A 57671-nucleotide genomic window follows, 5' to 3' on the forward strand; every position below is an offset into this window, starting at 1 on the left:
TAAACTGCACTATTTAGAGCCAATAAAATATTTAAATCTATGAAAAAATTAAATTAAATATCATTCGTGAATTTTAATGCCTCCTTCTGATCTTGAATATTCAGCGTGATCACTTTGACTTGTACAAGGATAAAACTGACCTAGCGCGTACTTGTTTTTTTAAATTCATTTCGGCTAAGGTGTGCGCTTTAAAACATTGTCTGGGTATTTATGATTGAGAGTTGGCTTTTTGTATTGGCAATGATTGCGGTGATGATGACACCGGGACCTAGCAATGCACTAATGGCAAGCTCTGCACATCAACAAGGCATTGCAAAGACCTGCATGCTGATTCCTGCAGAATTATTGGGCTATTTCTATGCCATTAATTTGTGGGCGTTGATTATTCATTTAAGCGCTCCAGTGTGGCCGAATTTAATTCATTTACTGCATTTTCTCAGTATTGCCTATGTATTATGGTTGGCTTTTCATTTGTGGAAATCGACGCATTTACATCAGTACAATCAAAAACATCCTTCAATTCAACCACGTGAATTATTTATTTCCTCGTTAAAAAATCCTAAAGCGTTGCTTTTTGCTGCAGGTATTTTCCCAATTGAAACTTGGGCTAGCCCATTAAATTTTATTTTGGTTTTCGCTGTATTTAGTGTGGTTTTATTGCCTGTTGCGTTGTTTTGGATGTCATTTGGACGGACGATTTTGGCGGGTAAGACCCAAAAAATTAAGGCCGATCTTCTGTATAAAGGATCGGCCCTGATGCTGATTTTATGTATGTTTCCCGTGGTTTTGCGCTTTTTTGCTTAAAGGCGTTCACCATATCGGTTTATTTCTTTAATTTTGCTCGAATAAAACCAATCACACCCGGTAAAACACTAATAATAATGATGCCAAAGATCAGATGGGTGAAGTTATCTTTCACGATGGGCATATTGCCAAATAAATAGCCTAAAGTGATAAATGAGCCGACCCAACAAATCGCACCAATCATGTTAAAAGTCAGGAAGTACTTGTAGTTCATGCTGCCTGCACCTGCGACAAAAGGTGCGAAGGTTCGTGCAAAAGGAATAAAGCGGGCAAAAATAATGGTTTTACCACCGTGTTTTTCAAAGAATTTTTGCGTATTCACCAAATGTTGACGGTTAATGAAGCGTGATTCAATTTCAAAGACACGTGGGCCAATATATTTACCAATATGGTAATTCAGCGTGTCGCCCAAGACCGCAGCGATAAACAGCAAAATCACCAAAACCCATGGATCCATGGCACCTGTTGACGCAGCGAGCGCGCCTGCTGCAAACAGAAGACTATCACCCGGTAAAAAGGGCATGACCACTAAACCGGTTTCAACAAAAATAATCAGGAACAGAATTGCATAAATCCATACGCCATAATTGGTAATGAACTCGAGTAAATGGTCATCAACATGTAGTATAAAATCAATCAGTTCCATGGGGCTTATATGCGTAAAATAGTGGTCTGATGCTATCAGTCCAAAGCGCCAAAGTCAGTATTAAAACGTAATTAATTATCAGTAAAATCGTTCTATATATGGAATGATGAATATTATAAAAGCATATTTAAAGAGAATAAGAAACGACCTAATCTAAGCACATCTTTTGAACAGTATTAAAAATAGGTTTCAGTATGTTTAATCCAAATCTAGTGGTGAAAAATCTGAGTCAACAGCCTCAAATCAATGCAGTAATCAGTCTGGTTGCACGTATTTTGATGGCTTATATTTTTATTGTGGCAGGTTGGGGCAAAATTACCGCTTACACTGCAACCGCAGGTTATATGGAGTCAATGGGTGTACCGGCAGGGCTTCTTCCGATCACCATTTTAGTTGAGTTGGGTGGTGGCTTAGCTTTATTGTTTGGTTTTCAAGCGCGTTTTGCAGCGCTAGGTCTAACCGTATTTAGTTTAATCACTGCATTTTTATTCCATGGCGGTGCAGAAGATGGTATTAACTTTATGAAAAATTTGGCGATGGCTGGCGGCTTATTATTTCTCATGTTACATGGTGCAGGTAAATTCAGTTTTGATCATTGGATTGAAAAATCAAAATAAAATGATCATGAGTCCTAGCATCCATCAAAGCGGCGTTCTGCCGCTTTTTTCAAGTCTACCGCTGATTGAAAGCGGATGGGTAAAGCCCTGAAATGTGTTGTAAAAAACATCGTTTGGCTTGTGGTTTTTGCCCCTGTCCGAATAGTGTGCGAAAGTCCAAGAAAAATGTTAGAATACGGCGCTTATATTCGTTGCCTGCATAGTTGTTTGCCATGACTACCAATACCCAAATTACTGAAGACCGTATCCTGATTTTGGATTTCGGTTCTCAATATAGTCAGCTTATTGCACGTCGTGTACGTGAAGCTGGTGTTTATTCAGAAATGTACGCATTTGATATGTCTGAAGAAGACATTCGTGCATTTAACCCAAACGGGATCATTCTTTCAGGTGGTCCAGAAAGTGTTCATGAAGAAGGTAGTCCGCGCGCACCACAAGTTGTATTTGAACTTGGTGTACCTGTTTTAGGTATTTGCTATGGTCTACAAACCATGTCAGAGCAGCTTGGCGGTAAAGTTGAGCCAGGTACTGTACATGAATTCGGTTATGCAGAAGTTGATATTAAAGTCCGTGATGCTTTAATTGGTGATCTTGAAGATACCAAAGACCAATTAAAAGTATGGATGAGTCATGGCGATAAAGTGACTCAAATTCCTGAAGGTTTCCAAATCACTGCCAGCACACCAAGCTGCCCAGTGGCGATGGTTTCTGATGAAAAACGTCGTTTCTATGGTATCCAATTCCACCCAGAAGTGACACACACTGCGAAAGGTGCTGAGTTATTGTCTAACTTCGTACATGGCGTATGTGGTTGCCGTAACTTGTGGAACTCAGAAAACATCATCGATCTTCGCGTAGAACAACTTCGTGAGCAAATTGGTGATCAAAAAGTTCTCTTGGGTCTTTCAGGCGGTGTCGATTCATCTGTTGTAGCTGCACTTTTACACCGTGCGATTGGCGACCAATTGACTTGTGTATTCGTAGATAACGGTTTACTTCGTTTGAACGAAGGCGAGCAAGTGATGGACATGTTTGCGAAAAACATGGGTATTCGCGTGATTCGTGCCGACGCTGAAAATCGCTTCTTAACAGCGCTTGCTGGTGAAGTTGATCCAGAGAAAAAACGTAAAATCATTGGTCGTGAATTCATTGAAGTGTTTGCTGAAGAAGCACGTAAGCTTGACGGTGTGAACTTCCTTGCTCAAGGTACCATTTACCCAGACGTAATTGAATCTGCGGCAAGCAAACAAGGTAAAGCACACGTGATTAAATCACACCACAACGTGGGTGGTTTACCAGAAGATTTAGCATTCGAATTGGTTGAGCCAATCCGTGATTTGTTCAAAGACGAAGTACGCCGTTTAGGTACAACTCTTGGTCTTCCATTTGAAATGCTTTACCGTCATCCATTCCCAGGCCCAGGTCTAGGTGTACGTATTCTTGGTGAAGTGAAAAAAGAATATGCAGATATCCTTCGTCTAGCAGATGACATCTTCATGCAAGAACTTCGCGCAAGCGGCTGGTATGACAAAACTGCACAAGCATTTGCTGTATTCCAACCTGTGAAATCTGTGGGTGTCGTAGGTGATGGCCGTCGTTATGCATGGGTGATCGCGCTTCGTGCTGTAGAAACTGTGGACTTTATGACTGCACGTTTTGCACATCTTCCATACGACTTAGTAGACAAGATTTCTACACGTATCATGAACGAGATTGCTGAAGTTTCTCGTGTTGTTTATGACGTATCGTCTAAACCACCTGCTACGATTGAGTGGGAGTAATTTAGGGATTTCAAGAAACAACGTTTCTTGCCTAAATTACGGCAAAGGCTATGCCTGCGCCAGACTGGGGTTTCACGAAGCACTGCTTCGTGCCAGTTTTACGCCAAGAGCTATGCTCGCGGCTATTTAGGGAAACCTAAATATTTCTAATAAAAAAAGGACGCTTCAGCGTCCTTTTTTTGTTTATAATTATGAAAAATACTATTTTAAAAAGAGCAAGTTAAATGTCATTGCCTACATACGATCAGTTGATGCTTCCATTAATGAAACTTTTAGCAGAACAAAAAGAGGCAATAAAATTAAGTTCTGCCACAAAAATTTTAGCTGAAAGATCTGGGTTATCTGAAGCTGATTTAAATTTAAGGCTATCTAGTGGTACAAAAACAGTATTTTATGATCGTGTTGGCTGGGCGAAAACATATTTGGTTAAAGCAGGTTTGATACAACAACCATCACGTGGTCTTTGCGAATTAAGTACGTTAGGTTGGTCTATTGATTTGTCCAGCTTATCCAATATAACTAATCAGTATTTGATGCAGTTTGAAGGGTTTTCTGATTATAAAATTGGTTCTAACCATAATAAAAATATTCAAAATCTAGTTCTAATAGAAGAGCATGCTACATCTATTCAAACAGAACATTTGACGCCTGCAGAAATAATCGAACAATCATCAAAGGAGCTTAATCAAACAATTAAAGATGAGCTATTAAATAAAATTAAAAGTAATTCTCCAAAATTCTTTGAGCAATTAGTTGTCGATTTGTTGGTAATAATGGGTTATGGCGGTTCACATCAAGACGCAGCCCAAGCAATAGGTAAAACCAGTGATGGCGGCATTGACGGTATTATCAGTGAAGATCGTTTAGGTTTAGATAAAATATATATTCAAGCTAAACGTTGGGAAAATACGGTGGGGCGCCCTGATATTCAACAGTTTAAGGGAGCTTTGGCTGATCAAGTGGCGAAAAAGGGCGTATTTATTACTACTTCTAGTTTTAGTAAAGAAGCAATTGAGTCAGCAAAGAAATCAGGCATTGTTTTAATTGATGGTGACAAGCTTACATCTCTCATGATTGAATTTGGCTTGGGTATTCAAATTGAAAGAAGTTTCCATATTTATAAAATAGATCAAGACCGTTTTGATGAAGATAGTTTTTAAATAAACTTAAAGGACGCTTCAGCGTCCTTTTTTTATATCTCAAAATTCTATTTATAAACAATCGACCAACTACGATCGCTTTCATTATTCGGTTCAGCTTTGGGCTTTGCTTTATGGGTAAAGCTTTGCCAAGACTTTGTCGATTTACGTTCGGGTTTCATGCTTGAATCATAGCGCTCTACACGGTTACGGCCATTTTCTTTTGCCTGATACAGCGCAATATCAGCTTGCTTAATCAGTTCAGTTAAATTTTGTTTATGTGATTTAAGCTGTGAAACACCAATGGAAACGGTAAATTGTATCGGGTGATTTGCGACATTCAGCAAAGATTGATTTTGAAGCGTTAAACGAATACGTTCCGCGATCAACATTGCATCCTGTATTTGCGTTTCCGACAAAAGCACAATAAATTCTTCGCCACCAAAGCGAGCCAAAACATCTTTTTGGCGCATTTCTTTGCGGGTGGTTTCAGCGATACATTGCAGTACCTGATCACCAACATCATGCCCGTAATTATCATTAATATGTTTAAAATGATCGACATCAAACATCAATAAGCAAGTACTTGCAGGCGTTGGCCATTCATGGATGCGATGCTCAGCCAACTGAACAAACTGACGACGGTTATATAACTGGGTGAGCTCATCTGTATGCGCTAGATTTTTCAGCGTATGCATATTCCAGTCATCAAGCAGGGTACGTAAAAAATGACGACGTGCATTGAGCGTATTGTTCCAACTCATATGCAGGCTGATCATCCAAACAGGAATAGACACCACCACAAAAATCAGTGCTTCTTGCCATGATAAAAGCTGACTCACCGCAAAATATACCAATAGTGAAATGAGACCCGAACAATACAAGGCGGGCTTAAATTGTGTTTGTACGCAGACATTGGCAATTAAGATAAAGATCGCTGCACCATAGATATAGGACGAGACCATTGGGCTATCTGAAGCCAATAATAAGCCAATCCAAATCGCGGTGCTACAGACCGTCCCAATCGGTAAGATCATGTCGAGCACACGAATATCTTTTTTGTATTTAAACAGATAGAAGCTGACCAATAGGGCAGCAATAATCATGGCCACTCGAGAAAGACCTGACCAAAAGAACATGTCAGGGATAATAAAAATGTCAGCAAAAAAATAAAGAAGAAACGTAATCTGCGCCATGTAGTTCACTTGACGCAAATAAGGTAACTGATGGGCATACTGATGTTGTAGAAAATAGTTTCTAAACTGCGTAGGAATACGTGCAAAAGGATCTGCAATGGCTTGTTCAATCTCGGCACGATTGGCAAGATCACACTCAGAAAGTTTCAAAGTATGAGTATGATTTTTACGAACTTCCTGAGCAGACGAATTAGTCCGAGAACTCATTCGTACATCAACAGACATGTCCCTTCTCCATAAATGGCTTAGGACAAATTATGAACAAAAAACACACAAAAATATCTACCTGAAACTAGGGATTTTTCGAATGAATGATAAAAAATCGTCTGATGAATGTTACAAAATATATTATTAACTTGCTGTTTTATAAGTTGAAATTTGATTGCGTCCTGCAGATTTTGCTTGGTAAAGTGCCTGATCGGCCATGCGAATGACACTTTGTAAATCTCGGTTTTTTTGACCAAATTCGGCAACACCAATTGAAACGGTAAATTTAAGTTTTTGTAGTGTATCAAGTTCTAAATAATCATCGGCTATTGCCCGTCGTAGACGTTCGGCAATATCTTGAGCCTGACGCAGGTGTGTCTGCGGTAAAAGAATTATAAATTCTTCACCGCCGAAGCGGGCAATGATGTCTTGGCTACGTAAGGTATGTCGGCACGTTTCTGCAATTTGTTGTAAAACATGATCACCAATATAGTGCCCAAATTGATCATTAATATTTTTAAATTTGTCGACATCAAAAATCAGTAATGAAAGCGGCTGTAACGGTTTGGACTGATGATGAATATGATAATTGGCAAGTTGAATAAATTGACGGCGATTGTTTAAGCCGGTCAGCACGTCGGTATGCGCCATAATATTGAGCGCTTCACGGTTCAACTGATCGAGTTTACTGTGTAAAAAAACAATTCTGGATTTTTGCGTTGAATTCCAACTGATATACAAACTAAATAACAACACAGGGGAATAGATCAAGATAAACAGTTGCAGTTGATGGATATTGCCAGAAACGGCGAAATACACCCCAATCAGCAAGATTAGACTGATACACAGAGAAATGAGCACAGCAGCTTTAAAGCGGATTTGCACACATAAATTGGCTAACACGATAAAAACCAAGGATGCATATAAATAGATCGGCACATCGGGGCTATTGGATAAATTGAGTAGACTAAACCACAGGGCAGAAGCGCCAACGATCGATAGGGGAAGCATCAAGTCAAAGAGTAAAATGCTCTTGCTATATGTATAAATGCCCCATGTGATGCCCATCATCAGTAAGGTATAGGCCATTTTTAAGCCTATCGCGAGCAAGCCCACATCGGGCAACATAAACCAATCCGCTATGGCATAAGAGAGATAGGCCAATTGTGCAACGATGTTGACTTGGAAAAAGAATTTAAAAAGTTGACGACGATGGTAGTGGAAAAATTCTTGACGAAATTGAGCAGGAACGCGAACAACGGTTCCTTTCAAGGCTTTTTGGATCAGTGCACGTGATTCTTTCTTATACTCATTGATCATGCAAGATTACCGACGGGTGAGCATGGCTTGTATGTAATTTTATGTAACTCAAATAATCTATATCATTTTTATTTAAAATTAAACACGTTATTTCAAGGATTTGTGAATTATTTGGTGTTGTTTGGTCAAAAGTGAGTGTTAATTTATGTTACTTAAATTTACATTTCACGTGATCTGAACAAGTAATTTTGCATTGGGTATTGTCTAAATAAGCATCAATAACTGTTATGCTGTATGTCATATTAGGCAACAAAAAAACGATTGTCCTATCTCTGTGATTCAGCGTATTAATGACAGCTGAAGAAGATTGAGTTAATGCAGATATAATGGAAAAAATGCATAGCTCTAGCCGATAGTCCTTGCATCGGCTTAGCCAAATTTAGGGTAAGAATATGACCAATACCAATTACACAGAAATATCTCATTCCGACGATTGTGAAAAATACGTCAATCAGTTCATTCAAGAATTTCCACTGCGCCGTGCTGAAATTGGTCAAGGCACAGTGATTAAACGTGCTTTACCAAGTCGTCATAAACGGATGATTGGTGCATGGTGTTTCCTTGATCATGCCGGTCCAGTGCATTTTCCGCAAGGTGATGGCTTAGATGTCGGTCCACATCCACATATTGGTTTGCAAACCTTTACCTGGATGATTGATGGTACCATGATGCATACCGACAGTTTGGGCACACATCAGTTAATTCAGCCCAAACAAGTCAATCTCATGACAGCGGGTTATGGTATTTCGCATACTGAGGTTGCTCCAGAGTCTGAAACACAAATGCATGCTGCGCAGCTTTGGATTGCATTGCCAGATGACAAAATCAATATGGCGCCCCGGTTTGACCATTACCCAGAGTTGCCTGTGGTGACACAAGACGGGATTGAATTGACGGTATTGGTGGGTGAATTTTTACAGACTAAATCGCCGGTAAAAGTACATAGTGAATTATTGGGGGTCGATCTGCGTAGTTCGGAAAGTCAAAGTACCGTCCTGCCGCTCAATCCAAAATTTGAATATGGCTTTATGGCCCTCGAAGGGACTGCCAGTGTCAATGGTCACGAGCTCAATGAAGACAATATGGTGGTACTTGAGCCGGGCTTAACCCAAGTCAAAATTGATCTGCACGCAGGTGGCCGTGTTTTATTATTAGGGGGTGAACCTTTTGAATCACCGATTCTGCTGTGGTGGAATTTTGTGGGGCGCACACAAGAAGAATTGAATATTGCCCGTGAGCAGTGGATTAATCAGGACGAACGCTTTGGCTCTATTCCTGACTATGATGGTCCACGACTAGAAGCACCGGCTTTCCCTGATAAAATGCGTCCATCACGTTAACTTAAAAATAAAAATGAACAGCCGTACCTGTGGTAAAAATGGTGCGGCATAACCATGAGGGAGTCATTATGGGTATCGTCGCAACGGCAACAGTAAACACCTTAGAAGCACCGTGGTCAGGTGAAGTTCAGAGTGGAAAACATCAACTTATTACCGATAAGCCCGAATCATTTGGTGGCGGGGATTTAGGTTTAGCACCGTATGATTTACTGTGTGCCTCCTTAATTTCATGCACCATGATTACTTTGCGCATGTATGCAGCACATAAACAAATTCAATTGGGTGAGTTTCGTGTTGAGGCAGACTTTTGTGCGAACCGTGAAGGTGCTGAATGGGTTGAGCGACGTTTACATTTTCAAACGCCCTTGGATGCAGAATTAGAGCAAAAAATCTTGTCCATTTGTGAAAAAACCCCAGTGACAAAAACTTTATTGCGCAGTGTAGACATTAAAACCACTCTAGTTTAATTTAAAAGCAGGTCGCTGCTGTACTGTGCAAAATTTAGTTTTGATATAGCCCTAAGCAGTGATCTGACACTTTTTATGATTTAACTACTTCAAAATAATAATGGCTTGCCAGAAATAAGAAAATTTTAGACTTCATATAGGAGATGAACCCATGCGGGTGCTACATCATCTAGAAAAATCTCGTTCATTTCGTATTTTATGGGCAATGCAGGAATTAGGACTGGATTATCAGGTTCAGTTTTATCTGCGCCAGCCAAATTTGTCTGCACCCCCTGAGCTTAAAGCCATCCATCCTTTGGGGAAGTCGCCCATATTGCAGGATGATGGACTGGTCTTGGTAGAATCTGCAGCGATCTTGGAGTATTTACAAGAGAAGTATGATCGGCATGATTTTTTTGCAGCCAAGGCGGAACATTCAAAACAACAATATCGCTTTTGGATGCATTATGCCGAAGGTTCTCTAATGCCGTTGTTGGTGATGCAGTTGGTCATGAGCAATGTGCCACGCCATGTACCTTGGGTCATCAAACCCGTAGCTAATCGCATTTGTGATGGGGTCAAAAAAGGTTTTGTACGACCTCGCTTAAAAGAACATATCGAGTTTTTAGAAAACCATTTAGCGGAAAATGAATATTTTGCGGGACCGTTTAGCTTTGCGGATATTCAGATGACGTTTCCATTAGAAGCCGTCATGACCAGAACTCAAGGGCGATATCCACAAATTCAGGCTTTCTTACAACGGATGCAACAGCGTCCTGCATATCGCCGTGCCAAACAACAAGAACAACAGTTGGAAGCACAGCAAGACCGGCGGGATGATTCTGCTTAGCTCACATGATACAAGCGTTCTTTAGGGAAGACGACTTTAAACAGCGAACCACGGTTTTCTTTGGACTCAATTTCAAGGTGTGCCTGATGTTGCATCAAAACGTGTTTCACGATGGCAAGACCTAAACCTGTTCCTCCCGTTTGGCGACTACGTGCGCTGTCCACACGGTAAAACCGTTCCGTTAAACGGGGTAAGTGTTTCGGGTCAATCCCGATACCCGTATCTTCAACGGTAAAATAACCATGCGTACCATCATCATGCCACCCAATGGTCACAGTACCGCCTTTCGGGGTGTATTTAATTGCATTGGTGATGAGGTTACTAAAGGCACTCGCCAATTCCATATCTGATCCGATCAGGTCACAGTGACTATCAATCTCGAGATTCAGTGTATGTCCATAATCCACATTGTAAGCATGTGCATCGTCATATAGTTGGTTCATTAGGCTGGGCATTTCAATGATTTGATTTTTAGCAACTTTTTTATCATTTTCCAGACGAGATAATAATAACAAGTCATTAACCAAAGCATTCATACGGCGGGTTTGAGACTGCATTTGATCGAATGCGCGTTTCCAGCGTGGATTTAAATCTTCCTGATCGGTAAAGGTTTCGATATAACCACTTAAAACCGTAAGTGGTGTGCGTAGTTCATGTGAAATATTATCGACAAAGTCTTTACGCATTTGCTCAAGGTTATGCATGCGCGTGACGTCATAAGCCACCAATAAACGACTTTCGCGACCAAAACGGGTTAATTTGACTTGTACATAATGGTCTTCAAATACCGATGATTTCATTTTTAAACCATCGGGGGCTAAATCGATATTGGTAAAGTATTCGATAAAACTAGGCTGTCTTAAAATACTTAAAATATTGCGCCCTTGATCGAGCTGTTGAATCCCCAAAAGCTTTTCTGCGGCAGGGTTCCACCATTCGATTTGGTGTAATTCATCAATCAATACCACAGCTTCAGCAAGTGCCACTAAGGAAGATTGAGCGCGGTCAATCAGACCAACCATTTCAGCTTGTACAATGCGTTCTTGACGCTGCGCACGGTATACATTAAAGAGCAAAGCTCCCCAAATACCGTCTAAATTTGGCGGGACATCATAGGGACGATTTGAAATCCATTCGTTGACTAAGTACAGCGAACGCATTTGCAATGCAAAGAACACTGCAAAGGCGATTAAGATGCAGATCCATAAGTACCCGATACCAAAGCCGATGAGTGCAGCAATGAGTAGGAAAAATGCCAGAAGTCTCAAATCCTGCTTGGCAAAAGTCCATAAACTGCTGTAACGGAATTTTTTATGTTCACTGGCAAGTTCAGGGACGGGATACGGTTCGTACATAGAAAATTAAAGACCTAAAATGACTAACCCATCACAGCGTCTGCACGGGTAGAGAAACGGTAACCTGTACCACGAACAGTTTGGACATAACGATCGGCTTGGAAAGGTTCAAGAACTTTACGCAAACGACGAATATGCACGTCAATGGTACGGTCCTCAATATACACGTTTCCACCCCAAACCTGATCTAATAATTGAGCACGGGTATAGGCACGTTCAGGATGAGTCATGAAGAAGGCCAGTAGACGATATTCAGTCGGTCCCATATCTAAAATGGTGTTACCAAAGCTGACACGTTGGCTGACTGGATCGAGGATTAAGCCATTGGCATCAATGGTTTTTTCACCCCCCAATGCATTTGAGCGACGTAGCACCGCTTTAATGCGTGACACCAACTCACGGGTGGAAAAGGGTTTGGTCATGTAGTCATCTGCGCCCGCGTCTAGACCTTGGACTTTATGGTCTTCTTCGCCGCGCGCAGTGAGCATGATGACTGGAATCTCTGACAAATTTTCATCGCGTTTTAAACGACGACATAGGTCTACACCACTCACGCCGCCAGGCATCATCCAATCTAATAAAATCAGTGCAGGACGCTGATCCACAATCATTTGGTGCGCTTGTTTGGCATCTTCAGCTTGCTGACATTGAAAACCAGCCATATCCAGTGAAGTATGGATCATTTCCCGAATCGGGAGTTCGTCGTCGACGATTAAAATATAGTCATCTTTCACAGCGCAATACCCTATTTTATGTAAACGGTAGACCGTTTTATATTTATGACAGGCTTATTACAAAGATTAATTATGACAGTATCATTGCAAAAATGATCTTTCATTGGGGTTTAGAAAGAAATTGTGACAATTTAAATCCTGAAATATTCAACAACATGGGCTTTGCATCATGCTGTTGTCACAAAAAAATCATTCAAAAAATTGTAAAGATCAGTGTTGAGCTCAGAATTTATTTCCTGGGTTTTTCAGAAAAAGCATCCAATAAGGCCAAAAAGACCACGCTACATGACGATAAAACTTCGTCAATCGGTTGTTTATAACCACTCATGACCCAGCGAATCGCGATTTGGGTGACATAACCATTGAGACCTGTTGCGACCATTGAAATTTCGCGTTCTGAACGATCAATATTCGGCATCATGAGCATGACAAAGGCATGAATCATACGGTCAAAGCGCATCATGGTTTCATGAATTGTGGCTTGGTTATGTAGCTCTTGTACCAACATGGCATCGATGTAAATGATGCGCGCCATACGGGGATTATTTTTTAAAGTTAACAGTAGGGCGGTTAAACCTGCTTCAATCATTTTTTTAGAATCGGTGGATGCTTGCATGATGGCTTGCATCACGTTTTGTTGCAGTTCATCGATTAATTTTAAAAAGATGGTTTGGAACAGTTGCTCACTTTTCTTAAATGATTCATAAAAATAGCGTTCGGTCAGCTTGGCTTCCAAACAAATATCTTTCACAGTCACTGAAAAAAAGCCATGTGTACCATAGGCTTCTATACCGGCTTCAATCAGTTTTTCACGTCGCGCTTGCTTACGTTCACTGAGAGAAAGCCCTTTAAATTGACGTTCCTTCACATTTTTTGCCTGTTGTTGTTCTGTGTGATTTGTTGCATCTGTCATGAAAATATACGCTGAACTAAAGCAGAATTTTATCTTATTTTAGCAATAATTTCAGTTTAAACCTATGTTTAAGCATTGGCGATTTCAACAGCTTAGCACGTCCTAAGATGACATTGACAATATGTATTGTCAAAACTATATTAAGTTGACGAACTGCACACATTGGCAAATGAGATCACGCTGTGATAAAGCCAAGCGGCAGCATAAAGGAATAAGGAATCACAATGAAAAACTTCAAAAATAAAGTGGCTGCCATTACAGGTGCAGGTTCAGGTATTGGTCAGCAATTGGCTGTGCTTTTGGCTAAACAAGGCTGCCATCTGTCTTTAAGCGATGTGAATGAACAGGGTCTAGCGGCAACCGTTGAATTGGTTAAAGCCAGCAATGTACGTGTAACGACGCAAAAACTCGATGTGTCAGACCTTGCAGCAATGAAAGCATGGGCAGCACAGACCGTTAAAGATCATGGTTCGGTGAATATGATTTTTAACAATGCGGGTGTGGCATTGGGCACGACCGTTGAAGGCGCAAGCTATGAAGAGCTGGAGTGGATTGTCAATATTAACTTCTGGGGTGTGGTTTATGGCACCAAAGAATTTTTACCGTATATCAAGCAAAGTGGTGAAGGTCATATCATCAATATTTCCAGCTTGTTTGGTCTAACTGCACAGCCAACACAGTCGGCATATAATGCCACTAAATTTGCAGTACGTGGCTTTACCGAATCTTTACGCCAAGAATTGGATATTGAAAACTGTGGCGTGAGTGCGCTATGTGTACATCCGGGCGGGATTCGTACCAATATTGCCAATGCCGCAAAAATGAATGACAGCTTGAAAAGTTTAGGCATGAACCCACAAAAATCGGCACAGTCGTTTAATAAATTCTTGCGTTGTCCACCTGAAGAAGCGGCTCGTCAAATCATTGCAGCAGTACAAAAAGATAAGCGCCGTTTATTGATTGGTAATGATGCAAAAGCGATTGATTTAATTCAACGTTTGCTACCGACGGGTTATCAAAAATTAACTGCCATGGCGACTAAATTTGGTCAATAAGCGGTAATTAAAATCAATTGAAAAGAGCCCACGTCAGTGGGTTTTTTTATGCTCTAGTAATATCAGAAGCGCAATTTGATCCAAATAAAAGAACGATACGCGGTAGTGTCATCCGCAATTGTTTGAGACAAGACGACTTTTAATCAAAAATGTTTTTGCGATCCTTTGAATCATTTGATGGTATTGAACGAGTTTTGTCGGTGAGGTGTATTGCACCGCAAGATGGTTTCCTTGCGAAGCACGCTTCTCATTTTGTCGAATGAGAAACAACGTTTCGTAAGAGTACCTCCAGCCGAAGGCTAATCCCGTTATTCAATCCCTAGATGTAAGACTCCATCGAATAGATTTAAAAATCATTTTAAAAATCCGAAATTACTTTTACAGGCGTAACATCAGTTATTAAAAGCTCAAAGCGTATTTCTTATTTCATAAAATGAGATATAAAAATGGAAATAACTGATGATTTGAAATAAGCAACTGTTGAATAACCAACAGTTTTTTGGCGTTAAAACCAACAGAATTTATCAGATTTAAATAATAAAACTTTAAAAAATAATTACTTAAAATGTTGGCACAGTTGTTGCCATATTAGAGTGAACAAAACTCACCACTGTATGGAACATTTATGAGTACTTTTACGCATCGATATCTTTCTGCTTTTCATGTCCTACAACAGGCATGTTGTTGTGCTATGACACTCGCGATGATGCGCGCTTAAATTCTAAAAGCTGTCTTCGAGTTTCGGTCGTGCATAAGTTGAATAAAACCTACGACCACTCAGATTAATTTTTAAAAAACCCACGCAGTACATTCACTTCATGCACCTTGCATGGGGTTGGGGGATTTTGCGCTTTGGGAAAAATGTTAGTGAAACGAAATCATGAAAAAAACCACATTAACCGTTGCGGTCGGACTGATTTTATCTGCAACCAGTCAGCTGAGTTTTGCATCGGATGAAGCACTTCAGCAAGAACTGAGCAGCTTAAAACAACAAATTGAGAGTTTGCAAAAACGCTTAAATGCCGTGGAATCTGGTGCGACGAAAAGCCAAGTCGTCGAAACCGCCGCTGTGACGACAGACGATACGACCAACGCCGCTGATGTTGAAGGTGAAACGCAGGTTGCAGAAGTAACCACAGCAACATCCGAAGATATCGACGGCTTACGTGCAGATATTGAAAACTATAAGTACGATCAGTCACGTCAATATGAACGTCAAACCACCAAATCGACCCGTGACACAACCCTGTATGGCACGGTTCAACTACGTGCCAGTGCGCTCGATGAAACGGGTGTGTTGGGTGCAACCAAATCGACATTTGATATTGGGACTGCGCTAATTGGTGTGCGCGGGAATTTATTCCGGGATTATAACGAAGGCAAAAACCTCGATTATCAATTGTCCTTTGGTTATGGCAAACGCAATGATGGCACCAATAACAGTAACTTTAACTTACTGGATGCCTTTGTTCGCTATAACGCTTTTGCCACCAATGCGGGCCCCGAAACTGCCAAACTCAACTTTACGCTCGGTCAGCAGTTATTGCCCTTTGGTCTAGATGTGCAGTCTCCTGAAGATTTGCGTCCGACCATTAGTACCGCTGCAGCTTCGACCTTTTTAGGACTGTTTAACCGTCAAAATGGATTTATCGTCCGTGGTGATGCCAAACCTTTTGTCGACTTTGCATCGAACTACCGTGCGCCGCTGTTTGAGTATGCCTTAGGGGTAACCAATGGGAATGCCAGTAATAAGGCGGATGACAACAACGGCAAAGATTATATCGGTCGTGTGGCTTTTACCTTGCCAGTGGACTACGCCAGCATTTTCCGTGAGTTAAAGTTTGGGGCCTCTTATATCAAAGGCGAATCGAAAATTTCAGCCGGCGGAATCAGTGATGATGCTGCAAAACGTGATCGTTTGGGTTTCGATATTTATTATAACCACGCTCCATTTGGTGTGACCTATGAATATCTGCAAGGCAAGACCGATTATGTCGACACTGTAGCCCAAGACATCAAAGAAGCCAAAGCGGAAGGGCATACTTTTACCGCTTTCTACACCTTGGGCGATCAGTTCTACAACAGTATTAAATCCAATGCCAAATTTGATGATTTCTGGCCGAAGTCAGTCCAAGGCTATTACCGTTTTGACCGCTATAACCCGAATAAAAACAACGCAAGCTATCTCGACACCGCGAGCGGTCGTATTGGTGAATATGACATTCACTCTTTGGGCTTAAATCTGTTTTTTGCGCAAACCACAAAATTCCAATTACAGCTGAATCACTACCTGTTTGATGTCGAAACGGCAAATCAAAAAGACACCAATGAGCTACAAGCTCAGGTTCAGTACACCTTTTAATTCAAAAATTTAAACCATTAAGGAACATTTAAAATGAAAATTATCTCTAAAAAAATCGCAGCCACATTCTTGGCACTTTCAGCACTTGGTTTAAGCGTTCAATTGCATGCTGCCAATCCCAAAGAAATTCGCATTTCAGTATCAGCTGCGGGTGAGGGGGGTAAACCCAAAGTGGGCGGTAGTTTTGTAGCTACAGCACATTTACGAGGTGTGCTCGAACAAGAATTTAAAAAAGATGGCATTAAGGTGAATTGGCTCTTTTTCCCAGGAGCAGGCCCTGCAACCAATGAAGCTTTAGCTAATGGCAAAGTGGACTTTGCATTGCATGGCGATTTGCCCTCATTGGTTGGACGTTCAACGGGATTAAAAACCAAAGTCTTGTTTTCAACAGGGCGTTTTGGTCCTACCTATGTGGTGGTGCCTGCCGGATCAAATGCTAAATCCTTTGCAGATCTAAAAGGCAAAAAATTCTCCGTCTTTAAAGGCACCAATGGTCAGATCGTCTTTAACCGTGTATTAGCGAAATACAATTTAACTGAGCGTGATTTACGAGTGATTTCGCAAGATGCATATTCGGCACGTACGGCCTTAGCGACAGGTGATATTGATGCCACGATTACTTCACCATTTAGTTTGCAAGCGCGTGGAGTGGCGAAAACTTTAGTTGAAATTAAAGATCCCAAAGTTGCACCGATTGCGCACTTTTGGGTGACAGAAAGTTTTGAAAAACAATATCCAGAGGTGGTGCAACGTGTCGTGACGACACTGATTAAACAAGCGCAGTGGAGTTCTCAAGAAGCCAACCGTAGTGCGCAATATAAACTTTGGGCACAAAGTGGCATTCCGTTGGTGGATTATCAAAAAACATGGGATGGTTGGAATTTAAAAGACCGCACTACACCGCTACTAGACGAGTTCCATCGTTCACAAATTGATAGTGCTTTAAAAATTGCCAAAGACGCTCGCTTAATCCGTCGTGATGTAGATACCAAAACATGGTATGAGCCGAAGTATCTAAATAATGCCTTGAAAGAGCTGAAGTTAGAGGGTTACTGGCGCCAATTTAATGCTCAAGGTCAACCGAAGTAAGTCGCAGCCATGAGTCGTCCGATTGAAAGCAATGTAATTGCCAGTCCATTAACCACTAAATTTATGAGCAGTTTTGTGCTGCTCACGATTTTGGCTGGACTGGGTGTAGGTGTCGCACGAGTTTTAATTTCCTTGTATGCCGTGCATTTAGAAGCCACCGAATTGCAATTGGGGTTAATTTCAGCAGCGCAAAATTTTGGCATTTTGATCATGGCATTGCCGATTGGCGTGTTGGTACAGCGCGTTGGGTCTTTGAAAATATTCTGCATCGGCAGTGTGTTGGGCGCTGTGATCTATAGCTTAACGCCACTCAAAGCCGGTGCATGGTATCTCTTTGCGGTGACAGCCTTGGTGAGTTTTGTCTTACCCATGCGTTTTGTTTCGATCAATACCGTTTTTTTGAGCAACTTAAAGCGTTTAGGTCCAGCCCGTGCGGGTTGGTTTCGCGGTTCGCACATGATGGGATATTTCCTGATTGCACCTGCATTGAGCGTGTTGTTGATCGAGCATTTCGGCTATGGCGGAAGTTTTTATGTGGTGTCTTTGCTTTTTTTAGGCACCTTGCTGTTGGCTCCGTGGTGCTTTCAACGTAGTACTCCGCAAGCGACGAATCGCCCGCATTTTCAATGGCGGGATATTGTGGCGCCTTTGGCACTCATCAAAACCCATGCCTCATTACGGATTGTTTGCATATTGGAATTTTTGAGCAGCGTGGCAAATAACTACTTTGGCTTTTTCATTGTGGTGATTGCTATCCAAAGTTTTGCACTTTCAGAGCCAATGGCGGTGATGCTGCTGACCGTACAAGGCATTGTGTTTGTGGGATCGCTATTTAGCATGGGCGGTTTGGCTGAGCTGATGGGTTATCAAAAGTTTTATTTGATTGGCCTAAGCCTGATGGCAACGGCATTACTGATTTTAGCCTTAACCAAAATCACGCTGTTGATGTGGCCTGCTTCGGTCATGTTTGGACTTGGACTCGGTATGTTGCATATCGCCAATTTTATGTCTTTCGCCCGAGTGGGTGAGCAAACCGCGATGGCTAAGATTTCTCCAATTTTAGCCCTCGTCGGACCTTCGGGTGGACTGTTGGGTGGCTTGATAGGCGCCGTATTTGGCGCACAGGTTGGACTACAAAATTTATTTTTACCAATCGGGCTGGTGTTTATTGGTCTGATTATTCTGATCAGCAAAGATTATGAATTTATTCAATTTTTAAAACCTGATGTCTCAGAACAGAGCGTAAAAGGACAAGAATTATGAGCCTTACGGATGTATCTGCACATTCGGTTCCCTTGCAAAGTGACCGAAGTGCGTTGGATTTTTTTAAGACCTATTTAAAACTAACTTTGCAAGTGGCGTGTGGACTCCTGATGCCAGTTTTGTTGTTCGGTCTATGGTATGTGGCAACACTTAAACAGTGGTTGCCTGAGCAGATTTTACCTGCACCGAGTCTGGTGTGGCAAAGCACAGTCGAATTATGGCAAAGCGGTGAATTGAGTTTTCATTTTGCCATCAGTGCCAAACGTATTTTATGGAGTGTCTTGCTTGGTGCCAGTGTCGGGATTTTGCTTGGTACTGTGTTGGGATTGGCCAAACTTAGTCGGGACTTTATTTTTCCGACGGTGAATCTTGTTGCGCAATTTCCCATAGTTGGCTGGATTCCATTATTGATGATTTTCTTAGGCATCGATGAGGCTTTGAAGATTGCCGCTATTTCATTGGCTGTGTTACCACCGCTGTTGATTGCAACCTATAAGGGCATTACACATGTGCCGAATAGTTTGATGGAAGTGGCAGAGGTTTACCAATACAGCAATTGGCAGAAGCTCAAAGAGGTGATTTTCCCAGCAGCACTATCTAGTGTGATCAGTGGTTTACGTCAAGGCATTATGCAGGCGTGGTTGGCATTGGTTTTTGTCGAGTTATTAGCAAGTAGTGAAGGAATTGGTTATCTCATGGTGTGGGGACGTCAGCTAATGCAGATGGACTTGATCTTCATGGCGATCATTCTGATTGGTATTACGGGCTATGTCTTAGATACCTTGCTGGCTTGGTTAGAAAAAACTGCGCGCTTTCACGCAACCCGAGTAGGAGGGAACTCATGAGCATTCTTTCATTACACGGGGCAGCGCGCCAAGTCTTAGTTAAAGCAGCAAAAGCACTCGTTCTACCTGTGACATTTATCGCACTGTGGGCTTTGGCTTCACAGCAAAACTGGGTCGATCCAAAGTTGATTCCTAGTCCATGGCTCGTGCTGCAAAAAGCAGTAACCGTGCTCCAACAACCGAGCTTTTTGACAGGCTTTGGCGAAAGTTTGGCACGTAATTTTATTGGCTATGGCATAGGTGCGATAGCGGGTGTGTTATTTGGCATCTTAATCGCGAGTTCACGCCTTTCGAATTGGTTATTTGCACCGAGCTTTCATGTATTGCGTCAAATTTCGCTGTTTGCATGGTTGCCACTAATTTCGACCTTTTTAGGTGAGGGACATGGCGCCAAAGTGCTGTTTATTACCTTATCGGTGTTTTATCCCGTGGCGCTACACACCTTTGAAGGTGTGAGCAGTATTTCGCATAAATATCGTGAAGTGGCCGAAGTCTACCAATTTCCCAAGACATACGCGTTTCGTAAATTGATATTACCCGGTGCTTCGGCGCAGATTTTTGTCGGTTTACAACTTGGGCTGATTTTCGCATGGCTTGCCACCATCGGCTCTGAATTTTTATTGGCGAACTATGGCAATGGTCTGGGCAATATCGTGATTCAAGGGCGTCAGGCTTTTGATGTCGAACTGATTATTTTTGGCATGTTGCTGATAGGAATTGTGGGCGTGTTGCTCAATACGGTACTGACATGGGTTGAGCGTAAAGTTTTAGCTTGGCAGCAGGTTGGATAGGAGAACATAACAATGAAAAAAATGACAATCCATAACATTCCTCAACTCTGGCGCAATATGTTCCTTGCAGCATTGGTCGGTGGCACAGCCTTGGTTGGTTGCAGCACGCAGCGAGTGGATGAACCTCAGCAAGTGGCTTTAAAAGAACTACGCTATCAAAGCTATCCGGGACTGGTGTCATTACCTGAATTGGCACAAGACTTGGGCTATTTAGGCGACGTTAAACTCAGTTATGTCGGCACGGTACAAGGTGGGCCACAAGATTTACTCACTTTGGTGGCCGGTGATGTTGATTTTGCTGGCGCCTTTAATGGTGCTGTGGTGAAAGTCATCGCTGCGGGTCTAGATGTCGTTCCCGTAGTGGCTTCTTATGGCAGTGATGCTGAACAAAACGTGGGTTTTTATGTGCTAGAAAATAGTCCTATTCGTAGCCCACGAGACTTTATTGGCAAGAAAGTCGCAGTGAATGCCTACGGGGCGCATTATGATTTTGTGGTGAAAGATTATTTGGCTCGCCATGGATTAACCGATGATGAAATCCGTCAAGTTGAGCTGATTATGTTGCCACCGGTGAGCTCAGAACAAGCCTTAAGGAATGGGCAAATTGATATTGCAGTGTTCTCTGGCATTTTGGAAAAACGGGCCTTAAAAAATGGTGGTGTACGCAGCATCTTTAAAGATACTGATTTATACGGCCCCTTTACCGCAGGTAGTTTTTCGATGCGAGGAGAGTTTATTCAAGAACATCCCGAGTTGGCTCGTACTTTTGTCAGTGGCGTAGCTAAAGCACAGGAATGGTTACACAACACGCCGAAAGAGCAAATCATTGCTCGTATGGAAAGTATTATCGAAAAACGTCAACGCAATGAAAATACAGCACTGATTCCATATTACACAGGCACAGGTGTCCACGAAGTGGGTGGTGTGCAAAAAGATCAGGATTTTGCCCCATGGGTGAGTGCCTTAGAAAAAGAACACAAATTAAAACCAAATCAAATTGAGGTCAGTCGCATCTATAGCAATGAATTTAATCCCTATGCGCAAGACCAAAAATCAAAAGGAATATAACAATGACCAGTGCATTACATTTAGATCACGTGCGTAAGGTATTTCCTGCGCAAAACCATGTCGGCAGTAAAAACTATAAGCCTGAATTTGTTGCTGTAGAAAATGTCACTTTGGATATTCAGCCGAGTGAATTTGTTTCAATCGTGGGGCCAAGTGGCTGCGGAAAATCTACATTATTAGACTTAATTGCGGGTTTAACCAAACCGTCGGCAGGGCAGATTTTACTGAGTGGCAAGCAGATTACTCAACCGGGTTTAGACCGTGGCATTGTGTTTCAGCAATATGCGCTCTATCCATGGTTAACCGCACTGGAAAATATCGAATTTGGTCTAGAAGCCAAAGGCGTAGCAAAAAAAGAACGCCGTGAAAAAGCCGAATACTATTTGCAGCTTGTGGGTCTCAGTGGCTTTGAAAAGCATTATCCGAATGAGCTTTCCGGCGGGATGAAACAGCGGGTTGCGATTGCCCGAAGTTTGGCTTATGAACCAGAAATTTTATTAATGGATGAGCCCTTTGCTGCCCTAGATGCGCAAACCCGAGAAACCTTACAAGCCGAGCTGATCAATATCTGGAAAAGCTCGAAAAAAACCATTGTTTTTATTACTCACAGTATTGATGAAGCAATTTATCTGAGTCAGCGAGTGGCGATTATGACCTCAAGACCGGGGCGAATTAAGGAAGTGATTGAAATTCCGCAAAGCCTGCGCAGCTCCAGTGAAGATGTCCGTTCATTGCCTGAATATGGCCGAATTCGCCATAAAATTTGGTCATTGCTCAGTGAAGAAGTGATAAAAGCGCAAGCCCTCGAAAAACATAAACAGCTTGCACATAACTAAAATATTCAGAGGATTTATTTATGTCATCGACTAAACAAGCCATCAGTTATACGCAATCGTATAACGACATTAAACCCAGACTACAATTCACTTGGTTAAACACGGTATTTAAACGCACCATTGCCATTGTGGCTTTTTTCTTGCTGTGGGAGATTCTGCCGCGGAGTGGTGTGGTCAATCCGGCTTTTTTACCGCCGTTATCTGTGGTATTGGAAACTACATGGCAGCTATATCAAAGCGGTCAATTAGGCATCCATTTCTTGGCCAGTATAAAGCGTTCCATTATTGGTTTCATTTTGGCCCTAGCGATCGCAATTCCTTTAGGTCTCATCATTGGTTGGTACAAGCTCGTGGCTGAAACCTTAAATCCATTGTTAGAATTGTTTCGAAATACCACAGCATTGGCGTTAATGCCGCTGTTTATCTTATTTTTAGGCATTGGTGAAACCTCAAAAATCAGTCTGTTGGTCTACGCGTGCACATGGCCGATTTTATTGAACACTATTACAGGCGTACAAACGGTCGATCCTTTACTGATTAAATCGGCACGAACCATGGGCCTAAAACCCTATCAATTGTTCCGAAAAGTGATTCTGCCTGCGTCGGTTCCGACGATTTTTGTCGGTATCCGTCTAGCAGGGGCAATTTCTATTTTGGCCTTAGTTGCAGTAGAAATGTTTGGTGCCAAAGCAGGTCTGGGATATCTGATTATTTATTCGCAATTTAGCTTTGAAATTCCACAAATGTTTGTAGGCATATTAGTCATTACCCTCGTAGGCTTATCCTTTAACTATTTCTTGATTGGACTAGAAAAATACTTTACAGCGTGGAAACGAAACCACGTGGAATAATCTAGACAAAATGGAAAAATAAATAAAAACCTCGGGATATACCGAGGTTTTTTATTACTGATTTTTTATACTTAAAATAATGCAATGAATAAAGAATAATGTAGATGAATATTTATGTATCAGTTATTGGGATTATTATTTTAATGTGGAATAAATAAAAATATGACTTATTTATAATAAGCCATATTTAATTAGGCGAGTGCGAATCACGTTCCTTGTCACTCCAAGCAAACGAGCCGTATGCACTTGATTGTATTGACAGTGCTGATACGCACTTCGGATAAATTTTTCTTCAATCAGCTCATTAATATTGTCATGCTTAAGTTGATTTGCGGCTTGAAAAATTTGTAAAAAGGTCTGCTCAAGTAACTGTCCAGCATCTTGAATATCTTTGATGTTGGCTACAGCAGAGGTGGAATTTTGTAAGTTAAAAGGTTCTGCACGCGAAAACGACGATGCACTTTGAATACTCGAAAAACTAATATCTTCTGGTTCAATCACACCTTTTTCACTGACTAAAATCGCATGTTGAATGGTATTTTCTAATTCGCGAATATTTCCCGGCCAGCTATGTAAATGGAGTTTCTTGAGCGCCAATGGGCTGAGGCGTAATGGTGTGTCATGTGGGTTGGTTTGATAGACCTGAATGAAGTGTTTAACCAAAGGCAAAATGTCACCACGACGCTCTGAGAGACGTGGAATGCGTAGCAACGCCACATGTAAGCGGTAGAATAAATCTTCCCTGAAACGCCCGTCCTGTACTGCATGCTCTAAATCGACATTGGTTGCGGCTATGATTCGTACATTAATTGGAATGGATTTGAGTGAGCCGACTCGAACGATCTCTCTTTCTTGTAAAACACGGAGTAATTTGACTTGCATAGGCAAGGACAGGTCACCAATTTCATCTAAAAATAAGGTGCCATTATGGGCTGCTTCAAACCAACCGACACGGCTATTAATTGCCCCTGTAAAGGCTCCTTTTTCATGTCCAAATAATTCGCTTTCGACTAACGATTCGGTAAAGGCACCACAGTTCACTGCGATAAATGGACCTTTGGCACGATGGCTTAATTGGTGGATTTGGCGTGCAACTAACTCTTTTCCTGTGCCTGTATCACCAATGATGAGTGCATTGGCCTCACTTGGTGCAATTTGTTCAATTCGAGACAACAACGCTTGCGATAACGGGTCTGCAAAGACCGTCGCTGTTGCCCGTTTATGTTTCAGTGCAGAGGGCACTGCAGGGTGGGTCAAAATAGACATATCGTTTCTTATAGTTGTTGAAAATGCAGATCATGATGAAAGATTTAAAAATAAAAGATAAATAATAATTCGATATTTAAATATCAGTTTCACCGATAAATTCATGCGTGGATTATTTATCTGATTTTAAGATAAATAAAATCGGGATAACTAAAGGATAAATCAAGATATAGCAAGTGATTGAACTGTTTTATAGTAAAGCTCTCTAAATAACAAAAGGCATAATTAAAATGGCGATTACTTCAGTAAATGTGCGAAACCAATTCAAAGGCGTGATTAATGAAATCGTAGAAGGTCCTGTGGTTTCAGAAATTGATGTGGAAACCAAAGCGGGCTTTTTTACGTCCGTGATCACGACACGTTCGGTGAAGGATTTAGACTTAAAAGTAGGTTCAGAGGTGGTGGTGTTAATTAAATCGACGGAAGTGTCACTGGCTAAACTCTAAGGTTTAGTCCAGCAAAGTTTGTCAGCACAAATAGAGAATAATGATATGAGCGTAGAACAAGCTGGTTCGGTTTCTATTCAGCAGCTAACGAAACATTATCCCACACAAAAGCAAGAAGACTTAACCGTACTTAAGGACATTAACCTGAATATTCAGCCGGGTGAGTTCATTAGTATTGTGGGAAGTAGTGGCTGCGGAAAATCCACATTATTACGGTTATTGGTTGGTCTAGAGCGTCAGTTTCAGGGCCAGATTTTGGTTGATGGTCATCCTATACAGGGCACGAGTTTGGAACGCGGCATCGTGTTTCAAGATCATCGCCTGTTTCCATGGTTGACGGTACGGGAAAATGTACGGATTGCATTGCATAAAAGCCAGTTTAGCCGTGCAGAAGAAGATGTATTGATTGATGAACATTTAGAGTTGGTCAAATTAACCCAATTTAAAGATGCTTATCCTTCGCAGTTGTCTGGTGGGATGAATCAACGTGTGGCGATTGCCCGTAGTTTGGTGAATCGACCACAGATTTTATTACTCGATGAACCCTTTGGCGCACTCGATGCATTGACGCGGCAAAATTTACAGGATGAATTACAGCGAATCTGGCAAAATGAAAAAATCACCATGATTATTGTCACCCATGATGTCGAAGAAGCGGTATTTTTGGGTGATCGGGTGGTGGTCATGCAGCCACATCCGGGACGAATTAAACGTATTGTAGATATTCATTTAGCCCATCCGCGTAAACGCGAAGATGTCCGTCTGACCAATATTAAAAATGACATTTTGACTGACTTTAGTGATCCAGTAAAAGATCAGTTGCTTGAACCTTTATCTCACCGATTTGCCGATTATAAATTTGCATGGTAAGTCTGAATTGACCATCACCTAGACAATGTAAAAGCCCTGAATTCAGGGCTTTTTTTAGGCTTATCAAATATAGGTCAGTATGATCATCGCTTAAGTTGGCTTAATATCAGTCCATAAAAATGCCCCAGTTGGGGCATTTGTTTTTCAGTTTTATTAAACGTTGGTTTATGAGGCTTGGGAGGTATGTCTTTTTTCTAAAACATATTGGTTTTCAGGTCGTTTTAAACCTAAGTTTTCTCGTAAGGTCTTGCCTTCATAAGCCGTTCGGAATAGACCGCGACGTTGCAGTTCAGGAACGATGAGATCGACAAAGTCATTTAACCCCGCAGGTGTTGTTGGCGGTAGGACATTAAAACCATCGGCAGCGTCATTCTCAAACCATTCCTGCAGTTGGTCTACGACTTGTTCCGGCGTGCCGATCAAGGTCCAATGTCCACGGGCTGAAGCGATATATTGATAGAGCTGACGAATACTAAAATTGTGCTTCCGGGCAATATCAATCATCATCTGCTGACGACTGGAGAAATTAATGTCTGCATCTTCTATTTTTGGGAAAGGGGCATCTAGATCAAATTTGGCCAGATTAATGCCACCTGCCAAAGCAGACAATAAACTTAAACCCACTTCTGGGTGAATTAAACTATTTAAAAAGTCATATTTTTCTTGGGCTTCTTGAGTTGTCTTGGCAACAAAAATCGAAACGCCCGGCATAATTTTCAGGTCATCTGCATGGCGGCCATATTTCACTAAGCGGTTTTTGACATCACGATAAAAGGCTTGGGCATCTGCTAAATTCTGCTGTGCTGTAAAGATCACTTCGGCATATTTACCGGCTAGTTCACGACCATCTTCAGATTGCCCTGCTTGAACAATCACCGGATAGCCTTGCGGTGGGCGAGAGACGTTGAGAGCACCCAGTACCTGATAGTATTGGCCCTGATGATTGGGCTGATGTTGTTTTCGGGCATCAAAAAATTGCCCAGTTTCTTTGTTGTAATGGAAGGTATCATCCTCCCATGAGTCCCAAAGTTTTTGAGTCACCTCAATAAATTCATCGGCACGTTCGTAACGCTCTTTGGGTTCAGGGTGCTGCTGAATGTTAAAGTTTTTTGCGGCATCGGCAGAGGCTGTCGTTACTACATTCCACGCAGCACGACCTTTAGAAATATGATCTAAAGAAGCGAATTTTCGCGCCAAAATGTAGGGGTCTTCATAAGTCGTGGACGCTGTGGCAATAAAGCCAATATTTTGCGTCACAGCAGACAGGGCTGCAAACAATGTGACGGGTTCAAAGCCGACGCCTTTATCGCCCAAACCTTTCTCACCTTCGACAGCAGAACTCCAACGGACAGACAGACCATCGGCAAGAAAGTAAGCATCGAATAAACCACGTTCTGCGGTTTTTGCCAGTTCAATTGCATAATCAATATTGAGATGATCTTGTGGGCGCGATTCAGGATGACGCCAACCTGCGACATGCTGTGAGGTGGTTGGAATAAAAGCCCCAAGCTTTATTTGACGTTTAGACATAAAAAATTTCTCATCCCAATTATTCTTAAAAGATAAAAGGAATAAGAACAAAATCTATGCCAAACCATAATTGTTTGAAAATATGTAACTTTTAAATCTATTGTATTTTAAGTGTAGATAAATCAACAGGATATAAAACCAAATGTTGAAAATTAAACAGCAGTTTAACGGCAAACGTTATGCATGGATCAGTACAAGATTTTTCATATGTAAATTTAAAGCGTGTATTGGCATTGAACGCTATTAGCGAACCTTATAGCAATACTTTGATGGCTTTTCGTCTCCATACCAGTTGGTAATACAGCCCTTGTAAAATACATAAGCTGACAAAAGCCAAAGCATAGGCATACCAAATGCCTTTTAAGCCCCACCATTCACTGAATAGGTAGGCACACGGGACTTCAATGCAAATAATCGCCATAATATTAATAATCATCGGCACGGTCACCGTTCCGCTAGCCCGCATAATGGAAGCAAAAATAGCACTGGCACCAAAAAATAAAATCGACCAAAGCACAATGAACAGCAATTCTTGACCGAGAACCACAACTTCAGGGTCTGTAATAAATAGCGCCATTAAATATTTAGAGAATAAATAGCCCAATGCCACCAAGATGCCAGTAATAATGAAATTCATCCCGATGGCCGTACGTTTCACGCGATTAATTAGTTCAGATTGACCCGAACCGATGGCTTGCGCGGCAAAAATAGAAGCTGCAATCGCGATGGACAAGGCCGGGAATTGGATATAGTTCAAAACCTGATTGACCGCGCCATATGCAGCAGTAGCATCAGCACCATGGCGGTTAACTAAACCGACAATCACGAGACCAGCCACAGAGGTCGTGACCATCTGAATACCCGTAGGAATGCCTAGTTTTAAGATAATTTTGCTGAGATCATGTTGATGGCGAATATGACGAATCAACTCGAAGTCGAGTTTGAGCGGGTGATCTTTCTTTTTTAAGTAGAAATATAAAAATACCAAGGCAATTAAAAAGCCGATATGACTGGCAATGGCAGGGGCAATAATACCTAAACTTGGAAATCCAAATTTTCCTGCAATTAGTACTGGTGTAATGATCAGCCCTGAACCAATGGTCATACCTGACGCAATCAGCGGTGTTGTACTGTCACCGACCCCACGCAAAATCGAGGTGTAAATAATATAAATAAAGAGTAGTGGGCTACCGGCAAGCATCCATTGCACATAAGGCAAAGATAAATGCATCACGTCAGGGGCTGTGCCTAAGGCCAATAAAATGGGCTTAGCAAATATAACCCCTAAAAAGGCAATAATGCTGCCACCAATCAAGGTCATAAAAAGGGTGGAACCCACCACAGTACGAACTTTTTCAAGATTCTGCGCGCCCCAAGCTTGCCCCACCAACACGGTTGCACCTGCCGAGAGTCCAATCACAAAAGCCATTAAACAGAACAAGATCGGGAAAAATACCGCAACCGCTGCAATGGCATGCACCCCAAGCATCTGACCGACAAAAACGGTGTTAATGGTCCCAGATAAATTCTGCAAAATATTGGTGGCGATCAAAGGCACCAGAAAAACTAAAAACGTTTTCCATAAATTTTGCTGAGTAACGAGGGACTGTTGTTTTGACATGCTCAGGTCCTAGACGCGGCTTTTTATGATTTTAAGTTACTGATAACATTATCATGTTTGCATTCAAAAAAGCCTTAGTTTTTGAGTAACCAAGGCTTCATTATTTCTACATGTCTGTTTTAAAAAAACGTTTGGGCAGATATTGCTTTAAACTGCGGAGAGAATCTCTGCAGCTCGATCTAAGGTGGCATCTTGTTTGGCAAAACAGAAACGTAATAATCGTAAATTTTCCGGCGGTTTTTGATAGAATACCGAGACAGGAATCGCCACGATTTTATGTTGTTCTGCCAACAACTGACACATTTCCACATCGCTTAAATCTGGGCGTATGGCACTGTAATCAAGGTTTTGGAAATAGGTACCTGCCGATGGAATCAACTCAAATCTAGAGTGGCTTAAGCCGGCATTGAAACGGTCACGTTTGGCTTGGTAAAAATCGGCCAATTCAGCAATGTGCTCAGGATGTTCTGCCATAAAGTTAGCCAGTGCCATTTGTACGGGCGTAACACCGCAGAAATTGGCAAATTGATAGATTTGGCGAAACACTTGCATCAAGGCTGGCGCTGCAATGCAATAACCAGTTTTCCAACCTGTGACGTGAAAGGTTTTACCAAATGAACCCACGACAAAACTGCGTTCACGCAGCTCAGGAAATGACAAAGCAGATAGATGCTGACGACCATCAAAAATTAAATGCTCATAGACCTCATCCGACAGCACAATAATATTTTTATCTCGAATCAGTTCGATCAAGTTGAGCCAGTCCTCACGCCCCCAAACAGCACCTGTTGGATTATGCGGTGTATTGACAATAATCATCCGGGTTTTATCGTTAATCGCAGCGGCAACACGATTCCAATCCACAGTAAAATGGGGCGTCTCTAAGGCAATGTGAATGGGATGAGCCCCAACCAATTTTACACTGGGCGCATAACTGTCATAGCTCGGATCAAAAATAATCACTTCGTCACCCGCATGAACCACAGCTTGAATGGCACTAAAAATACCGATGGTTGCACCCGGGGTAATGGTGACTTCGGTGTGAGGGTCAATATTTAATTGGTCTCGATGAGCAAACAGTTGGACCAATTGCTCACGCAAATGCATCAGTCCATCGCCGGGTGCATATTGGTTAAAACCATGTTGCGTCGCATCACTTAGCGCATTTAACAGTGCTGGAGGTGCAGGAAAATCAGGAAAACCTTGAGATAAGTTCAGTGCATTTAGACGCTGCGCCATTGCACTCATAACGCTAAAAATAGTCACACCTTGGGCAGGCAGTTTGGATTCAATTGTGATCATGGAGCTTAAAATTTTTTATAGATTGCATTTTGAGTGTAGCAGCATCTCAGCGGCTGCGAAAAGTTAGATCCGTAAAATTGATCCTGCATTGATGATCCTATTCACTTGAATACTAAAGTTTTGCAAAAGCCAAAAAGAAGAATTCAACAAATTATTTGCAAAATGGGGTAGACGAAAAAATAAACATTTCCTAAAATGCCGTCATTAAAAAAAAATTAAATACATAATAACAATGCTTAAAAATATTCACGCCATGGTGGAAAACTTTGGCTTTAGCGTACAGAAACGTGCGCTACACATTCATTTCTCAAATGAACATCTAAATTCTGAAGTTTTTATTCAACGGATTGAAGGTCAACACCGTATTAATCAAGGCTTTCGTGCAGAGATTATTTGTCTCTCGACCAATGTTCATCTGGCTTTAAAGCAGTTTATCGGTGGCCGAGTGGCTGTCGATCAAGTGACAGATTTGGGACAACTCAGTCGCCTGACTGGTGTGATTACTGGGGCTAGCCAAGGTCAAAGTGATGGTGCACTGACCGTTTATAAACTGGTGATTGAGGATGCGACAGCACTCTGGCATAAGCGTCGTAATAGCCGTGTCTTTATGAACAAATCGGTACGGGAGATGACCGAGATTATTTTTAGTGAATGGCAGAAAAAAAGTGCGCTATTTGCTGCCAGTTTAAGTCTGAACTTAGAGGGGCTGGCACGTACTTATGATGTACGTCCATTCACCATGCAGGCGAATGAAAGTGATTATGCATTTTTAACTCGCCTTTGGCGCAGTGAAGGGATCAATTGGTTAATTGATGAAGCGGAGTTATTTGTCGCATTTTCGGCTGCACCGATGCAAGCACAGCAGCTGCGTTTAATTGATACCAATCAGGCTTATAGTGCTTTAGAGCGGAAAAAAATTCGCTTTCATCGTAGTCATGCCACAGAACGCTTGGACACAATCACCAGTTTTGTGGCAGAACGATTTTTACAATCGACTATGATTCAGACGCAGCGTTGGCAAGCTCAACAATTGGCACAAGACCAAAGTAATCCGCTCTTAAGTGCCCATGCACAGAGTGAGCAACAGCATAATGAAACCTTAAGTTTAGAGCAGGCTTGGACCGTAAGTTCGGCTTGGACAACCGACCTTAAAGGTGCAGATCAGGCGACCACTTCAAATACACAGCAATTGGATCAGTTGAATCGGCAACTCAATCAATATCAGGAACTTCAAGCCAAATACTTTACCGCTAGTAGTAGCGTGCGGGACGCTCAAGTCGGGTATTGGTTTGAGTTAGAAAATCATCCTGAAATCGATCAACATCAAACGACAGATCGTGAATTTCTCATATTGGGCAAAGCATTTTATAACCAAAATAATTTACCCAAAGATATTTTGGTTCAATTAGAAAAGTTACTTGCCGCGAGCCGTTGGCTATCTTTAGGGGATGAACGGCAGGCCAATGAGCTGTATGTGGTCCGTCGGCAAATTTCTGTGGTGCCTGAATATGATCCTTTATTACACCGGCCACCTGCGTTTCCACAGCGGGCTAAAGTGGTCGGTCCAGAAGGTGAAAGTATTTATGTCGATGCTTGGGGGCGTATCAAAGTTCGGTTTACGTTCACCCGCAGCGATGACCATAGTCATGATGGTGGAGCAGGGAGTAATGATAATGACAGTGACTCGGCTTGGGTCGATGTACTGACTCCATGGGCGGGTGAAGGTTATGGGGCACGTTTCCATCCTCGTATTGGCGAGATTGTGGTGATCGACTTTTTTGAGGGAGATGTGGATCGTCCCTTTGTAGTAGGACGAATACATGAAGCTGAACGCTCTCAAACCATGTTTGACCTCAAAGGTCAGCTTCCTGAAACCAAAAAACTCAGTGGTATCCGCTCGCAAGAAGTTGCGGGAGCAGGCTTTAACCAACTGCGCTTTGATGACACGACGGGGCAGATCAGTACCCAATTACAAAGTAGTCATGCAGCGACACAGCTGAATTTAGGAAATCTCAGCCATCCTAAAGAACAAGGCAGTAGCCATGGCCGTGGTGAGGGTTTTGAGCTGCGAACGGATGCTTGGGGAGCAATGCGTGCAGGTAAAGGTTTACTCATTAGTACCTATGCGCAGGATAAAGCCGTTGCCGATCATCTTGCTGCTGCTGAAGCTCAGTCTCTTTTAAATCAAGGGCATCAGAGCATGAATATGCTGAGCGGCGTAGCCGTAAAGCAGCAGACCGATGCATTAAATGTGATTAATCGTTTGCCGAAGTTAATAAACTCTTTAGAAATCAAAAGTACTGCCGAAGCTGTTAAAGCGACTTTAAATTTGTTCAAGGAAGATTTAAGTCGAGACCCATTGGCAGCGTTAAAAAACTGCAAAAGTTTTGTCAAAGAAATGGGCTCAATCGCACATGATGTCAAAAGTACAGTAAAAGAATTTAAAGCATTTTTTAATGATGCCGAAGATGCCTTTGATAACTTAAAGTCTGTCATAGATCATATTGAAGAAAATGGTAAGGATGTGATTCAAGGGCGAGTCGCGAGTCTGAAAAGCAACCTAACAGAAGATCCATTAAAAGTATTAAAAGATGTGGGTAAATTGATCGAAGACATCAAATTTAACCCTGATGATTTATTGAATAATGGTGGTTTTGGTTTGCCACCAGCGATAACACCCATAAAAGCATTAGAAAAAGTACAAGGCTTTATGGAAGGCTATGCGCAAGGTTTAGAAAAATCCAATACAGAGACAAAACAAGAACAAGGCAAATTATTCCGCCAAGCGTTGATGTTGCTTGCATCACCTAATGGTATTGCACTCACTACACCGGAAGATATTGTATTACAAGCCTCACAGGATATTGCAGAAAGTGCACAAGGTTCGATTAATTTCAGTGCTCAAAAGAATATTGTTGGTCATGCACAAGACAAAATCAGTTTGTTTGCGGCTCAAAAGGGCCTGAGTGCTTATGCCGCAAAAGGGAAAGTTGAATTACAAGCCCAAGATGATGCTATTGAAGCAATTGCACGAAAGGTGATTAAGCTCATTTCAACGGAAGATAAAATTGAAATTACCAGTCCTAAAGAAATTGTGCTGACTGCAGGAGGTTCACAGCTGAAAATTAATGGCAGTGGAATATTTACCACGACAGGTGGCAAGTTTGAGAGTAAGGCAGGGCAGCATAGTTTTGTAGGGGGAGCGACTGTAAATGCTCAGTTGCCGAAGCTGCCTGGTAATGGTGTCTATAGTAATAAATTAGATTTATATAATTTATTTATTGGCGAAAATTTTCAAAAAATTGAATATCAATATTTAGATAGTAAAACAAATACATATGTAACTGGAAATCTTGATGATAATGGTCAAACACAAGATCATTTTTCAGATGAACAAAAAGAATTTGATATTTTAGTTGGTTATGAAACACCTGAATGGTTTAGTGAAGATGATTTAAATTTTGACTATGTAGAAGAAAAAGATATATAAAAAATCAGGAAAGTATTTTTATGAAAGGCAATGTAGAGTTTCAATTTTTAGACTTATTATTCAATCCTATATCTAATTTAGAATATAAGGTTGAAGATTTAAAAAATAAAGTAATTGCTGCTGGAATGAGTAGTAAGGATGGAAAGACAGTCATAATTAGTAGAAATTTAGGTTATATATTAAGAGTTTCTGTAAAAAAGACAAATGGTGAATATAAATATGTTGGCTTATATTGTGTTTATAAAGTTAATGATTTGAAAATTTTCAGAAGTCCAAAAGTATTAATAAAAAAATTAAAAAAAATTGAAAATAAAAAACAAGAAGGGAAATCGCAACCATTTACATATACTGTTAAAGAAAATGATAAATTATTTGATATAGCAAAAAATTATAATACAACTGTTGCATTATTATGTGGTTTAAATAAAATTAAAGATGCAAATAAAATATATAAAGGTCAAAAAATACAAGTTCATCCAAATTATAAGGCTACTGGTGAGAAAAATGAAAAATCTATCACTAAAAATAATGAAATTTCATTAAATTCATATTTTTATGAAGTTAAAAGAGGGGATACTTTAAGTGGAATAGCTGTTAAAACAGGCCTATCAATAGATGAATTAAAAAATTTAAATAATATAGCTAATATAAATCAGATATATGTTGGTCAAATTTTAAAGTTGAACCATAATACACCTTCGACACCTTCGACACCTTCGACACCTTCGACACCTTCGACACCTTCGACACCTTCGACACCTTCGACACCTTCGACACCTTCGACACCTTCGACACCTTCGACACCTTCGACACCTTCGACACCTTCGACACCTTCGACACCTTCGACACCTTCGACACCTTCGACACCTTCGACACCTTCGACACCTTCGACACCTTCGACACCTTCAAGAGAGAAAATTGAAACAAAACAAGAGCATGAGTTGGATTCGGGGAAGCCTAAAATCAAAGTCGATAACCAACAGATTCGATGTATGTGTAGGGATTATGATCTTATTTGGGGTGCGAAAGTAACATGTGAATTTAGGAAGAAAGTTGTAGAAATTTGTGAGAAATTATGGCCAAGAAACCCACTAAAAATGGCCAATAATTTAATGGCGGTATTTGCTTGGGAATCAGGGGGTACATTTAAAGCTGATGTTCCTAATAGAAAAAATTCAGGAGCTACGGGTTTAATCCAGTTTATGCCTGATACAGCTAAGGAATTGCTAAATACAGAAGTAACTATAGAGATTGTGAAAAATTACTATAATTCTCAAGATAAAAATTTACAAAATTTAAAAAGAGTTAAAGAGTTTGCTCAAATGAGCGAGGTACAGCAATTAGAATATGTAGAAAAATATTTTAAAAAATTAGAAAACAAAGATTTAGAATTTGTAGATTTTTATTTGCAAGTACTTTTTCCAGCGTCAAGTGGAGTACGTGAACACGTTGTATTTGCGGATGATAAAAATAAACTATCTGATAAAAATGATAAACACGCTAGCCTAAGAGTTAATAAGTACAATGGAAATAGCGGTTTAGATATAAATGGTGATGGAAAAATATATAAAGCTGAGATTGCAGAAAAAACTAAATATTTTCTTGAGGATGGAGCTATTTCTGCAAATAAAGATTTAATTGATAGATGTTGTTTAGAAGAAGGAAAAACAGTCACGCCATATCAAAATGCAACACATACTGCTAATAAAGAAAAAAATAAGAAAATAATTGTAATTGATCCTGGGCATGGAATTGTTGGTAATCAAAAAGTAAAAGCGAATGGAGGGACACAAATCAGATTGCTAAAGTTGAAAAAAAGCTTCGGAAATAAAAATTTTATTGTTGGTCAAAATTACTCTTGGAAAGACTTATCAGATGAAGTTATTAATAAAGCTGATGAATATTTCGAGTTTATAGATGTTAAAGATCCACGCAGTCCTACAGAATTTGAATATGTATATGACAGAGCTTTAGAATTAAAAGAATTATTTGAAAATGATGGTCATATTGTCTATCTAACAAGGGATAAAAAGGAAACGATTGATTATACAGATATACCTAATATTTCTTCATGTAAAAATTTTAAAATAACAACTACCTCACCATTGACCTACAGGAAATTAATTTCAAATTCCGCTAAAGCAGATTATTTTATTTCATTACATTGTGATGGTATTGAGAATTTGAAAGGTAATTATGCTGTAATGTGTTATTTTGATGATAATGATAAAAAATTAGCTGAAAAAATTGCAAAAAACTATTCTCAAGTTACAGGTAAAGTTGAAAAAAGAATAGATTTAACCGTTTTGGGGAATGGTGGGAAAAATGATGCTAAATATAAAGTTTTAGTTGAATTTGGTTTTATGACAACTCCAAAAATTGCAAAAAAACTAGTAAATAATTCAAAAATTATTGTTAATGATTTATATAAGTCTTTGAGAGAGCATATTAATGAAAATTAAGCTTCTATTGTTTTTTACAAATCTAATTGTATTAGGTAATGTTTATGCTTTGCCTGATAATTTTTATAAAAAAGAAAGTAGTAAGAGATTTGTTAAATCGATACATCATGATTATTTTTCAATTGAGAAATTTGATGGAGATTTGGTAAGAGTTTATGAAAAAAAAGACATTAAGAGTAATATGTTGATTGCTAAATATGAGGCTGTTTTTATTAATCCTATTGATGGGAATACTTCATATAATAATTTTTATCAAATTAATAAAAATTATGATTATAAAGGTGGGAAAATAGTTTCAGTTAACTATGAAATTGGAAAGATGGAAAGCTGTTTCGTTAAATGTGGAAATGAGGTCTATTATAATGAAGGTAAGATAATTAAAATAAATAAATATCCAGCCTGTTTAAGTTTATTTGATATAGATAATAGGGTGCTAAAGTTTAATGATGAATATGTCAAGAAAAATTGTATTTAAAACAATATTCTTTGAAAAAAAGCCGACACTCGTCGGCTTTTTCTACTTTACCCTTCCAAAACTTCTTCCAATAACTCTTCACTCGGTGCAAAGTAATAAGCGCCATCCATAGGAGTGACAAAGTGAAGTAAGCGGTCATGAATGCCGTCACCACTGGTGCCAAACATACGTACTAGCATGCTGTCGATAATGCTTAAATCATTGGTATATGCCACAAAGAACAAGCCTTGATCGCCACGACCATCACCATAAGGCAACGAATGACGCAGAATTGCGAGTTCTTCACCTTCGTCATCTTCAACAACTGTACGTGATACATGTGAGTTTTCAGGTTGTTCGTCTTCATCCAACTCAATCGATTCAAGTTTGGTACGCCCAATGACATGTTCCTGAGCATCTACCTTTAACTTTTTCCATTTATCTAAGTTGTGTGCATATCGCTGCGCAAACACAAAAGAACCATCTGCAAAAATGCCTGCTTCTTCAGAAAGTAAAGCTGTTTCAGCACGGTCATCTGGAAATTGAGGGTTTTCAGTACCATCAATAAAGCCAGTTAAGTCACGGCCATCGAAATTGCGGAAGCAAACACGCTCATCTAAAACCTCAACTTTATCTTGAATGCCATCAAAGAAAGCTTGGCTTAAAGCAAAGCAAATATCTGTACGCTGTGCCGCAATGTGAATCAGCACATCTGCTGGGGCTACAGGCATGTTAAATGAACCTTGAATTGGATCAAGTTGTTTAAAGCCTGCTGGAGATTGAATATAAAGTTGTGCCCAAAGTTCAGGTCCAAAAGCTACAGCTGTTTTAATCTGTGCATTAGGATGTTGGGTAATTAGACGATCACGAGTGCTAAATAAGTCTTCAAGTTGTTCTTTTAATTCGCTAATCGTTAAATCTTTTAAACGTAAAACAATAAAACGAGCATGATCTGAGGGTAATGGCAAAATTACAGATTGAGCAGACATTCATGGCTCCTAAAAATTATAATTTCTGAGTGGCTGTGTATATTGTGCCTTAAGCAGCGCTGAGAGTGTAGCCTTCATTTGGCCTTTTAGCGTGCATTATTGTCATGAAAATAGAGTAAATGTCATATAATACAGACCCATTTCAAACTTGAGCTAATGATGTCCTATCAAATCTGGATTGCATACATGTTGGCATGTTGGGTAATTAGTGTTTCCCCAGGTGCAGGTGCAATTGCGTCTATGTCGAGTGGTTTGAATTATGGGTTTAAGCATGGGTATTGGAATGCAATCGGCCTGCAATTGGCACTTTTGGTTCAGATCGCCATTGTTGCAGCTGGGGCAGGGGTCTTATTTGCGACGACACCATGGGCTTTTCTGATCGTGAAATGGTTTGGTGTGGTCTATTTATTGTATTTGGCTTATTTACAGTGGACAGCGCCAACTGAGTCAATTGAAATCCAACAAGATTTATCAAATAAATCACGTTCAAAATTAATTTTACATGGCTTTTTGGTCAATATGAGCAACCCTAAAGCGATTGTATTTTTGTTGGCAGTTTTGCCGCAGTTTTTAGATTTATCCAAACCCCAATGGCTTCAATATGTCATTATGGCTGCAACGATGATTAGCATCGATCTGATTGTCATGGCGGGGTATACTGGTCTCGCTGCAAAAGTGCTGCGGTTATTAAAATCACCTAAACAACAAAAATATTTGAATCGAACCTTTGCGGTATTATTTGCTTGTGCTGCGAGTTTATTGAGTTTGGTGCATCAATAAATCCAGTTAGATGATTCTGAGCATCGTATTTGACGTGCAAAAAAAGCCATGCAACTGCATGGCTTTTTTTTGATATGTGGCGAATTGAACAATGAACGTTGCTACTTAAGCCACTTTCTTAAATTTTTGCATAATAAAAAACAGGGCAAAGAGCAGCGCCATGGTTAATACAATAGTCAGTCCTGTAGAGGTGTTTAAACCAGCACTCGACCATAACCCCACGGTCACACCGACTTGGGCAATGATGAAAGACCACAGCACCATTTGTTTCGGGGAATTTGCCAATAAACGAGCGGTTAATGCAGGAATCACTAACAATGCACCCATCAGCAATGAGCCGACAGCACGTAAAGCCAATACGGTAAATAATGCCAGTAATAACATAAAAATCAGACGTTGCCATTTAGCGCTGACACCTTCACTGACCGCAATATCGGGGTCAATGGCAATCTGAATCTGAGATTGCCAACTTTTATACAGCACGGTCAGTGCCACAATGATCACCACTGCAAAGACAGGCAAATCTGACCAAGAAATGGTGAGTAAATCACCAAATAAATAGCTGAGTAACTCAGGTCTTAAACTTGGCAAATGTTGTATGAAGAGTAAGCCTGAGCACAGGAGTGTTGCAGAACAAAGCGCGAGCAAAGCGTCATTGGGCAAGCGTGGATCGTGTAACACCCATAAGATTGCAACCAATAAGAGCGCAATCAATGTAACGCCTGTCCAAAGCGGTAGACTCATCGCACCGGCAATGGCGACACCGAGTAAAGTGCCATGTGCCATGGTGTCCGCAAAAAATGACATGCGACGCCATAACATTAAACAGCCAAGCGGCGCAGTCAGGAACACCAGCAAAGTGCCCATGATCCATGCTGGCAAAAGGAGTTGTAGCCATTCCATCATGGATTATGCTTCCGGTTCAGGGTGAATATGAGGACGAGAGTCATGCTGGCAAGGCGTTGCACTATCGCCATGTGCACAGTGATCATGATGGTGTTGATAGAACACACGATTTGTTCCAAAGATCGCTTGATATTCAGGATGTTGCTGGACATTTTCAGGCAAGCCACTACAACAAATATGCTTGTTGAGGCAAACCACACGATGTGTTCCTTGCATGACCCACTGTAAGTCATGAGAAACCATCAAAACTGCACAGCCATATTTTTCAGGCAAGCTACGCACGTAGTCATACAGTTCCGCTTCAGACTGGATATCCAGACCTTGCATGGGTTCATCTAGAACCAATATATTCGGTTGACGTAATAAAGCCCGTGCAATCAGAACGCGTTGACGTTCGCCGCCGGACAATTGCTGAACTTTAGATTGTTGTAACTTGGCAATGCCTGTATCACGAATAATTTCTTGCTTAATGCTGGCATCACATTTTTCTAGGGCCAATAAATCACACACACGTAGCGGTAAGCTGTGTGATGGATTAAATTTTTGGGGCACATATGAAAATTTTAATTTTTGTGTGCTGATCACTTTGCCAGATACAGGTTTTACAATACCCAACAACACTTTGATGAGCGTGGATTTGCCTGCACCATTGGGACCAATCAATGTGACAATTTCTTTTTCGTGTAAGGCGAAATCTACATTTTTTAAAATGTCACGTTCATCGATTCGGACATGAACATGCTCTAAAGCCACAATGGGCTTCATATTTAGTGTTTGCTGCGGCACTGCTGACAGATCCCTGAAATTTCAATAATACTGTGATGTGCAGTAAAGCCATCGGATGCAGACAATTCATCGAGTTGCGCCATCAAGCCTTGAGCAGATGCTTCTTTGACTATTTTACAGTCTGTGCAAATCAGAAATGCTGCTTGATGTCCTTCGCGCGGATGGCAACACGGGATGTACGCATTAATCGAAGTCAGACGGTGAATCAAACCTTTTTCAAGCAGAAAATCCAGCGTACGGTACACCGTCGGCGGCGCTGCAGGTCGGTCAGACTCACTTTTGATTTTAGCCAAAAGGTCATAAGCGCCCATTGGCCCCGTTGCATTTAAGATCAGTTCCAATACTTCTTTACGCAAGGGCGTAAGTCGAGCACCCGTCGCACTACAGAGACTTTCAGCTTCAGCAAGGCGCTGTTCGACATTATGATGATCGTGTACACCATGCAAAGCATTATGATGTTCGTGTGAACATGCGCTCATAGCCAACCTCGAGTACGAAACTGTATAAAGAAAAAGACTTTAAATCTTAACATGAAGCGTAAGGACTTACGAACAGACGTAGGTTTTTTTACGATTTTGTTATATTATAACACTATTCATTTTATGGTGCTCTCTCCCCATGTCCCGTGTATTTCTTTTTTGTAGTTTGGCTTTATTCAGTGTGATGAGCTGGGCGCAAGGTCTCGTTGTTTCTACACAACCGATTTATTTAATCGCGAAGGATGTACTTAAGGGCGTAGAGCAGCCCAAACTACTGCTTGACCATCAATCTGGACATGATGTGAGCTTGACGCCTGCACACCGTAAAACCGTGCAAGATGCCAATCTCGTTTTATGGCTAGGCCAAGCGCATGAAGCGCCATTGGCAAAAATGTTGGGTGAAAGTGGTAAAAGTATCGCTATTTTAGACTCAGGCATTATCAGTGCGTTGCCTTTGCGGGATGTTCGTGGCAATGCATTAAAAGGCACAATTGATACGCATGTCTGGCTTGAACCAAACAATGCGGTTCGAATCGGCTTTTTTATTGCGGCTTTACGTTCACAACAGTTTCCAGAACATCGTGAAAAATATTGGGCTAATGCGCGTGCATTTGCGCAGAAACTCTTGATCACAGCCCAAAAAACAGATGTGTCGAGCCGTGCTCAGCCTTACTGGTCTTACCACGATGCCTACCAATATCTTGAGCGCTCACTGAATTTGAAATTTACCGGTGCGTTGACCGATGATCCACATGTCGCACCGACATTGGCACAAATCAAATACCTGAAAGACCATCGCGCGCAGCCAAAAATATGCTTACTTGCAGAAGCACATGCCAGCCAAAATCAGTATCAAAAGCTCGGTGGCATCGTCTTTCAGCCGGTGGACGAAACCATGAGTGGGGCAGGGGATTTTGTAACAGCATGGAAGATGTTGGCTGATAAAACCCTTAAGTGCACACTAAATGCGCGAAAGTAATGTAAAAAACAAACAACTATTGATTAGTTTGAAAGCAGTTTACCAATTTAAAAAAACACGACTAAGGTCGGGAAAAGATTGCAAGTTAAGGGGTGTAACTCTATAATGCCTGCGATTAAAAATAATCATCAGTTAAACTTGTCAAGCAGAATTGCTGTGAGTGAACAAAAATGAGTCGAACTAGTCGCATGATTGATCGACGATTAGCGAAAGCTTTAGTCATCTTACAAGCAGTAATGATTCCTGTTTCAGCCCTGATTGGTTGGGTCCTTAAAGACACAATCACAGCATATAGTGCAGCTTTGGGTGCGTTGGTATGCTGGCTAGCAAGTAGCTACTTTTCATGGCAGTCGTTTCGTGCGGCTGGTGCCCGTGCCTCTAAACAGGTGCTGTCAAACATGTATCGTGGCTTAATGGGCAAGTTTGCAATCGTGATTGTTGGATTCATTTTGATTTTGATCAATGTCAAACCGTTGTCAGCGGTGGCATTGTTTTGTGGTTTTATGCTCGTACAAAGTATGTCGTGGGTCGCTCCTTTTTGGGCAACACGCTTAAAAAAACGAGTATAAGCACAACAAAAAATTGAAAAGTTTTTTGGAGAGTAACGAGATATCAGGCAGCACGCGATATTCGTTTTCTCTATTAGTTTTGACATTGACCAGGTGTGATTTATGGCTGCTGAAGAACATGCCCTTACTTCGACCGAGTACATTCAGCATCACTTGACTAACATGACCTATGGCAAAATGCCAGATGGTACTTGGAAGTTAGCTGAGACTGCTAAAGAAGCTCAAGAGATGGGGTTCACTGCTATTCACTTGGATTCAATGGGTTGGTCTATCGGCCTTGGTATTGTTTTCTGTTTGTTGTTCTGGGTTGTGGCGAAAGCTGCAAACTCTGGTGTTCCGACCAAGTTCCAGTCTGCAATCGAAATGATTATCGAGTTCGTTGACTCAAGTGTCCGTGACACTTTCCATGGCAAATCGCGCTTAATCGCGCCGTTAGCGTTGACCATCTTCGTGTGGATTTTCCTCATGAACTTGATGGACTTGATCCCTGTTGACTGGATTCCTTATACAGCTCAATTGATCGGTGCTAACGTGTTTGGTATGGATCCTCACCACGTTTACTTCAAAATCGTTCCATCTACTGATCCTAACATTACCCTTGGTATGGCATTGTCAGTATTTGCGTTAACTATTTTCTATAGTATCCGTGAGAAAGGTCTTGTCGGATTCGGTGCAGAATTTGCACTTAACCCATTTAACCCAAGTAACCCAGTTTTAAAAGCATTACTTATTCCAGTAAACATTATTCTTGAATTAGTAACTTTTATTGCACGTCCAATCTCATTGGCTCTACGACTGTTCGGTAACATGTATGCGGGTGAGTTGATCTTCATCTTGATCGCATTATTGCCGTTCTGGATCCAGTGGGCGTTGTCTGTGCCTTGGGCGATCTTCCATATTCTTGTTATTACGTTACAAGCATTCATTTTCATGATGTTGACTATCGTATATATGAGTATGGCTAGCGAAAAGCATTAATGGTATTGCTCAACTGTCAAAGGGTGGTTGGGCACACAATTTTTTAACTTAATTTGGTATAAACCTAACCTCTGAGGAATTATCATGGAACTCACTTTAGGTCTAGTTGCAATTGCATCTGCTATCTTGATCGCTTTTGGTGCTTTAGGTACTGCGATTGGCTTTGGTCTTCTAGGCGGCCGTTTCTTAGAAGCTGTTGCTCGTCAACCAGAATTGGCTCCACAACTTCAAACTCGTATGTTCTTAATCGCGGGTCTTCTTGATGCTGTGCCTATGATCGGTGTTGGTATTGGCTTGTTCTTCATCTTCGCTAATCCATTTGTAGGTTAATCAGCTTAATTCCTAAATTAAACTATTGAGGAATAGCAATGAATATCAACCTCACATTGATTGGCCAAGCGATTGCTTTTGCGATTTTTGTCGCATTCTGCATGAAATTTGTTTGGCCACCACTAATCAATGCGATTAGTGAGCGTCAGCGTAAAATCGCTGATGGCTTAAACGCTGCTGAAAAAGCGAAAGCTGACCTTGCGGATGCGCAAGCACAAGTGAAAGCTGAATTAGATGCGGCTAAAGCACAAGCGGCTCAATTGATCGAACAAGCGAACCGTCGTGGTGCGCAATTGGTAGAAGAAGCGCGTACTCAAGCTGCGGCTGAAGGTGAGCGTATTCGTCAACAAGCTAAAGAAGCTGTTGATACTGAAATCAATGCTGCTCGCGAAGAATTACGTCAACAAGTTGCTGCTCTTGCAGTTACTGGCGCAGAAAAAATTCTGAACCAGCAAGTTGACGCAGAAGCTCACAATGCCATGCTGACTCAGCTGGCTGCTAAACTTTAAGAGAGGCGGATTATGGCTGAACTCTTGACGTTGGCACGCCCATACGCTAAAGCAGCATTTGCTTACGCTTCTGAGCAAAATGCAACTGACGCTTGGTCAAATGCATTAAACTTGCTCAGTGCTGCGGTGCAAGACGAAGCATTTTCAGCTTATCTAAATCGCCCTGAGCTTACTCCTGCTGAGCAGGTAAGTGTTTTCGCAAAAGTTTTAGGTGAAGACCAGACTGCAGCAGTGTCAAACTTTTTGACATTGCTTGCTGATAATGACCGTCTGGCACTTCTTCCTGAAATTTCAGAAGAATACGAACAGCTCAAATCACAGAATAACAATACTGTGGATGTAGTGATTGAATCTGCATTCCCATTGACTTCTGTACAAGAACAATTACTTGCGCATGCATTAGAGAAAAAATTCGAAGCTGCCGTAAATGTTTCAGTAGAAGTTAACCCAGCGTTAATCGCGGGTGTAGTTATTCGTGCAGGCGACCAAGTGATAGATGATTCTGCGCTTAACAAGCTTGAAAAAATGCGGACTCGTCTTCTTGCTTAACAGCTTGAAGACTGAACTTTAAAAAGATTGAGGTATAGCGCAATGCAACAACTGAATCCATCCGAGATCAGTGCGCTCATTAAACAGCGTATCGGCGATCTGGACACCAGCGCGACCGCTAAGAACGAAGGGACCATTGTTATGGTTTCCGACGGTATTGTGCGCATTCACGGCCTTGCTGATGCAATGTACGGTGAAATGATCGAATTCGACGGCGGCTTATTTGGTATGGCACTGAACCTAGAACAGGATTCAGTGGGTGCCGTTGTCTTAGGTAACTACTTAAGCCTTCAAGAAGGTCAAAAAGCTCGTTGCACAGGTCGTGTATTAGAAGTTCCGGTTGGTCCAGAACTTTTAGGCCGTGTAGTAGATGCTTTGGGTAACCCAATTGATGGTAAAGGCCCTATTGACGCAAAACTTACTGATGCTGTTGAAAAAGTAGCACCAGGCGTAATTTGGCGTCAATCAGTGGATCAACCTGTACAAACTGGTTATAAATCAGTAGATACAATGATCCCTGTTGGTCGTGGTCAACGTGAGTTGATCATCGGTGACCGTCAAACTGGTAAAACAGCTATGGCGATCGATGCGATCATCGCTCAGAAAAACTCTGGCATTAAATGTGTATACGTAGCAATTGGTCAAAAACAATCGACTATCGCTAACGTTGTGCGCAAGCTAGAAGAAACTGGCGCTATGGCGTACACAACTGTTGTAGCAGCTGCTGCAGCTGATCCTGCAGCGATGCAGTATCTTGCTCCGTATGCTGGTTGTACAATGGGTGAGTACTTCCGTGACCGCGGTGAAGACGCGCTTATCATTTATGATGACTTGTCTAAACAAGCTGTTGCTTACCGTCAAATTTCATTGCTTCTACGTCGTCCACCAGGTCGTGAAGCATATCCTGGTGACGTATTCTATCTACACTCACGTTTACTTGAACGTGCTTCACGTGTATCTGCTGACTACGTTGAGAAATTCACTAACGGTGAAGTTAAAGGCCAAACTGGTTCATTAACTGCATTACCGATTATTGAAACTCAAGCCGGTGACGTATCTGCATTCGTACCTACAAACGTAATTTCGATTACTGACGGTCAGATCTTCTTAGAAACATCATTATTCAACGCAGGTATTCGTCCTGCTGTGAACGCGGGTATCTCTGTATCACGTGTTGGTGGTTCTGCTCAGACTAAGATCATCAAAAAATTGTCAGGTGGTATCCGTACCGCTCTTGCGCAATACCGTGAATTAGCTGCGTTTGCTCAGTTCGCTTCTGACCTTGACGAAGCAACTCGTAAACAGCTTGAACATGGTCAACGTGTAACTGAGCTTATGAAGCAAAAACAATATGCTCCATACTCAATTGCTGACCAAGCTGTTTCAATTTATGCATCTAACGAAGGCTATATGGCTGACGTAGAAGTGAAGAAAATCGTTGCATTTGATGCTGCGTTGATCTCTTACTTCCGTTCAGAACATGCTGCGTTAATGCAAAAAATTGACGAGACTGGTGCTTACGATAAAGAAATCGAAGCAGCAATCAAAGCAGGTATTGAAAGCTTTAAAGCGACTCAAACTTACTAAGATTCAACGATGTTGAATCTGGTTCTGGTTTGGTTCACGGATCAACCTTCGAAAGCTCGAAAGGGCTTTCGAATACTAGGTTAAGCGTATGGCAAATTTAAAAGAAATTCGCGCCAAAGTAGCTAGTATCAAAAGCACGCAGAAAATTACTCGCGCGATGCAGATGGTAGCAGCTTCTAAGATGCGTCGTGCGCAAGAGCGCATGGCTCAAGGCCGTCCGTATGCCGAAAATATGCACCGTGTAATTGCTCATTTGGTACAAGCGAACCCTGAATACAAACACCGTTATATGGTTGAACGTCCTGTAAAGCGCGTTGGCTATATCATTGTTTCTTCAGATCGCGGCCTTGCTGGTGGTTTGAACATTAACTTGTTCAAAAAAGTGGTCAAACACGTACAACAGCAACAAGAGCAGTCAATTGAAGTTCAATTTGCTTTAATTGGTCAAAAAGCGGTTTCGTTTTTTAAAAACTACGGCGGTAAAGTTCTTGGTGCAACTACAAACGTAGGTGATGCTCCGAGTCTTGAACAGTTAACTGGTTCTGTACAGGTGATGTTAGACGCGTTTGATAAAGGCGAGTTAGATCGTATTTATCTAGTGTCAAACGGCTTTGTCAACGCCATGACTCAAAACCAAAAAATCGAACAGCTTGTTCCTTTAGCAGCTGCTGAGGAAAGCGAAGGCCTAAATCGTCAATACGGTTGGGACTATATCTATGAACCAGAAGCTGAAGAGCTTCTAAATGGTTTATTGGTTCGTTACATTGAGTCTATGGTTTATCAAGGTGTGATTGAAAACATCGCATGTGAACAGTCTGCTCGTATGGTTGCAATGAAAGCTGCAACTGATAACGCGGGTGAATTGATCAAGAGCCTACAACTTATTTATAACAAGCTGCGTCAAGCCGCGATTACTCAGGAAATCTCTGAGATCGTTGGTGGTGCCGCTGCCGTTTAACATTATTAGTTTGAATTGAGGAGACAGCAATGAGTAGCGGTCGTATCATTCAGATCATCGGCGCGGTTATCGACGTCGAGTTTGAACGTAACAGCGTTCCTAAGATCTATGACGCTCTCCATGTTGATGGTACTGAAACTACATTAGAAGTTCAGCAGCAACTTGGTGATGGCGTAGTTCGTACTATTGCAATGGGTTCTACTGAAGGCCTTAAGCGTGGTCTTACTGTAACTAACACTGGCGCGCCTATCTCTGTACCTGTAGGTACTGCATGTTTAGGTCGTATCATGGACGTTCTTGGTCGCCCTATCGACGAAGCTGGTCCTGTTGGTACTGAAGCTCGTTTACCAATTCACCGTCAAGCGCCTTCTTATGCAGAACAAGCGGCTTCTACTGACCTTTTAGAAACTGGTATTAAAGTCATTGACTTACTTTGCCCGTTCGCTAAAGGTGGTAAAGTTGGTCTGTTCGGTGGTGCCGGTGTTGGTAAAACTGTAAACATGATGGAGTTGATCAACAACATCGCTAAAGCTCACTCAGGTTTATCTGTGTTTGCTGGTGTTGGTGAACGTACTCGTGAAGGTAATGACTTCTATCACGAAATGAAAGACTCAAACGTTCTAGACAAAGTAGCAATGGTCTACGGTCAGATGAATGAGCCACCAGGTAACCGTTTACGTGTAGCGTTGACTGGTTTGACTATGGCTGAGTACTTCCGTGACGAAAAAGATGAAAACGGTAAAGGCCGTGACGTTCTATTGTTCGTCGACAACATCTATCGTTATACACTAGCGGGTACTGAAGTATCAGCACTTCTAGGTCGTATGCCATCTGCAGTAGGTTACCAACCGACTCTTGCAGAAGAGATGGGTGTTCTTCAAGAACGTATTACGTCTACTAAGTCTGGTTCTATTACGTCAATCCAAGCGGTATACGTACCTGCCGATGACTTAACAGATCCATCGCCTGCGACTACCTTCGCTCACTTGGATGCGACTGTTGTATTGAGCCGTGACATCGCATCTTCTGGTATTTACCCAGCGATCGATCCACTTGACTCTACTTCACGTCAGTTAGATCCACTTGTAGTGGGTACTGAGCATTACGAAATCGCTCGTTCAGTTCAAAACGTTCTTCAACGTTACAAAGAATTGAAAGACATTATCGCAATTCTTGGTATGGACGAATTGGCAGAAGAAGACAAACTTACTGTATACCGTGCACGTAAGATCCAACGTTTCTTCTCTCAACCGTTCCACGTAGCTGAAGTGTTTACTGGTGCTCCTGGTAAACTTGTACCGCTTAAAGAAACAATTCGTGGCTTTAAAGGTCTTCTAGCTGGTGAATACGACCACATTCCAGAACAAGCGTTCTACATGGTTGGTGGTATTGACGAAGTTATTGCTAAAGCTGAGAAACTTTAATTAGTTCCCTAATTTAGGAGATTCTCATGGCGACTATGCAATGTGACGTTGTAAGTGTTAAAGAGTCTTTGTACTCTGGCGCTGTAACTATGCTAATTGCTAAAGGTGCTGGTGGTGAGTTGGGTATTATGCCTGGCCATGCGCCACTAGTAACTTTGCTCAAGCCGGGCGCAATCCGCGTTCTGCTCGAAAATGGTACAGAAGAATTAATCTATGTATCAGGTGGTGTACTTGAAGTTCAACCGCACGTTGTTACTGTACTTGCAGATACTGCAGTACGTGCTGACAACCTTGATGAAGCAGCAATTATTGAAGCTCGTAAACAAGCTGAACAATTGTTAGCAAATCAAAAGAGCGACTTGGACTCAGCTGCTGCTTTGGCTGCTCTTGCAGAAACTGCTGCTCAGTTGGAAACCATCCGCAAAATCAAAAACCGCGCTCAATAAGACGCTGTTTGAGATTGAAAGAGCCACCCGAAAGGGTGGTTTTTTTATGTTCAAATATACAACTTAAATCGAGATGGATATAATATTTAGCAAATAAATCTTGATATAAAAAATAAAATGAAACTCAACATTAAAACAACCAATGAAGATTTTTATGTATTTCAGGTGCTAAATGAAAATCTGATGAATCCTGTTGTATATGACAAATTCGAAGTTAAGTTTCTCAGATTAGTGTTTAAATTTTTTATACTATTAATTGTCGGTCTCTTTATTTTTATTTTCTTCAAAAATGATTCTTCACTTTTGAATTACTTGATTGTGTTAGTCGCTCTTTTATTAGGATTATTGCCCAAAGTAAACTCTCTTTTTCAAAATATGTTTAAGATACGATATATCGATCATATGGCTGAAAATTCGAAAATTTTCATTGGGGATAAAGAAATTGAGATTACAGAGAAAAATCTTATCGAAAGTACTGAGTATTACACTCAAATTTTTTCATGGAGTTTAGTATCAAATATTGAGAAAACGCAAACTCATTTAATTGTTTTCTTCGGTATATGTATAGGGATTATTTTGCCCTTAGACCAAATTAATAATGACGTAGAAAAGATAATACAACAATATTGCCCAAATATTGAGTTCAAAGAACATAACTGGTAAGTAAATTTCATTTGATTGTCTTTGATGAATTTGAAGTGATTTATTTGTAATGAATAATTGAGAAATTTCTATTCTCCATAATATTCACATCAAATCTCTTATCAAAATTTTCCCCTAATTTTTTCAGCTCAGGCTTTATATCTATCACCTAAAGTTGAATATATTTTATTCAATACAATCTTTATGGTGATTAAATTCAATTAGCTAGCATTGCACCATGAACCTTATCGCCTATGAGCCGCATTTTTGGGAACTTTATCAAGACTTTGATCAATATTACTTGAGCATAGCGGTTGATCTGAGTTCTGTCGTGTCATGTTGGGATGTTGAACTCACCCATGAAGAAGTCCAGCAATATGAACACCGTGGACGCGTAAGTATTCAAGAGTTGGCTAAATCGATGGTTGCTGCTGCTTATAAAGGTGATTTTGCTTCATTAGAAAGTCGTTTAGTGAAACCATATGAACGTCAGGCCATGCAATCGGCTTTTAAAAAATGGCAAGATAGCCAAAAAGCAGGTTAATGCTCGTTATTCATGCATGGGTAAAATTGAAAACTCGCCGTGACTGATAATTTTTATTTTAAAAATTTGATCAAAGCCTTCATCTTGTGACGGGACTTGAAGCTTGCGATAAGTCGCACACACGCCAACTTCTGGGATATGGGCTTTGCCTTCACGAAAACTGTTACGCTTTAAGGTACTGTCCAAATCGGTTTCAAAATAATAAGCAATCACTTCAAACCCTGCATCAACTGCGCGTTGGATATAGCGAGCACGAGCTTCCCGATCTGGGTTGGTATTATCAATCACCATTTTGGTTTTGGATGCCAAACCTGCTTCAAAGATCATATTTTCCCGATGTCGGGTTTTCAACATATCCAAATTAATACGTAAATGGCTATGATATAAATTCAACATGTAAAAGGTTGATTTGCCAGAGGCTTGAACGCCTGTAAAAATAATCAGCTGCATGGTATTTGCAATGAAAGTACGGAATGAATAGTAGAGTATTAAATCAGCTACCCAGTTTTGCTACAATCTCTACAAAATAAATAAGAACAAGTTGCAAAGGTCCGTATGCACAAATTTTTCACCAGTTTATCACTGTGTCTTTGTTATAGTTTGCTCGTTGCATGTCAAAGCCAATACGTCACGACACCCAATCTTCCCACTGAAGCTGCACTTGTCGCTGAATCGGTTGATAATGGCATCAGTACGGAGCTTAAAATCCCATATATGACCGCCTTTCGAAATCTGCGACAAGCCTATAATCACTGTGTTGCGTTTACCGCGAACAATCGCTACGTCTATACCGATAATCGTTTAGAAGAGCATTTGGAGCAGGGGACATTGATGGCACGAACTGAGCATGGGGCGTATTTGCATAAAATGTTGGTCGAAAGTTTAGATCCACAGACGACACGTATTACCTTATTTTTACCGAAGCAATATAGCTTTGCCCAAGCACGTTTTAAACAAGATGTTCAGCGCGCACTTGGACAAGATAAAAACTGTAATACCTTTGAATTTGCTCAATCCAACTAATTGAACTTTAAGACGCTTGTGAGCTTTCCTGCTCTGGGTGTTCTACACGTTTACCGCCTTCATAACTGGCAAATCGAGCCTGATCACGTTTGAAGACCGGTGCGGGTGTTGGCCAAGGCCAATCTCCAAAATGGGTTTCACGATAGCGTTTAAAAGCCGCATCGAGTTCTTCCGTGGTATTGAGCACAAATGGACCGCGCATCGCCACGGGTTCATTAATCGGTTCACCTTCTAACCACAGAATCCGTGCTTCTAATCCACCTGCTTTGAGATGGACGTCGGCATCTGATTGGAGTTCAACCAAATGCTTCATCTGAATGGTTTGACCTTCTATTTCTAATGTATTGCCTTGATAGAAATAAGCAAAACGGTTGGAGCTACTTGTTGTTGCGGGAATCACCAACTCTGCACCTGCTTGCATGGTGATTAAATAAATGTTGACCTTATTTTCTGCGGCAGCCGCCCATGAGTGTGGCGGTCGGGAAATAGCATCAGTGGATTTAAACTGCCCTGAAATCACGCGAATATCCGATTTTTTTCCTTCACTATCCGTTTCAAAGACGTGAGGAATCTCTTCACGCCAAAACATTTTATAGTCGGCATCATGGGTTTTCTGTTCAGCTGATGAATTAAACCAAATTTGGAAAAGTTCAAAAGGATTGGCTTTATCTTCATGCAGTAGGGGGAACATTTCACAGTGTTCAACGCCATTGCCTGTAGACAGCCATTGCACATCACCTGCAGCATAGCGTCCGCCATTGCCTAATGAGTCAAAGTGATCGACATAGCCTTGTTCAACCAAGGTAATGGTTTCAAAGCCAGTGTGTGGATGCTCTGGGAAACCTGGAACCACATCGCCATAGTACATATTGAATTCATCTTTCTCTGCGGCTGTTTTTGGCCCCATGTCTGCATTTGCAGCAGGAAAATGATCGATATGATGAGCAGTAAATAAGAAAGGATCTTTTAAATCTAAACGAAAGGTAATGGGTGTAATGTTATAAATCACAGCGTTTGACATAACTGTTCCATCATTGGCTTTATTATTAAGCATTAATCTAAAAGGAAAAACAGTCGTGTTCTATAGCGGAACTGTAAGAAAAAAGCGTTAGCTCAAGGTCTAACGCTTTTTTGATTTACAACAGGTGGAATGCAATGGAAATACTAAATTTCGCTATTTATTCAGTTTCAGTGGGTGCAGTAGATGAGCTTTTGCCTGCTTGATCTTGGATCAACATACCTGCCAATTTCAGCATTTCCGCTTGGATACTGCCCATTTGATTTTGGATTTTCTGAAAATCAACTTTGCTTAAATCGACTTGTCCATTGAGAAAAGGTGAGGCCAATACTTGCTGATTTGCTGCCTGTAGATTGCTGCGAATATCATTAATTTCAGTGCTTTTTAGATTTAGATCATTCAAAGCTTGATTGAAACCTTTGAGCTGCTGTTGCAGCTGGGTTGCCGCTTTTTGCAATTGGAGATGATCTTGGTTGCTGACTGCGGCTTCTAAATCGACCTGCGTTTGTTTGAGTTGTTCAACATAATTGCCGGCTTTAAGTTGCATATCCGCAACATCGCGAACGATATAAAACATATTGCCGCTTTTTAATTGGCTTTGATCTGTCGCCTGACTTTGTGTCGCAGATTGATCTTCGTTTGTTGATGTTGTTGCAGGGCGATCATTTTCTGCTGCGATTTCTTGTTCCTGTTGCGGTGCTGTGGCAGGTTCACAGCCAATCAGTACCAAGACACCACTAAAAATGGCAAAAGGGAGAAGGGCATTCTGCACAAGCTTTTTCATTCAATCATCACTATGTGTTAAGTCTCTGCTTTGAATATAGGGGGAAAATGTGGATTAAAAATAGATTGTTGCAAAGCAATAACAAAATAATCGCTCGAACAAAAAAGAGGGCATTTGCCCTCTTTTGATGTTTTGATGGGTTTAACCCGCAATGATTTTGATCATGGCGTGGCTGACGGCATTCATTAAAATGTAGTCGCCATTCACTTTAATCCATTGTTGGTTTTGCCTGATTTAGACAATTTTTTGTATTTAATGTGGTCTACTTTGTAGCGATGACCACGGTATTCAGAAGGTACTTTTTGTCCAGAACGCCAGGTATGTGATGGATTTACCGCTTTTTTCTTGTTCTGGCTTTGGTTTTTACCCGTGTGTATTGTTTAGTGTGCTGTTGGGTTTTCGTCTTTTGAGTTTTTTGCCGTGCATCTATTGTTAGCGCAGAAACACGTGCTGTCAAAAAATACATAAAACGATAGCTTTCATTAATGTATTCATAAGTTCACCTGTTTACTGCTGGATATGAATTGATAAGACTCATGATAATGAGTATTTACAGGGAAGCTTTGAATAATGTGTATGTGAAATATTAAAACAATGGATAAAATGTGTAAATTATCAATATGTGATAATTATTAAATATTATTGTGATAATTTAAAATAATTAATCTCAGTTAAAATCACAATAATCTTAACTGAGAGATTGAGATATTGTCGAATTATTTGGCTAATTCAGCGTTAATGGCATCGACAATACGAGCATCATCTGCCTTGATGTCAGGTGCAAATCGTGCCACAACTTCACCTTGTTTATTCACGAGGAATTTTTCAAAATTCCATAAAACTTCAGGCTTAGGATTTGGAGTTAAACCGTATTCAACTAAATCATCCCACCAAGGGCCTTCACCAATGCGTTTAGGGATGGCTTGGGTTAAGGTTTGATAAAGTGGATGTTTATCCGCGCCTGCCACAGAAATTTTTGCAAAAAGTGGGAAATCAACCTTGTAGTTGATCGAGCAAAATTCTTGAATTTCAGCTTCAGAACCAGGTTCTTGTTCTAAAAAGTTATTGGCAGGAAAGCCTAAGACTTCAAAGCCTTGCGACTTCTTCTCTGTATAAAGTTTTTCTAGGCCTTCATATTGCGGTGTTAGCCCACATTTAGAGGCTACATTGACCAATAATAAAACCTTGCCTTGGTATTGATTGAGTGTGGTGTCATCACCTTGGATGGTTTTTACCGGGATATCGTAAACTGAAGCTGACATATTCGTTCCTAATTGAAGTTGTGCCTTTCATCCTTGTTTTAAAGGGAAATCTGGTGAACAGCAAGCTTTTATCGATAGGCTTTTCGCATAATTTTTGTAGTAGTTTGCAGAATTCGAGCTGAGGCTTGCTTGAGTGCTTGGCATTTAACTAGTGGCACGGTGTTGGTTTGGGGTTTTTCCTGTATAGCGTTTAAAAAACTCAATAAAGCTTGAGCTGTGTTGATAGCCCAATTCATAGCTGAGAGCTTTAATAGACTGACCAGCACGGAGTTGTTGAATGGCATAAATAATTTTTGCACGGTTTCGCCATTCAGAAAGGCTCATTTGCAGTTCGTTCTGACTCAGCCGCAGTAACTGACGCCCACTCAAACCGACATTGGATAAGCATCGCTGTAGGCTCAAACTAAAATGATCTACATCTGCGAGCTGCGCCAAGATCGGCTTTAACACCGCATCATGGCTTTGCGGCAAATAATGTTGATGTTTGGGCGCTGTTTTTAACTGGTCGAATAAGACCTGTAGCAGGTGTCGATAGGGTGGTGTGGTATGTTGCTCTGTAGGAAAGGCCAAAATTTCTTGCACCAACAAACGAAAGAAAGGCTGGATGCTAAACACTTCAGTCTGCTTGGGAAAATCTATGCAGAGATCTGGTGCCAGTCGGATTGCCACATAATGAATGGGTTGTTCATCAATCGCGACCGAGCAATGTTCTGTCTGTGGGGGAATCCACACCCCATAACTAGCAGGTGAGAGATGATGTTGCCCTTGTATTTCATATTCGAAAATACCATCGAGACAAAAATTAAAATCACCCCAAAGACAACTGTGCGGATAGACAGCATCTAATGTGGTGTAGTGTGCTTCAAAAAGCTCGATTTGTTGTTCAATCGGTGCTGATGTCATATAAGCCTAAGTGTCGATGTCTGAACTACAATATAAATGTCTGAAATTATGTATTTCAATTAAAACAGACATCACTCAAAATACCTAAACCAATCTTTGCACAATATATTGAGGAGTCAGACATGTTGCTTCAAGCGCGTTGGGCGAAATTAGCAATTTGTTTGCCTCTGATCGCGGTATTTATATGGTCGTTGAATATTACCGTCACCCGCTATGTGACTGATTATATTTCACCAGTCAGTATTAGTTTTTATCGATGGTTTATTGCATTTTTGATTTTAACCCCCTTTATGCTGAAAACCGTTTGGCAGCAAAGACAGATTATCGGGCAGCATTGGCAGCAATTGGCTGTGCTGAGTGCTTTTGGCATGGTGTTATATCAAGGTTTGGGCTATACCGCTGCGCATTATACGACGGCGACCAATATGGGCATCATCAATGCCTTTATCCCTGTTTTTACGATTGCCGTTGCATTTTTCATACTTAAAGATGTACCGAATCGCTATGCCATCTTGGGCTGTGCGATTTCATTTACGGGGCTATTGTTTGTCATTGCGCAAGGAGATTTCAGTCAATTACTGAATATGGGCGGACATTTCGGCGATATCCTCATGATCTTCGCAGTGTTTTTCTATGCCTTTTATGGGGTGTTTTTAAAAAAATGGCAACTGAAACTTCCGCTATTGTTGAGCTTATATGTACAAATTTTCTTTGCCGTTTTATATCACTTGCCATTCGTGTTGTATTTAGGCATAGACGCGATTAATCCTACGAATGCGCCAAGTGTATTTTATGCGGCAATTTTTCCATCACTGATTGCACCATTGGTATGGATGTTGGCTGTACAACATCTCGGCCCGAATCGCACCAGTATTTTTATGAATTTGATGCCGGTATTTACCGCGATTATTGCCTATTTCTGGTTGGCTGAGCAGTGGATGATTTATCATACCGTCGGCACAGTGATGGCGATTACTGGGGTGATCTTGGCGCAGCGTAAGTAAATCTAGTAAAAAGTTGAAAATTTATGAGAATTATTGATTAAAAAGTAGGCAAACAAACTTATTTTTTATAGGGCAAATCTTTTGAAAATGGATTTTTGAGTGTAAAACTGAATTAAAAAACAAATTCTAGTCTTAAAAATCAATCAAAAATAGATACATATTTTGACTAAGTAGTTATAAAATCAGAAATAAAGTGCTTATCAGTAGTTTTATTTATATAAAAAATATATTTGTTAAATTTAAAAAAATATTACATAATACTTTCATCGTAAATGAGGAAGTAATTCTTAATAATTACTTGATATTTACCCAGAGATTGCAAGACCCTCTGGATGTGATTTTATACACATCCTTTTTTATGCTCAGCCATCCCTATATGGCTGAGCTTTTTTTTGTTTGTATTTTCTAAAAGGCAGGTATAGACAGGCATCCGAGCTTATGCGCGGATGATTTCACCTGTTTCAGCATCAATAATTTTGCTTGGTTCTTGGCTTAGGCCGAGATCACCATTTAAGTAATTTAGTTCATTAGCAAAATACTGATTGGCTTCTTGTAAGGAACGTGCAGGGGTTAATCCCGCAGGATTGGCACTGGTAGACACAATAAAGCCATTAAAAGCTTGGCATAAAGCTACACATAAAGAATGGGTAGTCACACGGACTGCGACTTTTGGATGATTGCCTTTAATCCATGTTGGAATATGGTCACCAGCCGGTAATAACCATGTAGTTGCACGTTCATTGGGTTTACGGTTGGTCCATGTTGCAATGACTTGCTGACGCATATCTTCTGTTAAACCTTGAAGCAGGTGTTCAACTTGAGCGACATTCGCAGCCAATAAAATCACACCTTTTTCAATGGGACGTTGTTTTAAGCGCAAAATTTCGAGAAAGGCTTGCTCATTGTAGGGATCACAGCCCAATCCCCAAACAGCCTCTGTAGGATATGCGAGAACCTGACCTTTTTTAAGACAGGAAGCTGCTTCTGCAACAGAGGTGGTAATCATTTCTATAGACCTTATCTGATTCGACAAAGGACTATTGTGAACCTAATTTACCCATTCGACAACGTAGGTAGTGTCCGGCTTGTTGAGTGGCATAGCCCATTAACTCTAATTCCATCAGTTGACTGGTCAATGTCGCGGTATCAATTTTGAGTTGAATGGACAATTGATCAAGGCCTTGGCCGACCCAATCGAGTTGCCGATACAGCGCAATTAAATGTTCTGGGATAGGTTCGGGTGGCGGGGTGTCCGGTGTTGCTGTTTCGGGTG

At 41.0% G+C, this 57671-nt stretch carries 57 protein-coding genes (1 of these 57 only partly in view); 36 read left to right on the forward strand and 21 right to left on the reverse strand.

Annotated elements, in window-relative coordinates:
* Nucleotides 1-210 precede the first annotated feature (210 nt).
* Complete coding sequence (locus LXF01_RS00535) at nucleotides 211-804, forward strand: LysE family translocator (protein WP_168378830.1); 594 nt, start codon at nucleotides 211-213, stop codon at nucleotides 802-804.
* A 19-nt stretch (nucleotides 805-823) separates the two neighbouring features.
* On the opposite strand, the gene LXF01_RS00540 is transcribed toward LXF01_RS00535, so the two are convergent.
* On the reverse strand, nucleotides 824-1450 hold the full coding sequence (locus LXF01_RS00540) for a DedA family protein (protein WP_078191514.1): 627 nt from the start codon (nucleotides 1448-1450) through the stop codon (nucleotides 824-826).
* 194 nt (nucleotides 1451-1644) lie between these two features.
* On the opposite strand from LXF01_RS00540, the gene LXF01_RS00545 reads away from it, so the two are divergent.
* The 3 genes from LXF01_RS00545 (at nucleotide 1645) to LXF01_RS00555 (ending at nucleotide 5008) form a co-directional block, all read left to right on the forward strand.
* The gene (locus LXF01_RS00545) at nucleotides 1645-2067 is read left to right on the forward strand and encodes a DoxX family protein (RefSeq protein WP_233944835.1); all 423 of its coding nucleotides are present in this window, start codon (nucleotides 1645-1647) and stop codon (nucleotides 2065-2067) included.
* 212 nt (nucleotides 2068-2279) lie between these two features.
* Nucleotides 2280-3848 carry a glutamine-hydrolyzing GMP synthase gene (gene guaA, locus LXF01_RS00550; protein ID WP_078194056.1) on the forward strand — a complete coding sequence of 523 codons (1569 nt, stop codon included), beginning with the start codon at nucleotides 2280-2282 and terminating at the stop codon, nucleotides 3846-3848.
* Nucleotides 3849-4072: 224 nt separating this feature from the next.
* Nucleotides 4073-5008 carry a restriction endonuclease gene (locus LXF01_RS00555; RefSeq protein ID WP_233944838.1) on the forward strand — a complete coding sequence of 312 codons (936 nt, stop codon included), beginning with the start codon at nucleotides 4073-4075 and terminating at the stop codon, nucleotides 5006-5008.
* A 47-nt stretch (nucleotides 5009-5055) separates the two neighbouring features.
* Here the strand turns inward: LXF01_RS00555 and LXF01_RS00560 are convergent, their stop codons facing one another.
* Nucleotides 5056-6390, reverse strand: a complete 1335-nt coding sequence (locus tag LXF01_RS00560; protein WP_233945401.1) for a GGDEF domain-containing protein — start codon at nucleotides 6388-6390, stop codon at nucleotides 5056-5058.
* Between the two features lie 144 nt (nucleotides 6391-6534).
* On the reverse strand, nucleotides 6535-7710 hold the full coding sequence (locus LXF01_RS00565; RefSeq protein ID WP_233944840.1) for a GGDEF domain-containing protein: 1176 nt from the start codon (nucleotides 7708-7710) through the stop codon (nucleotides 6535-6537).
* Nucleotides 7711-8102: 392 nt separating this feature from the next.
* Between LXF01_RS00565 and LXF01_RS00570 the strand changes: the two genes are divergently transcribed.
* From LXF01_RS00570 to LXF01_RS00580, 3 genes are all read left to right on the forward strand, one after another.
* A complete protein-coding gene (locus LXF01_RS00570; protein WP_233944842.1) occupies nucleotides 8103-9050 on the forward strand; it encodes a pirin family protein in 948 nt (315 codons plus the stop codon).
* 68 nt (nucleotides 9051-9118) lie between these two features.
* A complete protein-coding gene (locus LXF01_RS00575; protein WP_078191507.1) occupies nucleotides 9119-9517 on the forward strand; it encodes an OsmC family protein in 399 nt (132 codons plus the stop codon).
* A gap of 151 nt (nucleotides 9518-9668) precedes the next feature.
* Complete coding sequence (locus tag LXF01_RS00580; RefSeq protein ID WP_180024720.1) at nucleotides 9669-10346, forward strand: glutathione S-transferase family protein; 678 nt, start codon at nucleotides 9669-9671, stop codon at nucleotides 10344-10346.
* Here LXF01_RS00580 and phoR read toward each other — a convergent pair.
* The 3 genes from phoR to LXF01_RS00595 form a co-directional block, all read right to left on the reverse strand.
* Nucleotides 10343-11701: a phosphate regulon sensor histidine kinase PhoR gene (gene phoR, locus LXF01_RS00585; protein WP_180024719.1), complete on the reverse strand. Its 1359-nt coding sequence runs from the start codon at nucleotides 11699-11701 to the stop codon at nucleotides 10343-10345. The two genes, LXF01_RS00580 and phoR, sit on opposite strands and share 4 nt — an antisense overlap.
* Nucleotides 11702-11724: 23 nt before the next feature.
* Complete coding sequence (gene phoB / locus LXF01_RS00590; RefSeq protein WP_078194048.1) at nucleotides 11725-12435, reverse strand: phosphate regulon transcriptional regulator PhoB; 711 nt, start codon at nucleotides 12433-12435, stop codon at nucleotides 11725-11727.
* 229 nt (nucleotides 12436-12664) lie between these two features.
* Nucleotides 12665-13348, reverse strand: a complete 684-nt coding sequence (locus tag LXF01_RS00595) for a TetR/AcrR family transcriptional regulator (protein ID WP_111885789.1) — start codon at nucleotides 13346-13348, stop codon at nucleotides 12665-12667.
* A gap of 224 nt (nucleotides 13349-13572) precedes the next feature.
* On the opposite strand from LXF01_RS00595, the gene LXF01_RS00600 reads away from it, so the two are divergent.
* From LXF01_RS00600 to LXF01_RS00640, 9 genes are all read left to right on the forward strand, one after another.
* A complete protein-coding gene (locus LXF01_RS00600; RefSeq protein ID WP_180010800.1) occupies nucleotides 13573-14403 on the forward strand; it encodes an SDR family NAD(P)-dependent oxidoreductase in 831 nt (276 codons plus the stop codon).
* 880 nt (nucleotides 14404-15283) lie between these two features.
* Nucleotides 15284-16765 (forward strand): OprO/OprP family phosphate-selective porin, encoded by a 1482-nt coding sequence (locus LXF01_RS00605; protein ID WP_233944844.1) that lies wholly within the window; start codon nucleotides 15284-15286, stop codon nucleotides 16763-16765.
* A 33-nt stretch (nucleotides 16766-16798) separates the two neighbouring features.
* The gene (locus LXF01_RS00610; protein ID WP_180049473.1) at nucleotides 16799-17854 is read left to right on the forward strand and encodes an ABC transporter substrate-binding protein; all 1056 of its coding nucleotides are present in this window, start codon (nucleotides 16799-16801) and stop codon (nucleotides 17852-17854) included.
* 9 nt (nucleotides 17855-17863) lie between these two features.
* Complete coding sequence (locus LXF01_RS00615; protein WP_233944845.1) at nucleotides 17864-19117, forward strand: MFS transporter; 1254 nt, start codon at nucleotides 17864-17866, stop codon at nucleotides 19115-19117.
* The gene (locus tag LXF01_RS00620) at nucleotides 19114-19962 is read left to right on the forward strand and encodes an ABC transporter permease (RefSeq protein WP_233944847.1); all 849 of its coding nucleotides are present in this window, start codon (nucleotides 19114-19116) and stop codon (nucleotides 19960-19962) included. Before LXF01_RS00615 ends, LXF01_RS00620 begins: the two co-directional genes overlap by 4 nt.
* Complete coding sequence (locus tag LXF01_RS00625; RefSeq protein WP_233944849.1) at nucleotides 19959-20753, forward strand: ABC transporter permease; 795 nt, start codon at nucleotides 19959-19961, stop codon at nucleotides 20751-20753. The genes LXF01_RS00620 and LXF01_RS00625 overlap by 4 nt, the downstream gene beginning before the upstream one ends.
* A gap of 12 nt (nucleotides 20754-20765) precedes the next feature.
* Nucleotides 20766-21821, forward strand: coding sequence for an ABC transporter substrate-binding protein (locus LXF01_RS00630; protein WP_233944850.1), 1056 nt, complete (start codon nucleotides 20766-20768; stop codon nucleotides 21819-21821).
* 2 nt (nucleotides 21822-21823) lie between these two features.
* Complete coding sequence (locus LXF01_RS00635; protein ID WP_233944852.1) at nucleotides 21824-22657, forward strand: ABC transporter ATP-binding protein; 834 nt, start codon at nucleotides 21824-21826, stop codon at nucleotides 22655-22657.
* A gap of 20 nt (nucleotides 22658-22677) precedes the next feature.
* Nucleotides 22678-23508 (forward strand): ABC transporter permease, encoded by an 831-nt coding sequence (locus LXF01_RS00640; protein ID WP_233944854.1) that lies wholly within the window; start codon nucleotides 22678-22680, stop codon nucleotides 23506-23508.
* Between the two features lie 171 nt (nucleotides 23509-23679).
* On the opposite strand, the gene LXF01_RS00645 is transcribed toward LXF01_RS00640, so the two are convergent.
* Entirely contained in the window at nucleotides 23680-24774 is a 1095-nt protein-coding gene (locus LXF01_RS00645; RefSeq protein WP_233944855.1) for a sigma-54 interaction domain-containing protein, read from the reverse strand.
* Between the two features lie 230 nt (nucleotides 24775-25004).
* Between LXF01_RS00645 and LXF01_RS00650 the strand changes: the two genes are divergently transcribed.
* Both LXF01_RS00650 and LXF01_RS00655 read left to right on the forward strand, forming a co-directional pair.
* Nucleotides 25005-25220 (forward strand): TOBE domain-containing protein, encoded by a 216-nt coding sequence (locus LXF01_RS00650; protein ID WP_067765474.1) that lies wholly within the window; start codon nucleotides 25005-25007, stop codon nucleotides 25218-25220.
* Between the two features lie 45 nt (nucleotides 25221-25265).
* A complete protein-coding gene (locus tag LXF01_RS00655) occupies nucleotides 25266-26090 on the forward strand; it encodes an ABC transporter ATP-binding protein (protein ID WP_233944856.1) in 825 nt (274 codons plus the stop codon).
* A 165-nt stretch (nucleotides 26091-26255) separates the two neighbouring features.
* Here LXF01_RS00655 and LXF01_RS00660 read toward each other — a convergent pair whose 3' ends face one another.
* From LXF01_RS00660 to LXF01_RS00670, 3 genes are all read right to left on the reverse strand, one after another.
* On the reverse strand, nucleotides 26256-27620 hold the full coding sequence (locus LXF01_RS00660; RefSeq protein ID WP_233944858.1) for an LLM class flavin-dependent oxidoreductase: 1365 nt from the start codon (nucleotides 27618-27620) through the stop codon (nucleotides 26256-26258).
* A 253-nt stretch (nucleotides 27621-27873) separates the two neighbouring features.
* A complete protein-coding gene (locus LXF01_RS00665) occupies nucleotides 27874-29241 on the reverse strand; it encodes an MATE family efflux transporter (protein ID WP_180035133.1) in 1368 nt (455 codons plus the stop codon).
* A 147-nt stretch (nucleotides 29242-29388) separates the two neighbouring features.
* The gene (locus tag LXF01_RS00670) at nucleotides 29389-30543 is read right to left on the reverse strand and encodes a methionine aminotransferase (RefSeq protein WP_233944860.1); all 1155 of its coding nucleotides are present in this window, start codon (nucleotides 30541-30543) and stop codon (nucleotides 29389-29391) included.
* Nucleotides 30544-30775: 232 nt separating this feature from the next.
* Between LXF01_RS00670 and LXF01_RS00675 the strand changes: the two genes are divergently transcribed.
* Genes LXF01_RS00675 through LXF01_RS00685 form a run of 3 tightly spaced genes read left to right on the forward strand, consistent with a single transcriptional unit; the run spans nucleotide 30776 to nucleotide 36970 of the window.
* Entirely contained in the window at nucleotides 30776-34033 is a 3258-nt protein-coding gene (locus LXF01_RS00675) for a type VI secretion system Vgr family protein (RefSeq protein WP_233944862.1), read from the forward strand.
* Nucleotides 34034-34053: 20 nt separating this feature from the next.
* A complete protein-coding gene (locus LXF01_RS00680; protein ID WP_233944864.1) occupies nucleotides 34054-36495 on the forward strand; it encodes a LysM peptidoglycan-binding domain-containing protein in 2442 nt (813 codons plus the stop codon).
* Nucleotides 36485-36970 carry a hypothetical protein gene (locus tag LXF01_RS00685; protein ID WP_180116347.1) on the forward strand — a complete coding sequence of 162 codons (486 nt, stop codon included), beginning with the start codon at nucleotides 36485-36487 and terminating at the stop codon, nucleotides 36968-36970. Before LXF01_RS00680 ends, LXF01_RS00685 begins: the two co-directional genes overlap by 11 nt.
* A 47-nt stretch (nucleotides 36971-37017) precedes the next feature.
* Here the strand turns inward: LXF01_RS00685 and LXF01_RS00690 are convergent, their stop codons facing one another.
* Nucleotides 37018-37938 (reverse strand): Dyp-type peroxidase, encoded by a 921-nt coding sequence (locus LXF01_RS00690; RefSeq protein WP_233944866.1) that lies wholly within the window; start codon nucleotides 37936-37938, stop codon nucleotides 37018-37020.
* Between the two features lie 159 nt (nucleotides 37939-38097).
* Here LXF01_RS00690 and LXF01_RS00695 point away from each other — a divergent pair, with 159 nt between their 5' ends.
* A complete protein-coding gene (locus LXF01_RS00695; protein WP_233945402.1) occupies nucleotides 38098-38718 on the forward strand; it encodes a LysE family transporter in 621 nt (206 codons plus the stop codon).
* A 105-nt stretch (nucleotides 38719-38823) separates the two neighbouring features.
* Here LXF01_RS00695 and znuB read toward each other — a convergent pair whose 3' ends face one another.
* From znuB to LXF01_RS00710, 3 genes are read right to left on the reverse strand one after another with little or no spacing between them, the layout of a single operon-like run.
* The gene (gene znuB / locus LXF01_RS00700; RefSeq protein ID WP_233944868.1) at nucleotides 38824-39624 is read right to left on the reverse strand and encodes a zinc ABC transporter permease subunit ZnuB; all 801 of its coding nucleotides are present in this window, start codon (nucleotides 39622-39624) and stop codon (nucleotides 38824-38826) included.
* 3 nt (nucleotides 39625-39627) lie between these two features.
* Complete coding sequence (znuC, locus tag LXF01_RS00705) at nucleotides 39628-40389, reverse strand: zinc ABC transporter ATP-binding protein ZnuC (protein ID WP_373686668.1); 762 nt, start codon at nucleotides 40387-40389, stop codon at nucleotides 39628-39630.
* Nucleotides 40390-40391: 2 nt separating this feature from the next.
* A complete protein-coding gene (locus tag LXF01_RS00710; protein ID WP_078191481.1) occupies nucleotides 40392-40889 on the reverse strand; it encodes a transcriptional repressor in 498 nt (165 codons plus the stop codon).
* Between the two features lie 139 nt (nucleotides 40890-41028).
* Here LXF01_RS00710 and LXF01_RS00715 point away from each other — a divergent pair, with 139 nt between their 5' ends.
* The 12 genes from LXF01_RS00715 (at nucleotide 41029) to LXF01_RS00770 (ending at nucleotide 50404) form a co-directional block, all read left to right on the forward strand.
* Nucleotides 41029-41868: a metal ABC transporter solute-binding protein, Zn/Mn family gene (locus LXF01_RS00715; RefSeq protein WP_180039758.1), complete on the forward strand. Its 840-nt coding sequence runs from the start codon at nucleotides 41029-41031 to the stop codon at nucleotides 41866-41868.
* 170 nt (nucleotides 41869-42038) lie between these two features.
* Nucleotides 42039-42437 (forward strand): ATP synthase subunit I, encoded by a 399-nt coding sequence (locus LXF01_RS00720; RefSeq protein ID WP_078194025.1) that lies wholly within the window; start codon nucleotides 42039-42041, stop codon nucleotides 42435-42437.
* A gap of 102 nt (nucleotides 42438-42539) precedes the next feature.
* Nucleotides 42540-43415 carry a F0F1 ATP synthase subunit A gene (gene atpB / locus LXF01_RS00725; protein WP_078194024.1) on the forward strand — a complete coding sequence of 292 codons (876 nt, stop codon included), beginning with the start codon at nucleotides 42540-42542 and terminating at the stop codon, nucleotides 43413-43415.
* Nucleotides 43416-43499: 84 nt separating this feature from the next.
* Nucleotides 43500-43745, forward strand: a complete 246-nt coding sequence (atpE, locus tag LXF01_RS00730; RefSeq protein WP_000424060.1) for a F0F1 ATP synthase subunit C — start codon at nucleotides 43500-43502, stop codon at nucleotides 43743-43745.
* 38 nt (nucleotides 43746-43783) lie between these two features.
* Nucleotides 43784-44254, forward strand: coding sequence for a F0F1 ATP synthase subunit B (locus LXF01_RS00735; protein ID WP_078191477.1), 471 nt, complete (start codon nucleotides 43784-43786; stop codon nucleotides 44252-44254).
* A gap of 12 nt (nucleotides 44255-44266) precedes the next feature.
* The gene (locus LXF01_RS00740; RefSeq protein WP_078191476.1) at nucleotides 44267-44803 is read left to right on the forward strand and encodes a F0F1 ATP synthase subunit delta; all 537 of its coding nucleotides are present in this window, start codon (nucleotides 44267-44269) and stop codon (nucleotides 44801-44803) included.
* A gap of 42 nt (nucleotides 44804-44845) precedes the next feature.
* Nucleotides 44846-46390 carry a F0F1 ATP synthase subunit alpha gene (atpA, locus tag LXF01_RS00745; protein WP_180063292.1) on the forward strand — a complete coding sequence of 515 codons (1545 nt, stop codon included), beginning with the start codon at nucleotides 44846-44848 and terminating at the stop codon, nucleotides 46388-46390.
* 88 nt (nucleotides 46391-46478) lie between these two features.
* Nucleotides 46479-47348 carry a F0F1 ATP synthase subunit gamma gene (gene atpG, locus LXF01_RS00750; RefSeq protein WP_078191474.1) on the forward strand — a complete coding sequence of 290 codons (870 nt, stop codon included), beginning with the start codon at nucleotides 46479-46481 and terminating at the stop codon, nucleotides 47346-47348.
* 29 nt (nucleotides 47349-47377) lie between these two features.
* Nucleotides 47378-48772 carry a F0F1 ATP synthase subunit beta gene (gene atpD, locus LXF01_RS00755; RefSeq protein WP_078191473.1) on the forward strand — a complete coding sequence of 465 codons (1395 nt, stop codon included), beginning with the start codon at nucleotides 47378-47380 and terminating at the stop codon, nucleotides 48770-48772.
* Between the two features lie 26 nt (nucleotides 48773-48798).
* Entirely contained in the window at nucleotides 48799-49218 is a 420-nt protein-coding gene (locus LXF01_RS00760; protein WP_078194022.1) for a F0F1 ATP synthase subunit epsilon, read from the forward strand.
* Between the two features lie 117 nt (nucleotides 49219-49335).
* Nucleotides 49336-49881 carry a hypothetical protein gene (locus LXF01_RS00765; RefSeq protein ID WP_233944869.1) on the forward strand — a complete coding sequence of 182 codons (546 nt, stop codon included), beginning with the start codon at nucleotides 49336-49338 and terminating at the stop codon, nucleotides 49879-49881.
* Nucleotides 49882-50098: 217 nt separating this feature from the next.
* The gene (locus tag LXF01_RS00770; RefSeq protein WP_168378803.1) at nucleotides 50099-50404 is read left to right on the forward strand and encodes a hypothetical protein; all 306 of its coding nucleotides are present in this window, start codon (nucleotides 50099-50101) and stop codon (nucleotides 50402-50404) included.
* 6 nt (nucleotides 50405-50410) lie between these two features.
* On the opposite strand, the gene LXF01_RS00775 is transcribed toward LXF01_RS00770, so the two are convergent.
* Complete coding sequence (locus LXF01_RS00775; protein WP_233944871.1) at nucleotides 50411-50854, reverse strand: AAA family ATPase; 444 nt, start codon at nucleotides 50852-50854, stop codon at nucleotides 50411-50413.
* 105 nt (nucleotides 50855-50959) lie between these two features.
* On the opposite strand from LXF01_RS00775, the gene LXF01_RS00780 reads away from it, so the two are divergent.
* Nucleotides 50960-51427 carry a hypothetical protein gene (locus tag LXF01_RS00780; RefSeq protein ID WP_233944872.1) on the forward strand — a complete coding sequence of 156 codons (468 nt, stop codon included), beginning with the start codon at nucleotides 50960-50962 and terminating at the stop codon, nucleotides 51425-51427.
* Between the two features lie 7 nt (nucleotides 51428-51434).
* On the opposite strand, the gene LXF01_RS00785 is transcribed toward LXF01_RS00780, so the two are convergent.
* The 4 genes from LXF01_RS00785 to LXF01_RS00800 all read right to left on the reverse strand — a co-directional run bounded on the left by LXF01_RS00785 (nucleotide 51435) and on the right by LXF01_RS00800 (nucleotide 55394).
* Nucleotides 51435-52448 carry a pirin family protein gene (locus tag LXF01_RS00785; protein WP_233944874.1) on the reverse strand — a complete coding sequence of 338 codons (1014 nt, stop codon included), beginning with the start codon at nucleotides 52446-52448 and terminating at the stop codon, nucleotides 51435-51437.
* 157 nt (nucleotides 52449-52605) lie between these two features.
* Nucleotides 52606-53229 carry a hypothetical protein gene (locus LXF01_RS00790; RefSeq protein ID WP_233944876.1) on the reverse strand — a complete coding sequence of 208 codons (624 nt, stop codon included), beginning with the start codon at nucleotides 53227-53229 and terminating at the stop codon, nucleotides 52606-52608.
* Nucleotides 53230-53945: 716 nt separating this feature from the next.
* Nucleotides 53946-54491, reverse strand: coding sequence for a glutathione peroxidase (locus LXF01_RS00795; protein WP_233944877.1), 546 nt, complete (start codon nucleotides 54489-54491; stop codon nucleotides 53946-53948).
* Nucleotides 54492-54635: 144 nt separating this feature from the next.
* Nucleotides 54636-55394, reverse strand: a complete 759-nt coding sequence (locus tag LXF01_RS00800) for an AraC family transcriptional regulator (protein WP_180079239.1) — start codon at nucleotides 55392-55394, stop codon at nucleotides 54636-54638.
* 122 nt (nucleotides 55395-55516) lie between these two features.
* On the opposite strand from LXF01_RS00800, the gene LXF01_RS00805 reads away from it, so the two are divergent.
* Nucleotides 55517-56398 carry a DMT family transporter gene (locus LXF01_RS00805; RefSeq protein ID WP_233944879.1) on the forward strand — a complete coding sequence of 294 codons (882 nt, stop codon included), beginning with the start codon at nucleotides 55517-55519 and terminating at the stop codon, nucleotides 56396-56398.
* Nucleotides 56399-56834: 436 nt separating this feature from the next.
* Here the strand turns inward: LXF01_RS00805 and LXF01_RS00810 are convergent, their stop codons facing one another.
* Nucleotides 56835-57404: an L-threonylcarbamoyladenylate synthase gene (locus tag LXF01_RS00810; protein ID WP_111885874.1), complete on the reverse strand. Its 570-nt coding sequence runs from the start codon at nucleotides 57402-57404 to the stop codon at nucleotides 56835-56837.
* A gap of 31 nt (nucleotides 57405-57435) precedes the next feature.
* On the reverse strand, nucleotides 57436-57671 hold the end of the coding sequence (dprA, locus tag LXF01_RS00815) for a DNA-processing protein DprA (protein ID WP_233944880.1). Its footprint extends 946 nt past the window's final position; only the last 236 of its 1182 coding nucleotides appear in the window; its start codon lies beyond the right edge, outside the window; it ends in the stop codon at nucleotides 57436-57438.

The organism is Acinetobacter sp. SH20PTE14, from assembly GCF_021391555.1.
Taxonomy (GTDB): Bacteria; Pseudomonadota; Gammaproteobacteria; order Pseudomonadales; family Moraxellaceae; genus Acinetobacter; species Acinetobacter amyesii.

Bases quoted from the DNA above. Each gene is read 5' to 3' on its own strand.
- LXF01_RS00565 (WP_233944840.1), bottom strand. From the start codon at position 7,710: ATGATCAATGAGTATAAGAAAGAATCACGTGCACTGATCCAAAAAGCC.
- LXF01_RS00785 (WP_233944874.1), bottom strand. From the start codon at position 52,448: ATGTCAAACGCTGTGATTTATAACATTACACCCATTACCTTTCGTTTA.
- LXF01_RS00715 (WP_180039758.1), top strand. From the start codon at position 41,029: ATGTCCCGTGTATTTCTTTTTTGTAGTTTGGCTTTATTCAGTGTGATG.
- LXF01_RS00595 (WP_111885789.1), bottom strand. From the start codon at position 13,348: ATGACAGATGCAACAAATCACACAGAACAACAACAGGCAAAAAATGTG.
- LXF01_RS00600 (WP_180010800.1), top strand. From the start codon at position 13,573: ATGAAAAACTTCAAAAATAAAGTGGCTGCCATTACAGGTGCAGGTTCA.
- LXF01_RS00665 (WP_180035133.1), bottom strand. From the start codon at position 29,241: ATGTCAAAACAACAGTCCCTCGTTACTCAGCAAAATTTATGGAAAACG.
- LXF01_RS00630 (WP_233944850.1), top strand. From the start codon at position 20,766: ATGAAAAAAATGACAATCCATAACATTCCTCAACTCTGGCGCAATATG.
- LXF01_RS00560 (WP_233945401.1), bottom strand. From the start codon at position 6,390: ATGAGTTCTCGGACTAATTCGTCTGCTCAGGAAGTTCGTAAAAATCAT.
- LXF01_RS00790 (WP_233944876.1), bottom strand. From the start codon at position 53,229: ATGAAAAAGCTTGTGCAGAATGCCCTTCTCCCTTTTGCCATTTTTAGT.
- LXF01_RS00610 (WP_180049473.1), top strand. From the start codon at position 16,799: ATGAAAATTATCTCTAAAAAAATCGCAGCCACATTCTTGGCACTTTCA.
- LXF01_RS00645 (WP_233944855.1), bottom strand. From the start codon at position 24,774: ATGTCTATTTTGACCCACCCTGCAGTGCCCTCTGCACTGAAACATAAA.
- LXF01_RS00795 (WP_233944877.1), bottom strand. From the start codon at position 54,491: ATGTCAGCTTCAGTTTACGATATCCCGGTAAAAACCATCCAAGGTGAT.
- atpB (WP_078194024.1), top strand. From the start codon at position 42,540: ATGGCTGCTGAAGAACATGCCCTTACTTCGACCGAGTACATTCAGCAT.
- LXF01_RS00680 (WP_233944864.1), top strand. From the start codon at position 34,054: ATGAAAGGCAATGTAGAGTTTCAATTTTTAGACTTATTATTCAATCCT.
- LXF01_RS00735 (WP_078191477.1), top strand. From the start codon at position 43,784: ATGAATATCAACCTCACATTGATTGGCCAAGCGATTGCTTTTGCGATT.
- LXF01_RS00570 (WP_233944842.1), top strand. From the start codon at position 8,103: ATGACCAATACCAATTACACAGAAATATCTCATTCCGACGATTGTGAA.
- LXF01_RS00770 (WP_168378803.1), top strand. From the start codon at position 50,099: ATGAACCTTATCGCCTATGAGCCGCATTTTTGGGAACTTTATCAAGAC.
- atpD (WP_078191473.1), top strand. From the start codon at position 47,378: ATGAGTAGCGGTCGTATCATTCAGATCATCGGCGCGGTTATCGACGTC.
- LXF01_RS00780 (WP_233944872.1), top strand. From the start codon at position 50,960: ATGCACAAATTTTTCACCAGTTTATCACTGTGTCTTTGTTATAGTTTG.
- LXF01_RS00575 (WP_078191507.1), top strand. From the start codon at position 9,119: ATGGGTATCGTCGCAACGGCAACAGTAAACACCTTAGAAGCACCGTGG.
- LXF01_RS00775 (WP_233944871.1), bottom strand. From the start codon at position 50,854: ATGCAGCTGATTATTTTTACAGGCGTTCAAGCCTCTGGCAAATCAACC.
- LXF01_RS00580 (WP_180024720.1), top strand. From the start codon at position 9,669: ATGCGGGTGCTACATCATCTAGAAAAATCTCGTTCATTTCGTATTTTA.
- LXF01_RS00545 (WP_233944835.1), top strand. From the start codon at position 1,645: ATGTTTAATCCAAATCTAGTGGTGAAAAATCTGAGTCAACAGCCTCAA.
- LXF01_RS00655 (WP_233944856.1), top strand. From the start codon at position 25,266: ATGAGCGTAGAACAAGCTGGTTCGGTTTCTATTCAGCAGCTAACGAAA.
- LXF01_RS00695 (WP_233945402.1), top strand. From the start codon at position 38,098: ATGTCCTATCAAATCTGGATTGCATACATGTTGGCATGTTGGGTAATT.
- LXF01_RS00685 (WP_180116347.1), top strand. From the start codon at position 36,485: ATGAAAATTAAGCTTCTATTGTTTTTTACAAATCTAATTGTATTAGGT.
- znuC (WP_373686668.1), bottom strand. From the start codon at position 40,389: ATGAAGCCCATTGTGGCTTTAGAGCATGTTCATGTCCGAATCGATGAA.
- LXF01_RS00670 (WP_233944860.1), bottom strand. From the start codon at position 30,543: ATGATCACAATTGAATCCAAACTGCCTGCCCAAGGTGTGACTATTTTT.
- LXF01_RS00765 (WP_233944869.1), top strand. From the start codon at position 49,336: ATGAAACTCAACATTAAAACAACCAATGAAGATTTTTATGTATTTCAG.
- znuB (WP_233944868.1), bottom strand. From the start codon at position 39,624: ATGATGGAATGGCTACAACTCCTTTTGCCAGCATGGATCATGGGCACT.
- LXF01_RS00690 (WP_233944866.1), bottom strand. From the start codon at position 37,938: ATGTCTGCTCAATCTGTAATTTTGCCATTACCCTCAGATCATGCTCGT.
- LXF01_RS00650 (WP_067765474.1), top strand. From the start codon at position 25,005: ATGGCGATTACTTCAGTAAATGTGCGAAACCAATTCAAAGGCGTGATT.
- LXF01_RS00555 (WP_233944838.1), top strand. From the start codon at position 4,073: ATGTCATTGCCTACATACGATCAGTTGATGCTTCCATTAATGAAACTT.
- guaA (WP_078194056.1), top strand. From the start codon at position 2,280: ATGACTACCAATACCCAAATTACTGAAGACCGTATCCTGATTTTGGAT.
- LXF01_RS00675 (WP_233944862.1), top strand. From the start codon at position 30,776: ATGCTTAAAAATATTCACGCCATGGTGGAAAACTTTGGCTTTAGCGTA.
- LXF01_RS00535 (WP_168378830.1), top strand. From the start codon at position 211: ATGATTGAGAGTTGGCTTTTTGTATTGGCAATGATTGCGGTGATGATG.
- LXF01_RS00710 (WP_078191481.1), bottom strand. From the start codon at position 40,889: ATGAGCGCATGTTCACACGAACATCATAATGCTTTGCATGGTGTACAC.
- LXF01_RS00810 (WP_111885874.1), bottom strand. From the start codon at position 57,404: ATGATTACCACCTCTGTTGCAGAAGCAGCTTCCTGTCTTAAAAAAGGT.
- LXF01_RS00540 (WP_078191514.1), bottom strand. From the start codon at position 1,450: ATGGAACTGATTGATTTTATACTACATGTTGATGACCATTTACTCGAG.
- LXF01_RS00625 (WP_233944849.1), top strand. From the start codon at position 19,959: ATGAGCATTCTTTCATTACACGGGGCAGCGCGCCAAGTCTTAGTTAAA.
- LXF01_RS00760 (WP_078194022.1), top strand. From the start codon at position 48,799: ATGGCGACTATGCAATGTGACGTTGTAAGTGTTAAAGAGTCTTTGTAC.
- atpG (WP_078191474.1), top strand. From the start codon at position 46,479: ATGGCAAATTTAAAAGAAATTCGCGCCAAAGTAGCTAGTATCAAAAGC.
- LXF01_RS00660 (WP_233944858.1), bottom strand. From the start codon at position 27,620: ATGTCTAAACGTCAAATAAAGCTTGGGGCTTTTATTCCAACCACCTCA.
- LXF01_RS00620 (WP_233944847.1), top strand. From the start codon at position 19,114: ATGAGCCTTACGGATGTATCTGCACATTCGGTTCCCTTGCAAAGTGAC.
- atpE (WP_000424060.1), top strand. From the start codon at position 43,500: ATGGAACTCACTTTAGGTCTAGTTGCAATTGCATCTGCTATCTTGATC.
- phoR (WP_180024719.1), bottom strand. From the start codon at position 11,701: ATGTACGAACCGTATCCCGTCCCTGAACTTGCCAGTGAACATAAAAAA.
- LXF01_RS00800 (WP_180079239.1), bottom strand. From the start codon at position 55,394: ATGACATCAGCACCGATTGAACAACAAATCGAGCTTTTTGAAGCACAC.
- LXF01_RS00640 (WP_233944854.1), top strand. From the start codon at position 22,678: ATGTCATCGACTAAACAAGCCATCAGTTATACGCAATCGTATAACGAC.
- LXF01_RS00720 (WP_078194025.1), top strand. From the start codon at position 42,039: ATGAGTCGAACTAGTCGCATGATTGATCGACGATTAGCGAAAGCTTTA.
- LXF01_RS00605 (WP_233944844.1), top strand. From the start codon at position 15,284: ATGAAAAAAACCACATTAACCGTTGCGGTCGGACTGATTTTATCTGCA.
- LXF01_RS00635 (WP_233944852.1), top strand. From the start codon at position 21,824: ATGACCAGTGCATTACATTTAGATCACGTGCGTAAGGTATTTCCTGCG.
- LXF01_RS00615 (WP_233944845.1), top strand. From the start codon at position 17,864: ATGAGTCGTCCGATTGAAAGCAATGTAATTGCCAGTCCATTAACCACT.
- atpA (WP_180063292.1), top strand. From the start codon at position 44,846: ATGCAACAACTGAATCCATCCGAGATCAGTGCGCTCATTAAACAGCGT.
- LXF01_RS00740 (WP_078191476.1), top strand. From the start codon at position 44,267: ATGGCTGAACTCTTGACGTTGGCACGCCCATACGCTAAAGCAGCATTT.
- LXF01_RS00805 (WP_233944879.1), top strand. From the start codon at position 55,517: ATGTTGCTTCAAGCGCGTTGGGCGAAATTAGCAATTTGTTTGCCTCTG.